Origin of the sequence: Klebsiella terrigena (genome assembly GCF_006539725.1) — a bacterium.
Lineage (GTDB): Bacteria > Pseudomonadota > Gammaproteobacteria > Enterobacterales > Enterobacteriaceae > Klebsiella > Klebsiella terrigena.
The window spans coordinates 1-54,488 of the sequence record NZ_BJNO01000028.1; the positions used below are offsets into that span (position 1 = coordinate 1).

The 54,488-nt window shown below is 57.9% G+C and carries 57 protein-coding genes and 3 pseudogenes (1 of these 60 running past the window's edge); 22 read left to right on the forward strand and 38 right to left on the reverse strand.

The genetic code is table 11. The annotated features are described in order from the left end of the window. From RTE01_RS23040 to RTE01_RS23060, 5 genes are all read right to left on the reverse strand, one after another. Positions 1–131: BMC domain-containing protein (locus RTE01_RS23040; protein WP_141335390.1), on the reverse strand; the 131-nt coding region annotated here is incomplete at its 3' end. A 424-nt stretch (positions 132–555) separates the two neighbouring features. Continuing rightward, entirely contained in the window at positions 556–1,074 is a 519-nt protein-coding gene (locus RTE01_RS23045; RefSeq protein ID WP_041143878.1) for a FidL-like protein, read from the reverse strand. Beyond that, the gene (locus RTE01_RS23050) at positions 1,071–1,886 is read right to left on the reverse strand and encodes a winged helix-turn-helix domain-containing protein (RefSeq protein WP_134525208.1); all 816 of its coding nucleotides are present in this window, start codon (positions 1,884–1,886) and stop codon (positions 1,071–1,073) included. Before RTE01_RS23050 ends, RTE01_RS23045 begins: the two co-directional genes overlap by 4 nt. 44 nt (positions 1,887–1,930) lie before the next feature. Then, positions 1,931–2,509, reverse strand: coding sequence for a TetR/AcrR family transcriptional regulator (locus RTE01_RS23055; protein ID WP_041143880.1), 579 nt, complete (start codon positions 2,507–2,509; stop codon positions 1,931–1,933). A 146-nt stretch (positions 2,510–2,655) separates the two neighbouring features. Beyond that, positions 2,656–3,438, reverse strand: a complete 783-nt coding sequence (locus RTE01_RS23060) for an NAD(P)H-dependent oxidoreductase (protein WP_041143881.1) — start codon at positions 3,436–3,438, stop codon at positions 2,656–2,658. Positions 3,439–3,525: 87 nt separating this feature from the next. On the opposite strand from RTE01_RS23060, the gene RTE01_RS23065 reads away from it, so the two are divergent. The 4 genes from RTE01_RS23065 to RTE01_RS23080 all read left to right on the forward strand — a co-directional run bounded on the left by RTE01_RS23065 (position 3,526) and on the right by RTE01_RS23080 (position 5,545). After that, positions 3,526–4,425 (forward strand): LysR family transcriptional regulator, encoded by a 900-nt coding sequence (locus RTE01_RS23065; RefSeq protein ID WP_115193647.1) that lies wholly within the window; start codon positions 3,526–3,528, stop codon positions 4,423–4,425. A 3-nt stretch (positions 4,426–4,428) separates the two neighbouring features. Further along, on the forward strand, positions 4,429–4,848 hold the full coding sequence (locus RTE01_RS23070) for a FosA family fosfomycin resistance glutathione transferase (protein WP_041143883.1): 420 nt from the start codon (positions 4,429–4,431) through the stop codon (positions 4,846–4,848). Between the two features lie 117 nt (positions 4,849–4,965). Beyond that, entirely contained in the window at positions 4,966–5,253 is a 288-nt protein-coding gene (locus RTE01_RS23075) for a BrnT family toxin (RefSeq protein ID WP_076946524.1), read from the forward strand. Beyond that, on the forward strand, positions 5,240–5,545 hold the full coding sequence (locus tag RTE01_RS23080) for a BrnA antitoxin family protein (RefSeq protein WP_134525209.1): 306 nt from the start codon (positions 5,240–5,242) through the stop codon (positions 5,543–5,545). Before RTE01_RS23075 ends, RTE01_RS23080 begins: the two co-directional genes overlap by 14 nt. 133 nt (positions 5,546–5,678) lie before the next feature. On the opposite strand, the gene symE is transcribed toward RTE01_RS23080, so the two are convergent. Together symE and RTE01_RS23090 are read right to left on the reverse strand one after the other, a co-directional pair. Continuing rightward, a complete protein-coding gene (gene symE, locus RTE01_RS23085) occupies positions 5,679–6,014 on the reverse strand; it encodes an endoribonuclease SymE (protein ID WP_134525210.1) in 336 nt (111 codons plus the stop codon). A gap of 224 nt (positions 6,015–6,238) precedes the next feature. Beyond that, positions 6,239–6,502: pseudogene (locus tag RTE01_RS23090) on the reverse strand (type I restriction enzyme endonuclease domain-containing protein); the annotation flags it as partial. A gap of 521 nt (positions 6,503–7,023) precedes the next feature. Here RTE01_RS23090 and RTE01_RS23095 point away from each other — a divergent pair. Continuing rightward, positions 7,024–7,464 carry a hypothetical protein gene (locus tag RTE01_RS23095; RefSeq protein ID WP_218029267.1) on the forward strand — a complete coding sequence of 147 codons (441 nt, stop codon included), beginning with the start codon at positions 7,024–7,026 and terminating at the stop codon, positions 7,462–7,464. Positions 7,465–7,719: 255 nt separating this feature from the next. On the opposite strand, the gene RTE01_RS23100 is transcribed toward RTE01_RS23095, so the two are convergent. Beyond that, entirely contained in the window at positions 7,720–9,132 is a 1,413-nt protein-coding gene (locus RTE01_RS23100; RefSeq protein WP_115193643.1) for an aminotransferase-like domain-containing protein, read from the reverse strand. Between the two features lie 177 nt (positions 9,133–9,309). Here RTE01_RS23100 and RTE01_RS23105 point away from each other — a divergent pair, with 177 nt between their 5' ends. The 4 genes from RTE01_RS23105 to RTE01_RS23120 all read left to right on the forward strand — a co-directional run bounded on the left by RTE01_RS23105 (position 9,310) and on the right by RTE01_RS23120 (position 12,519). Further along, positions 9,310–9,474 carry a DUF1127 domain-containing protein gene (locus tag RTE01_RS23105; protein ID WP_071844881.1) on the forward strand — a complete coding sequence of 55 codons (165 nt, stop codon included), beginning with the start codon at positions 9,310–9,312 and terminating at the stop codon, positions 9,472–9,474. A gap of 452 nt (positions 9,475–9,926) precedes the next feature. Further along, positions 9,927–10,391: a MarR family winged helix-turn-helix transcriptional regulator gene (locus tag RTE01_RS23110; RefSeq protein ID WP_041143887.1), complete on the forward strand. Its 465-nt coding sequence runs from the start codon at positions 9,927–9,929 to the stop codon at positions 10,389–10,391. A gap of 6 nt (positions 10,392–10,397) precedes the next feature. Continuing rightward, a complete protein-coding gene (locus tag RTE01_RS23115) occupies positions 10,398–11,465 on the forward strand; it encodes an HlyD family secretion protein (RefSeq protein ID WP_041143888.1) in 1,068 nt (355 codons plus the stop codon). Beyond that, positions 11,455–12,519 (forward strand): DUF2955 domain-containing protein, encoded by a 1,065-nt coding sequence (locus RTE01_RS23120; RefSeq protein ID WP_041143889.1) that lies wholly within the window; start codon positions 11,455–11,457, stop codon positions 12,517–12,519. The genes RTE01_RS23115 and RTE01_RS23120 overlap by 11 nt, the downstream gene beginning before the upstream one ends. Positions 12,520–12,521: 2 nt before the next feature. On the opposite strand, the gene RTE01_RS23125 is transcribed toward RTE01_RS23120, so the two are convergent. The 7 genes from RTE01_RS23125 to RTE01_RS23155 all read right to left on the reverse strand — a co-directional run bounded on the left by RTE01_RS23125 (position 12,522) and on the right by RTE01_RS23155 (position 18,069). Further along, positions 12,522–12,770, reverse strand: a complete 249-nt coding sequence (locus RTE01_RS23125) for a DUF3343 domain-containing protein (protein ID WP_115193638.1) — start codon at positions 12,768–12,770, stop codon at positions 12,522–12,524. Next, positions 12,767–13,534 (reverse strand): putative 2-hydroxyacyl-CoA dehydratase activator YjiL, encoded by a 768-nt coding sequence (gene yjiL / locus RTE01_RS23130; RefSeq protein ID WP_134525211.1) that lies wholly within the window; start codon positions 13,532–13,534, stop codon positions 12,767–12,769. The genes RTE01_RS23125 and yjiL overlap by 4 nt, the downstream gene beginning before the upstream one ends. A 9-nt stretch (positions 13,535–13,543) precedes the next feature. Continuing rightward, on the reverse strand, positions 13,544–14,695 hold the full coding sequence (locus RTE01_RS23135; RefSeq protein ID WP_076946486.1) for a double-cubane-cluster-containing anaerobic reductase: 1,152 nt from the start codon (positions 14,693–14,695) through the stop codon (positions 13,544–13,546). Between the two features lie 108 nt (positions 14,696–14,803). Continuing rightward, entirely contained in the window at positions 14,804–15,043 is a 240-nt protein-coding gene (locus tag RTE01_RS23140; RefSeq protein WP_041143893.1) for a DUF2164 domain-containing protein, read from the reverse strand. A 225-nt stretch (positions 15,044–15,268) separates the two neighbouring features. Next, the gene (locus RTE01_RS23145) at positions 15,269–16,552 is read right to left on the reverse strand and encodes a DUF445 domain-containing protein (RefSeq protein WP_080773196.1); all 1,284 of its coding nucleotides are present in this window, start codon (positions 16,550–16,552) and stop codon (positions 15,269–15,271) included. Beyond that, positions 16,545–17,207, reverse strand: a complete 663-nt coding sequence (locus RTE01_RS23150; protein WP_141335392.1) for a LysE family translocator — start codon at positions 17,205–17,207, stop codon at positions 16,545–16,547. Before RTE01_RS23150 ends, RTE01_RS23145 begins: the two co-directional genes overlap by 8 nt. Positions 17,208–17,253: 46 nt before the next feature. Continuing rightward, entirely contained in the window at positions 17,254–18,069 is an 816-nt protein-coding gene (locus tag RTE01_RS23155) for an AraC family transcriptional regulator (RefSeq protein WP_141335394.1), read from the reverse strand. Between the two features lie 217 nt (positions 18,070–18,286). On the opposite strand from RTE01_RS23155, the gene RTE01_RS23160 reads away from it, so the two are divergent. The 4 genes and pseudogenes from RTE01_RS23160 (at position 18,287) to RTE01_RS23175 (ending at position 22,805) form a co-directional block, all read left to right on the forward strand. After that, on the forward strand, positions 18,287–19,192 hold the full coding sequence (locus RTE01_RS23160; RefSeq protein ID WP_134525212.1) for an Rpn family recombination-promoting nuclease/putative transposase: 906 nt from the start codon (positions 18,287–18,289) through the stop codon (positions 19,190–19,192). Positions 19,193–19,402: 210 nt separating this feature from the next. Beyond that, positions 19,403–20,773, forward strand: coding sequence for an NAD-dependent succinate-semialdehyde dehydrogenase (locus tag RTE01_RS23165; RefSeq protein ID WP_123552642.1), 1,371 nt, complete (start codon positions 19,403–19,405; stop codon positions 20,771–20,773). A 664-nt stretch (positions 20,774–21,437) separates the two neighbouring features. After that, positions 21,438–22,103, forward strand: a complete 666-nt coding sequence (locus RTE01_RS23170) for a hypothetical protein (protein WP_134525213.1) — start codon at positions 21,438–21,440, stop codon at positions 22,101–22,103. Positions 22,104–22,338: 235 nt separating this feature from the next. Continuing rightward, positions 22,339–22,805 (forward strand): annotated as a pseudogene (locus RTE01_RS23175) (Hcp family type VI secretion system effector). Between the two features lie 220 nt (positions 22,806–23,025). Here RTE01_RS23175 and RTE01_RS23180 read toward each other — a convergent pair. After that, positions 23,026–23,571 (reverse strand): YfaZ family outer membrane protein, encoded by a 546-nt coding sequence (locus tag RTE01_RS23180; RefSeq protein WP_045860186.1) that lies wholly within the window; start codon positions 23,569–23,571, stop codon positions 23,026–23,028. A gap of 689 nt (positions 23,572–24,260) precedes the next feature. Here RTE01_RS23180 and RTE01_RS23185 point away from each other — a divergent pair. Together RTE01_RS23185 and RTE01_RS23200 are read left to right on the forward strand one after the other, a co-directional pair. Further along, positions 24,261–24,953 carry a hypothetical protein gene (locus RTE01_RS23185; RefSeq protein WP_134525215.1) on the forward strand — a complete coding sequence of 231 codons (693 nt, stop codon included), beginning with the start codon at positions 24,261–24,263 and terminating at the stop codon, positions 24,951–24,953. Between the two features lie 630 nt (positions 24,954–25,583). Continuing rightward, on the forward strand, positions 25,584–26,063 hold the full coding sequence (locus RTE01_RS23200) for an Hcp family type VI secretion system effector (protein WP_134525217.1): 480 nt from the start codon (positions 25,584–25,586) through the stop codon (positions 26,061–26,063). Between the two features lie 50 nt (positions 26,064–26,113). Here the strand turns inward: RTE01_RS23200 and yjiA are convergent, their stop codons facing one another. From yjiA to RTE01_RS23270, 14 genes are all read right to left on the reverse strand, one after another. Continuing rightward, a complete protein-coding gene (gene yjiA / locus RTE01_RS23205; protein WP_141335396.1) occupies positions 26,114–27,070 on the reverse strand; it encodes a GTPase in 957 nt (318 codons plus the stop codon). 11 nt (positions 27,071–27,081) lie between these two features. Continuing rightward, positions 27,082–27,285: a YbdD/YjiX family protein gene (locus RTE01_RS23210; protein ID WP_076946472.1), complete on the reverse strand. Its 204-nt coding sequence runs from the start codon at positions 27,283–27,285 to the stop codon at positions 27,082–27,084. A 172-nt stretch (positions 27,286–27,457) separates the two neighbouring features. Beyond that, positions 27,458–29,608 (reverse strand): carbon starvation CstA family protein, encoded by a 2,151-nt coding sequence (locus RTE01_RS23215; protein ID WP_041143904.1) that lies wholly within the window; start codon positions 29,606–29,608, stop codon positions 27,458–27,460. 263 nt (positions 29,609–29,871) lie between these two features. Continuing rightward, entirely contained in the window at positions 29,872–30,384 is a 513-nt protein-coding gene (locus tag RTE01_RS23220) for a 4-hydroxyphenylacetate 3-monooxygenase reductase subunit (RefSeq protein ID WP_041143905.1), read from the reverse strand. A gap of 19 nt (positions 30,385–30,403) precedes the next feature. Continuing rightward, the gene (hpaB, locus tag RTE01_RS23225) at positions 30,404–31,966 is read right to left on the reverse strand and encodes a 4-hydroxyphenylacetate 3-monooxygenase, oxygenase component (RefSeq protein ID WP_134525218.1); all 1,563 of its coding nucleotides are present in this window, start codon (positions 31,964–31,966) and stop codon (positions 30,404–30,406) included. Between the two features lie 321 nt (positions 31,967–32,287). Next, a complete protein-coding gene (gene hpaA / locus RTE01_RS23230) occupies positions 32,288–33,178 on the reverse strand; it encodes a 4-hydroxyphenylacetate catabolism regulatory protein HpaA (protein WP_076946471.1) in 891 nt (296 codons plus the stop codon). A 9-nt stretch (positions 33,179–33,187) separates the two neighbouring features. Further along, positions 33,188–34,564: a 4-hydroxyphenylacetate permease gene (gene hpaX, locus RTE01_RS23235; protein ID WP_115193626.1), complete on the reverse strand. Its 1,377-nt coding sequence runs from the start codon at positions 34,562–34,564 to the stop codon at positions 33,188–33,190. Between the two features lie 47 nt (positions 34,565–34,611). Further along, entirely contained in the window at positions 34,612–35,400 is a 789-nt protein-coding gene (gene hpaI, locus RTE01_RS23240; protein ID WP_115193625.1) for a 4-hydroxy-2-oxoheptanedioate aldolase, read from the reverse strand. 10 nt (positions 35,401–35,410) lie between these two features. After that, on the reverse strand, positions 35,411–36,214 hold the full coding sequence (hpaH, locus tag RTE01_RS23245; protein ID WP_041143910.1) for a 2-oxo-hept-4-ene-1,7-dioate hydratase: 804 nt from the start codon (positions 36,212–36,214) through the stop codon (positions 35,411–35,413). Positions 36,215–36,328: 114 nt separating this feature from the next. After that, positions 36,329–36,709: a 5-carboxymethyl-2-hydroxymuconate Delta-isomerase gene (locus tag RTE01_RS23250; protein WP_123552655.1), complete on the reverse strand. Its 381-nt coding sequence runs from the start codon at positions 36,707–36,709 to the stop codon at positions 36,329–36,331. A gap of 10 nt (positions 36,710–36,719) precedes the next feature. Beyond that, positions 36,720–37,577: a 3,4-dihydroxyphenylacetate 2,3-dioxygenase gene (gene hpaD / locus RTE01_RS23255; protein WP_041143912.1), complete on the reverse strand. Its 858-nt coding sequence runs from the start codon at positions 37,575–37,577 to the stop codon at positions 36,720–36,722. 10 nt (positions 37,578–37,587) lie between these two features. Further along, positions 37,588–39,054: a 5-carboxymethyl-2-hydroxymuconate semialdehyde dehydrogenase gene (gene hpaE, locus RTE01_RS23260; protein ID WP_134525219.1), complete on the reverse strand. Its 1,467-nt coding sequence runs from the start codon at positions 39,052–39,054 to the stop codon at positions 37,588–37,590. Next, positions 39,051–39,815, reverse strand: coding sequence for a fumarylacetoacetate hydrolase family protein (locus RTE01_RS23265; RefSeq protein ID WP_041143914.1), 765 nt, complete (start codon positions 39,813–39,815; stop codon positions 39,051–39,053). Before RTE01_RS23265 ends, hpaE begins: the two co-directional genes overlap by 4 nt. Beyond that, entirely contained in the window at positions 39,812–40,444 is a 633-nt protein-coding gene (locus RTE01_RS23270) for a fumarylacetoacetate hydrolase family protein (RefSeq protein ID WP_041143915.1), read from the reverse strand. Before RTE01_RS23270 ends, RTE01_RS23265 begins: the two co-directional genes overlap by 4 nt. A 289-nt stretch (positions 40,445–40,733) precedes the next feature. Between RTE01_RS23270 and hpaR the strand changes: the two genes are divergently transcribed. After that, on the forward strand, positions 40,734–41,183 hold the full coding sequence (gene hpaR / locus RTE01_RS23275; protein ID WP_115193621.1) for a homoprotocatechuate degradation operon regulator HpaR: 450 nt from the start codon (positions 40,734–40,736) through the stop codon (positions 41,181–41,183). A 134-nt stretch (positions 41,184–41,317) separates the two neighbouring features. Here hpaR and RTE01_RS23280 read toward each other — a convergent pair whose 3' ends face one another. Both RTE01_RS23280 and RTE01_RS26225 read right to left on the reverse strand, forming a co-directional pair. Then, positions 41,318–42,538 (reverse strand): amino acid deaminase, encoded by a 1,221-nt coding sequence (locus tag RTE01_RS23280; RefSeq protein ID WP_134525220.1) that lies wholly within the window; start codon positions 42,536–42,538, stop codon positions 41,318–41,320. 79 nt (positions 42,539–42,617) lie between these two features. Then, a pseudogene (locus tag RTE01_RS26225) lies at positions 42,618–42,777 on the reverse strand (hypothetical protein). Between RTE01_RS26225 and RTE01_RS23285 the strand changes: the two are divergent. The 5 genes from RTE01_RS23285 to RTE01_RS23305 all read left to right on the forward strand — a co-directional run bounded on the left by RTE01_RS23285 (position 42,740) and on the right by RTE01_RS23305 (position 47,718). Then, positions 42,740–44,179: an N-acyl-D-amino-acid deacylase family protein gene (locus RTE01_RS23285; RefSeq protein ID WP_141335398.1), complete on the forward strand. Its 1,440-nt coding sequence runs from the start codon at positions 42,740–42,742 to the stop codon at positions 44,177–44,179. The pseudogene RTE01_RS26225 and the gene RTE01_RS23285 overlap by 38 nt on opposite strands. 10 nt (positions 44,180–44,189) lie before the next feature. Then, positions 44,190–44,582 carry a RidA family protein gene (locus tag RTE01_RS23290; RefSeq protein ID WP_041143919.1) on the forward strand — a complete coding sequence of 131 codons (393 nt, stop codon included), beginning with the start codon at positions 44,190–44,192 and terminating at the stop codon, positions 44,580–44,582. Positions 44,583–44,755: 173 nt separating this feature from the next. Then, a complete protein-coding gene (locus RTE01_RS23295; RefSeq protein ID WP_041143920.1) occupies positions 44,756–46,243 on the forward strand; it encodes a sodium:solute symporter family protein in 1,488 nt (495 codons plus the stop codon). 10 nt (positions 46,244–46,253) lie between these two features. Further along, positions 46,254–47,123 carry a 2-dehydro-3-deoxygalactonokinase gene (locus tag RTE01_RS23300; RefSeq protein ID WP_041143921.1) on the forward strand — a complete coding sequence of 290 codons (870 nt, stop codon included), beginning with the start codon at positions 46,254–46,256 and terminating at the stop codon, positions 47,121–47,123. Then, positions 47,110–47,718, forward strand: coding sequence for a 2-dehydro-3-deoxy-6-phosphogalactonate aldolase (locus RTE01_RS23305; RefSeq protein ID WP_141335400.1), 609 nt, complete (start codon positions 47,110–47,112; stop codon positions 47,716–47,718). The genes RTE01_RS23300 and RTE01_RS23305 overlap by 14 nt, the downstream gene beginning before the upstream one ends. On the opposite strand, the gene RTE01_RS23310 is transcribed toward RTE01_RS23305, so the two are convergent. Both RTE01_RS23310 and RTE01_RS23315 read right to left on the reverse strand, forming a co-directional pair. After that, on the reverse strand, positions 47,707–48,570 hold the full coding sequence (locus RTE01_RS23310; protein WP_141335402.1) for a MurR/RpiR family transcriptional regulator: 864 nt from the start codon (positions 48,568–48,570) through the stop codon (positions 47,707–47,709). The genes RTE01_RS23305 and RTE01_RS23310 overlap by 12 nt on opposite strands. An 82-nt stretch (positions 48,571–48,652) precedes the next feature. Next, the gene (locus RTE01_RS23315; protein WP_076946460.1) at positions 48,653–49,186 is read right to left on the reverse strand and encodes a GNAT family N-acetyltransferase; all 534 of its coding nucleotides are present in this window, start codon (positions 49,184–49,186) and stop codon (positions 48,653–48,655) included. A gap of 31 nt (positions 49,187–49,217) precedes the next feature. On the opposite strand from RTE01_RS23315, the gene RTE01_RS23320 reads away from it, so the two are divergent. After that, complete coding sequence (locus tag RTE01_RS23320; protein ID WP_134525221.1) at positions 49,218–50,054, forward strand: GNAT family N-acetyltransferase; 837 nt, start codon at positions 49,218–49,220, stop codon at positions 50,052–50,054. A 65-nt stretch (positions 50,055–50,119) separates the two neighbouring features. On the opposite strand, the gene opgB is transcribed toward RTE01_RS23320, so the two are convergent. The 4 genes from opgB to dnaT form a co-directional block, all read right to left on the reverse strand. After that, positions 50,120–52,411: a phosphatidylglycerol--membrane-oligosaccharide glycerophosphotransferase gene (opgB, locus tag RTE01_RS23325; RefSeq protein WP_115193614.1), complete on the reverse strand. Its 2,292-nt coding sequence runs from the start codon at positions 52,409–52,411 to the stop codon at positions 50,120–50,122. A 257-nt stretch (positions 52,412–52,668) separates the two neighbouring features. Then, a complete protein-coding gene (locus tag RTE01_RS23330) occupies positions 52,669–53,163 on the reverse strand; it encodes a DUF2501 domain-containing protein (protein ID WP_041143927.1) in 495 nt (164 codons plus the stop codon). Positions 53,164–53,229: 66 nt separating this feature from the next. Continuing rightward, the gene (gene dnaC / locus RTE01_RS23335; protein ID WP_041143928.1) at positions 53,230–53,967 is read right to left on the reverse strand and encodes a DNA replication protein DnaC; all 738 of its coding nucleotides are present in this window, start codon (positions 53,965–53,967) and stop codon (positions 53,230–53,232) included. Positions 53,968–53,969: 2 nt separating this feature from the next. Continuing rightward, positions 53,970–54,488: the 3' portion of a primosomal protein DnaT gene (gene dnaT, locus RTE01_RS23340; RefSeq protein ID WP_041143929.1), read on the reverse strand. It continues 21 nt past the right edge of the window; the window shows 519 of its 540 coding nt (coding positions 22–540); the start codon falls outside the window, past its right edge — the gene reads right to left on this strand; the stop codon is at positions 53,970–53,972.

Sequence of the window (54,488 nt, forward strand, 5' to 3'; positions counted from 1 at the left end):
ACGGTGACCAGCCCGGAGCCGATGTTTTCATAGCTAATCAGCTCGACGTTGGCGGATTTGCACATCGCATCCGCTGCTTCAATGCAGGCCACCAGGCCTTTGGTTTCAATAAGCCCCAATGCATCACCCATGGTTGTTCCTCCAGACAGGTTTGTGATTCGGGAAAACCGTCCGCGTAACGGCGTCAACACGCGGTAGCGGCGTTCGAGGTTCACTATAGGGAATGGCGGGAGAAGTGAAATTTAAATCCGTGAGAGTTACGTTTTTAGTTTTTTACTCTGTGATTTAGCGTTTTAAGGGCCTGTATTTATCTCTTTGTGCTGAGGTGGGCTGATAGAATTGGCTGCGGATGCGGCGCGTTTTTCGCCATCCTGGCGGGTGGCGGTAAATGTTAACGGGTTGCTAATTTAATGCTGGGGTCGGGTAATATACCCTTCACTTAAGTGTGGTTATGGTCATGTTTTCCGCCGGGAGCTAAACGCAAAAAGTGCGCTTTTACAGCATGAGGCGGCGCGGGAAAAAATGGGATGGGGCTGGCGCGGGCGGGGCAGGCCGTCAGTCGAGCTTGCTGCCGGACTTGAGGGTACAAACGTAGAGCGGCGAATTGATCGAGCTGAGCAGAATCGCCTTCTCGTTGAGCTTCTGGGCGTTGAGAAACAGCCCGTCGTGGCTGTCGGACATCTCGCGCATAAAGTAGGCGAAGATGACGTCAGGGGATTCGTCGATCGATGAGGCGCTGGATTCCCACCGGCTGATGCGGTAGTGGCGCTCGGTTGAGGAGATGCGTTTACTGGTGTAGCTGAATTTAACGTAGCGCTGCAGGTAGAGCCAGCCGGCGGCGGAATCGGTATAGCCTTCAACGACCATTGAGCCTTTGCCGTGGGCGGCAAAATTGAAGTGAATGTTGCCGTTAACGTTCTCTTTATCCATGTTTTCAAAGCGCATGATGGCTTTGGTCGAGCAGCTCATCACCCCGTCGTTTTCCGCCGGCAGCAGCTTCCAGGCGCTGAGCCCGGCAGCGGTGATAAACGCCAGGGCTGAGAGGGCGAAAAAAGGCCGGGGTGCGAGTCTCATTGCGGTTTCCAGGAGTAGTAGAAGTAGTTGTCGCAATAGCTGAAGGGGTTGTCTTCATGCATCGCGCAGTGGGCGAGGAAGACGCGGCCGAGACCGTTGGTCTCCAGCCGATCGCCGTAGAAGAAGACAAAACGTTCGCCGGGTTTGCACTCCAGCTTCAGCCGCTGGCGCACGGCGTCAAAGTTTTTGCCGTAGGCGGTGCCGGCCACGGAGCGCAGCATCTCATCGCTGGCCAGCAGTTCGCACTGGCTGTGGGTCATCTGCGTCAGGGTAATGGGGCGCGATTCGCTGCTGCCGAAGAAGCTGAAAAGCACCAGCAGCAGGGCGATGGTCAGCAGGCAGACGCCGGCGATATACCAGCAGGTGCCGCGCGCGTGCCGGGTTGGTTTCGGGCTCTGCCGCGTCGCCGGGGATTCGGCGTCCAGCTCCTCGGACGGAGACGACGGCGGCGGTTCCACCTGCGGCTCCGGCGGCACGGGGGCATCCAGCGGATGAACGGTGATTTCCGGGTTCAGCTGCAGCAGCCCGCGCGAGACGGTGACGATGATATTGTCTATCTCATAGTGGCGGAAGGTTTTACGCAGCATGCTCAGGTACTGATTGAGGTTGCTGTTCGAGGAGGTTAATCCGTTGTCGTCCCAGACCTTTTTGAGCACCTCATCGCGGCTAACAATCTCCGGATGACGCAGGAAAAACCACAGCAGCGCGCTGGCGGTGATCGACAGCTGGCTGTCCGCCTCATCGCTTCCCGGTAGGATTAGTGTGCCGTCCGTTGCATCATAAATGAGACGGCCATTGATGTTGTAGCGCATCGCGGCCTCAATCTAATCGCCTGACTTATCAGGCTCAACGTGCTTCACGCGGGAAGCGTCATCCTCGTCAGATCGCTGACCAGCGACCGCCGGTGTTCGGCGCTCATGGTGCGCCCCTCGGTTAACTCCGATAGCCAGATGCCGTCCGCCGCGTAGCGTACCAGGGTGCCGGTGTGGCCGTTGTCCAGCGCATCGCCCTGCGCGAGGTGATCCAGCATCCAGTCGCGCCAGCATTTTCGCAGCACCGGCTCATCCGGCATCGCCAGCGACAGCACCATTAGCTGCCGACTTTCATGGGTATCGGTCAGGTCGGATAAATAGTGCAGATAGGCGCGGGTAAAGCGGCCATAAGAGATATTGTCGGCGGCCATCAGCGCCGAAATCGCTTCTTCCATAATCGCCAGCAGGCGGGCGAAGAGGGCAAAAATCAGCGCCTGCTTGTTGGGGAAGTGGTGCAAAAGACCGCCTTTGCTCACCCCTGCTTCGCGCGCCACGGCGTTTAGCGACAGCGAGGCGATACCGTCTCTGCCGGCAATCATCGCCGCGGATTCCAGCAGCTGCTGATGCAGGCGGACGGGGTCTTTTTTTCGGTGTTGGGCTTCCATGTTCATGGCCTGAATCATACCGACCAGACGGTATGATTATTCTTGATCGCTATCAATGTGCGGGGGAGTGGACGGCGGTGGAATGCCGTTATTGCGCGGAGGCTCACAATTCGTCATATAAATGATGGCGATATACTCTTTGCCAGAGATATCACCATCGCAGATTACGCGTCGTGCTGGTGTACCGCAAAGCCACTCTGTCCCGGTGACAGCTCCGGGCGCAGCGTCAGGGATGGGATCAAATAGTCGCCGTAATTTTGCCGGCGGAACGGGATTGGCGCGGTGCTCGCCAGCGTATCCAGCCGCTGCCCCAGTTCGCGGCACTGCTGCATAAAGCGCTGCTCGTCCGTTTTCTCGGTGCGGTAGAACACCAGCGGTGGCAGCACCTCAAAGCCGGGATAAAACAGCATCCCGTGCTGGATCGGAAACAGGATATCGTTAATCGGTCCGTTAATGCCGCGCGGGGCGTAGTGCTCCTCCCAGCCGCCGGTGGTGACAACCAGCATCGCCCGTTTGCCTGCCAGGGTGCCTTCGCCGTAGCGGTCGCCCCAGTGGCGGTCGCTTTGCTCCCCGACGCCGTAGGCAAAACCATTGGCGTAAACCCGGTCAATCCAGCCTTTCATAATGGCGGGCATCGAGAACCACCACAGCGGAAACTGGAAAATCACCGTATCCGCCCACAGCAGCTTCTCCTGTTCTGCAACAATATCCGCGCTTTGGGTTCCCTGTTCAAAGGCCTGCTTTGAATCGAGGGTCGAGCGCCAGAACTCGCCGACCGGCGGGGCGCTGCTGTCGTCAGCATCAAAGCCCGCTTTCCAGCGCATGGCGTAGAGATCGGAAACCTGCACCTCGTGGCCGGCATTGTGCAGATGCTGGACGGCAAAATCTTTTAGCGTGCCATTCAGGGAGCGCGGTTGCGGATGGGCGTAAATCAGCAGTACTTTCATGAGAATCACCTCTGAGTCATGGAGAGCTGCAGAGTAGGCGGCTGGCCGCTATAGTAGAAATTAATTACTTAAATCCCAGGTATAGCCGTGATTAATTTACATCGTCTGGATCTCAACCTGCTGCGCACCCTCGACGTGCTGCTGAGCGAGAATAACGTCACCCGAGCGGCGCAGCGGCTGAACCTGTCGCAGCCGTCGGTCAGCATCCAGCTGGCGCGCCTGCGGGAAATTTTTGCCGACCCGCTGCTGCTGCCCGGTCCGCGCGGGATGCTGCCCACCGCCCGCGCCGATGCGCTACGCGGGCCATTGCGTGATGCCCTGCAGGCGCTGGAGCTGGCTGTCGCTCCCGCCGACAGCTTCGACCCGCTGACGGCGGCGCAGACCTGGCGAATAGCGGCGACGGACTATATGGCCTCGGCGATCCTGCTGCCGGCGCTGAATATCCTGCGTCGCGCGTCTCCGTCGAGCCGGATGGCGGTCTTCGATCTTCAGCCTTCGCGCCTGGTACAGCAGGCGGAGCGCGACGAGGTCGATCTCTTCTTTCATACCCGCGACGGCGCCCCGGCGGAGCTGCATCAGCGGCTGCTGTTCAGCGAGCGCTACGTGCTGGCGGGCAGGGCGGGGCATCCGGCGCTAACGGCGTCGTTGAACCTGGCGCAGTTTTGCCTGCTGGATCAGGTTATGGTCTCTCCGGACGGCGGCGGCTTCAGCGCCGCGACCGATATCGCGCTGGCCAACCTTGGGCTTTCGCGGCGGGTTGTCCTCTCGGTGCCACATTTCCTGTTTATGCTGGAAACGCTGCGCAGCAGCGATCTGGTCGCCATGCTGCCGGAGCGGCTGCTGCGCGGGATAAGCGGGCTGACGGTTATCGAACCGCCGCTGGCAATTGCCGGGTTTGATATGCTGATGCTGTGGCACGAACGCTGGCATCGCGACCCGGCGCACCGCTGGCTGCGCCAGCAAATTGTGAGTTCACTGGAGGATTGAGCCATGTTAAGCGGATTGAATCACCTGACCCTGGCGGTCAGCAGCCTGGCGCCGAGCGTGGCGTTTTATCAGCAGCTGCTGGGAATGAGGCTGCACGCGCGATGGGATAGCGGCGCCTATCTCTCCTGCGGCGACCTGTGGCTGTGCCTGTCCCTCGATCCGCAGCGGCGCATTACTCCACCGGAGGAGAGCGACTACACCCACTACGCGTTTAGCGTCGCCGAAGCCGATTTCGCCGGGTTCAGCGCGCGTCTGGAAACGGCCGGCGTGGCGGTGTGGAAGGTGAACCGCAGCGAAGGGGCGTCGCACTACTTTCTCGACCCCGACGGGCACAAGCTGGAGCTGCACGTCGGCAGCCTCGCCCAGCGCCTGGCGGCGTGTCGCGAACAGCCGTATAAAGGGATGGTGTTTTTCGACGAGTGAATAGGGCATAACCTTTACAAAACAGCCCCTGGAAATGTGAGGCTTTTTCCAACATTGATCGTATACTTGCCTGATAATTGTCTATACGTTTTTGTATATACAATTGGGATAAATGCTATGCCAATGGAGTTTGAATGGGATGCAAACAAGGCAGCAAGCAATCTAAGAAAACATGGAATTCGGTTCGAGGAAGCGGTACTGGTTTTTGACGATCCGCAGCATCTTTCCCACCAGGATCGTTATGAAAACGGTGAGCATCGATGGCAAACCATCGGCCTTGTTCATGGAATTATCGTTATTCTTGTGGTGCATTCGGTCCGTTTTGAAAGCGGGGCTGAAGTGATTCGTATCATCAGCGCCCGGAAAGCGGACGGCAAAGAGAGGAGTCGTTATGAGCACAGTTAAATACAAGCGCGACAATCCGGCCGGGCTTAGCGCTCAGCGTGAAGACGAACTCAGAGCGCTGGCGAAGAAAGCGGATGGCGAAATTGATTACAGCGATATCCCCGCTTCAGGTGATGAACAGTGGCCGGACGCGGTGCGCGGTAAATTCTACCGACCGTTGAAAACCCAGGCCTCTGTCCGCATCGACGCTGATGTGATGGAGTGGCTTAAACGCCCGGGAAAAGGCTATCAAACCCGGCTGAACGCGATTCTGCGGGAAGCCATGCTGCGCGAGCAGAATAAGAAATTGTAACTATTCCCGACGTTCGGTGCGCGATAGAGATTGCCCCACTGGGGGCGCTTGCCGCGTCTTGTGGAGCGACGAGTCAGCAGGCGACCGGGAAAACCCGTAGCCCCGGTAAGCAAAGCGCCACCGGGGATTGAGCTTATGCCAGCTTAGGTTTTTGCCCGGCGATCGCGTCGATTAACACCTGTACCTGTTTCTGCTTGCGCGCCGACAGCTTGCTGACCTGGCGCAGAGAGGCGGTGAGTTCCGGCTCCGACTGCCTGGCGGTAATCACGATGCAGCCGTTCATCACCTTAAGATCCACTTCGGTGCCGGTGGCAAAACCCGCCTCCTCCAGCCACTGACCCTTCATGGTCAACGCCGGAATACGCTGGTAATCAGGATGACGCGTCGCATAGCTCACGGTTAAATGACGGTTATTTGTAGGGGAGACTTCAGGATCGGTGAATTCTGCAATAGAATGCGGGGTAGTCATGATGGCTATTCCTCTAGAAATAGTGATTGTGATAAGCAGGACGCCCGTGTTGCTGCACGGGCGTCCTGCGCTAAATAACACCTGTAAATCTAACCAGTAAATAAAAATAAAGCCAGCTGAAAATAGGCAATAATAAAGATGCTACTGGAAATATTTATTTGGTCATTAAATTGATGGGAAATATAAACCAGACCGGATAAGCGAAGCGCCATCCGGCAATAAAATTAACGCATCGTGTTAATATGATGCTGTTTAAAATTCTCCGCCTGCGCCAGCACGCCCATATACACATCATCGTTCGCCACCGGCGGAAACTTATGCTTATGCAGCAGCAGAATGAGTTCCACCTTCAGTTTCGCTTTAATATCATCGCGCTTGCTCCAATCCGGGTACTTCGACGTGTTATCGACCACCGCCTTCATCTCTTTCGCCAGCGCCAGCATCTTGTCTTCTTCAAAGGTGAACTGATACTTATCGCGCATATGTGCCCATTTCGGTTTTAATATCGATCGGCAAAGGTGTTACTGCATAGTACGCGGCTGAATTTATTCAGTTTGTCTTGTTCTTTAAGTAACTATAAATGTTGATGAGTCTGCTCAAAAACCTCGGGTGTACAATCGGAGGCAATGAGTTTGGTGAGCCCTGGAAGGTCATGTTGGGCTTGAGTAGATTCGTCATGAAACATGCCGTCTTGTCGCAGGCTGGCAACCCGGTTAGCACGTGTATACCAAAAACCATGATGGTTTTATCGCTAAACGCGACCAACAGTCTCACGATATCCTGACCCCTGCTCAGCATTGTTTTCATTATTTTTCTGCGCGAAGTTCCTGAAGAAAGGGGCGAGTGATGGTGGATCTTGTACCATTTGACTGACTCCCTGATGCCCATAGTATTGATCATGGTTATATTTTATATCAAAAATCGAAATATATTCACTTAACCATTTATCAGGTATATGAAATAGCGCCAACTATATTTTTCCATTGATAGAGAAGGATTTTCAGGCAAAATGGTGAAGTGGATTTTATTGAGTCGTTATCATTATGAGGTGAACAACATGCGAGATTTTAATTCGGGCGACATTAAGGGCGATGTCACTATCAATGATCATTCAACTGAGAATAAATTTAAGCTATTAATTCATTGTGATAATGATGAATTACTTTCAGAAGAGCAGCATCGGTTAAAGGTTTTGACGAAGGAGAGGAAAAGAAAATCAACCCTCGCCTTAAAAATTTTGACCGGATGCGGTATTTTAATGCTCTTTGCCGGAGGGTGGTATTATATTCATGGTCAATGGGATCTGGTCTCTGGTTTGACCGGGTTCTCAGGCAGTTTGTTCAGTCTCGTGACTATTTGTCGCTCAGATGTACCAACTGCTTTTGAGAAAAGACAGCTAGATGCTTTACAGGAAATTAATCTCATTCTGAGAGAAAGGGATGTCAGATAGCTCGTATGACCATGGCCCTATGAGATTAGGGCCAAAAATTGAGCTTCACATGTAGGTTGAGACGAAGACCATGAATCAACATATTGGGTGAGAGCAGTGGCATATATGTTTTAGCTAATGAAGGGTGAGACATACGCAGTATTTGAGATAAAACCCGCAGGCGGCGCTTGCTGCGCCTTATCTGGACGAGGGGGTCCACAGCCCCGGTCAGCGCAGAGCCACCGGGGGGCAAGCCAGTTCGCTACGGCGAAAAACTCACTCCATTGCCGCCTTCACCGCGTCCCCCAGCTTCACCATCACCTCCCGGTGCTTATCGATTGGCGGCAGGGCGCAGTTGATCCTTAAGCAGTTGCGGTATTTACCTGAGGCTGAAAACAGCGAGCCCGGCGCGACCTGGATTTTCAGCTGGCACAGCTGCTTCGCGACGCAGACCATATCGACGTGCTCCGGCAGTTCGACCCACAGCATATAGCCGCCCTTCGGCCGGGTAACGCAGATGCCGCACGGGAAGTATTCCCGCAGCCAGCAGGTGTAAATTTCCATATTGCGCTGGTAGATCTGCCGCATCCGCCGCAGGTGGCGGTGGTAGTGGCCTTCGCGGATAAAGTTACAGGCGGCCAGCTGGGTGGAGGGCACGTTGGTGCCGCTGGCGGCGTATTTCATCTGCAGCAGGCGATCGTAGTAGCGGCCCGGCGCGATCCAGCCGATGCGCAGGCCCGGCGCGATAGTTTTGGTAAACGAGCTGCAGAGCATCACCCGGCCGTCGATATCCCACGAATGAATGGTGCGCGGGCGCGGGTAGTCGGTGGCCAGCTCGCCATAAATATCATCTTCGAAAATGACGATATCGTGGCGCTGGGCAAGAGTCAGCACCGCGCGCTTGCGGGCGTCAGGCATGATAAAGCCCTGCGGGTTATTGCAGTTCGGCACCAGGATAACGCCCTTGATCGGCCACTGCTCCAGCGCCAGCTCCAGGGCTTCGACGCTGATCCCGCTGTCCGGATCGGTGGGGATCTCAATGGCCTTCAGCCCCAAACCGCGCAGCAGCTGCATGGTGCCGTAATAGGACGGAGATTCGACGGCGACGATATCGCCGGGCTGGCACACCGAGAGCAGCGCCAGCGATAGCGCGCTGTGGCAGCCGCTGGTGATGATCAGATCGTCGGCGGTGAGCACCGAGCCGCCGTCGAGCATCAGGCGGGCGATTTGTTCGCGCAGCTCGCGGCGTCCGGCCAGCTCGTCGTAGTTCAGCACCTCGCTGAGATTGTGCTGGATAACCCGGCTCAGCTCGCGCCAGATGGGCTTCAGGCTCGGCTGGGTGACGTCAGGCGAGCCGCCGCCGAAAGGGATAATGCTTTTATCATTGCGCGCGTCGAGCATGGTCAGCACCTGATCCCACTGGGTGATTTCCACCGGGCGCTGGACCGGGCGCGACATCGGCGGTACCGGCGGCTGGGCTTTACGCGGGGCGACAAAGTAGCCGGAACGCGGCTGGGGGACGATCATCTGCTGCTGTTCAAGCGTCTGATAGGCCTGCTGCACGGTGCTGATGCTCACCCCGTGCTCCTGACTCAGGCTGCGAACCGAAGGCAGCTTCTCTCCGTGGCGATACAGCCCTTGCTCAATACGCTCCGCCAGCAGGCTGGCCAGATGTTGGTAACGCGTCATGCTGTATCCCTTATTGTCGCCATACAGATTGATAAACCAGTACAGATGGGCGGTGAAAATCCCACGCAGATACTGTTTTAGCCAATCTGTATGTTAAAGAAAAGAGTTTTTTGAATCTGTATTGTTTACCCTCAGATCCGCGAAGATAAAGCCTCTGGCAAGGTGAGGAGGTGGAGTATGGAATTTCATGAGAACCGCGTAAGACAGCCGTTTATTGGGTTTGTCCTGGCGGGCAGAGCGATCAAAAAATGGTGGCTGCGCAGGCAAACGCGCCGGGTTTTGCAGCGAATGAGCGACGAACAGCTGAAAGATGTCGGGCTGCGGCGGGATCAGCTCAATTAAAAAATGCGCTTGTCCCCGGACTGTGGCACAAGCGTGCTGTCCGGGCGACCGGCCTGCTCCCCGCAGGCTGCGAGCTGTCCCCGTCGAGGCCAGCAGTCTGCCTGGTCCGGCGCGGGCGGGAAGCTGGCGTCACTCGGGATGGTTACATTCACCGTATTTATCAATTAATGCTTCTTCTCCCTTCGTTTCTTGATACTTACCCTGATAAGTATTATTTTCCTCACAGCGACAAGCCCGGCCACCAGGGCTATTTTGCTTGTCATTTTGAACCCGGGCTGTGCTCGACAAAATACGAAAGTATTTTGCACGCCCTTCAGGGCGGCCCGGAGGGTGAGCGTAGCGAGTCACTCCTTACGTACTAACTGTACGTTCCGGTTTCTCCGCGCTGTCCGCGTTCAAACTGCCCGCGCCAACAACGCCTGGTGGGATTGGCGCTAAATGAGGAAAGAAAGATGACCGAAGACGAACTGTTTGCCCGCCGTCCGATGGGGATGCGCATGGCAATGGTGGTACGCCAGTGGCGTGCGACTATCGACGCCGCTCTCAACGATACCGGTATGACCCAGTCAAGCTGGACGGTGCTGATGCAGCTACATCAGCTGGGGTGCAACGTCTCGGTTAGCGAACTGGCGGAGGTGCAGGGCATTGAACTGCCGCCGCTGATGCGCACCCTTACTCAGCTGGAAAAGCAGGGCTATCTGCTGCGTTCCACATCGCCTTATGACAAACGCATACGCCTGCTGACGCTGACGGCGGAAGGCCTGACGAAACTGGAGGATCTGAATCGCGTGATTGAAACTTATCAATCCCGTGTCACGCGGACCATCCCGGAAGCAGACCTCGCCACCTTCAGCACCACCTTAAATCAAATCGCCTGCAATTTGCGGACAATCCGCGAAGAAGATAACAAGATCTAAAAAACTATGATGACGCCAGAACAAAAATTTGCCCGCTGGGTAAGGGTGAGCATTGCCGCTTTCCTGGCGATCTTCGCCTGGTTTATCGTTGCCGATATCTGGATCCCGCTCACGCCGGACTCCACGGTGATGCGCGTGGTGACGCCGGTATCGCCGCGGGTTTCCGGCTATGTCGCACAGGTCCACGTGCACAACAACAGCCAGGTGAAGAAAGGGGATCTGCTCTACGAGCTGGACCCAACGCCGTTTAGCAATAAAGTGCAGGCTGCGCAAATCGCCTTTGAGCAGGCGAAGCTGAGCAACCAGCAGCTGGACGCGCAGATCGCCGCCGCGCGCGCCAACCTGCGTACCGCGCAGTTCACCGCCCGTAACGACAAAGTTACGCTCGATCGCTATCAGCGCCTGAGCACAATGCAGAACGTCTCGCAGTCGGATCTGGATAAGGTGCGCACCACCTGGCAGACCAGCGAGCAGTCGGTCAGCGCGCTCAACGCCAGCATCCAGAATCTGCTGATCCAGCGCGGCGAACGCGACGATGCGCACAACGTGACGCTGCAAAAATACCGCAACGCGCTGGAGGAGGCGCAGCTGAACCTCGCGTGGAGCAGGATCTACGCCGAAACCGACGGCATGGTCAGCAACCTTCAGCTTAGCCCCGGCCTGTATGCCACCGCCGCCACGCCGCTGCTGGCGCTGGTGAGCAACCATACGGATATCGTCGCCGATTTTCGCGAGAAGAGCCTGCGCCATACCGGCGTGAATACCGACGCCGCGGTGGTCTTTGATGCGCTGCCGGGCAAAGTTTACCCGGCGCACGTCACCAGCAGCGACGCCGGGATTTTGGCCGGCCAGGAGCAGGTTAACGGCCAGCTGTCGCAGCCGGAGCAGTCCACGCGCTGGGTACGTGACGCCCAGCGGATGCGCATTCACGTCGAGCTTGACGAGCCGCTCGACAAACCGCTGCCGACCGGCGCCCGCGCGACGGTACAGCTGTACAACAGCGACGGTCCGTTTGCCCGCACCTTTGCTGGCGTGCAGATCCATCTGGTGAGCCTGCTGCACTATGTCTATTAATACGCTGGCCCGGGTTTTTACGCCGCACGGCAATATCGTCTATACGGCGAATGATTTTCGCCAGACGCTGCGCATCGCCGTCGCCGGAACCGTCGCCCTGAGCATTTCAACCTTCTATGACGTGCAGTACGGGGTTTTCTTCGTGGTCTATCCGCTGATGCTGCTGTCGCTGGTGCCGGTGTTTAACCGCCACGTCGCGCGGCAGTTTATCTTCAGCGCCGCGGTAAACTGCGTGGAAATGGTGCTGATCGTCGGCTATCTGTCGCAGTGGCCGGTGATTATGACGCTGGTGGTCTTCGGCCTCTACGTGATGCGCTTTCGTTTTATGAGCCAGGGGCCGCTGTTTCTGCTGGGCTCGATGGGCGTGGTCTGTCAAAGCACGATGCTCAACTTTATGAGCTATCCCACCAGCAACTGGCATACGCTGATGTTTTCCAATATCGAAGCCTGCGTGATGGCGGTGGCCCTCAGCGCGCTGCTGAACTATCTGATCCCGGACGTTGAGCCGCGCCAGCCGCCGCCGCGGATTGAGAAGGATGCCGCCCGTATTCGCCATGAATCGCTGCTTTCCGGCAGCGTTGCGACAATGATTTTCGTCGTTTTCCAGATCTGCGATCTCAGCGATTCGCTGTCAGCGCTGATGGCCGGGATCCTGATCCTCTTCCCGATGCACTACCGCGGCGCGGTGATCAGCTCCATCTGGCGCGTGGTGGGCGTGGTGCTGGCCTGTCTCTACATTCTGGTGGTGCAGCTGCTTATTTATGATTTCAGCAACCATATGGTGCTGATGATGCCGCTGATCGCGCTCGGCCTGGCCTTCAGCGCGCGCCTCCACGTGATGGAGAAAGTCGGGGCCGGCGTGGGCTTCGCCAGCATCACCACCATCGGCATCATGTTTGGTCAGAACCTGCACCCGGATCAGGACCTGATCTTCAGCGATCTGTACCGGATAAGCTCGGTCACTATCTCGCTTATCGTCACCCTGACGCTGGTGTTTCTCGTCCACCGCATCCTGAACTGCTTTGCGCCGACGCGGTTCATTATTAGCGAATAGGATCAGGCAGGGAAGGTGGCGATGCAGCGCCACTCTTCGGCGACGTAGCGATAAATCGCCTCCGTGGCGCCGGGAATGACCCACCGCTGCTCCTCTCCCGGCAGGCAGCGAAGAGAGATGCACAGGCCGCAGCCGCCGCGCAGCTGGCGCGGGATATCCTTCACCTGGAAGGCGATCCCCGCCGCCTGCAGGGCCTTGCGGGTGCGTACGACCCCCGGCGTCGAGTGAAATAAAAACAGATACTCCGTCATCTGCGGCGCCTCTGGCGCAGGCCTATCAGCGCCGCGCCAACCGCGCCGGCAAACTGGGCATCGGGATGGGTGTGCACCGCGATCCCGGCGTGGCCTTCGAGCATGCGCGCAAAGGCCGCGCAGCGGCTGACGCCGCCGGTAAACAGCAGCGGTCCCTGGGCTGAAAGCCGGGCGATAAAGTTGGCGCTGCGGCGGGCCATGGCGTTGATCACGCCGGCCAGAATCGCTTCCGGCGCGACGCCCGCCGAGCGCAGGCTAATCACTTCGGATTCGGCAAATACCGTGCACATGCTGGTGATCGCGTGTGGCTCGACGCCTTCGGTGATGCTATCCAGCTGCGCGACGCTGGCGCCAAGGGTGCGCGAGATAACCTCCAGAAAGCGCCCGGTGCCCGCCGCGCATTTATCGTTCATCAGGAAGTCGGTGAGATTGCCGTCTTCATCGAGCTGGATGACCTTGCTATCCTGGCCGCCAATATCGATAACCATGCGGGTGGCGGGTGCCAGAAGACGCGCGCCGAGGCCGTGGCAGGAGATCTCCGTCACCTGCTTATCGGCAAAATCCACCAGCTGGCGGCCGTAGCCGGTTAAGGTTAAAAATGGCCGCTCGCTAAGTCCGGCGCTAAGGGTTTGCCACGCCTCGTTGATGGCGTCGGCCGGGCGAAAGGGCGTCGGGCAGAGAAAGCGTCGCTGGATAACGCCCTCTTTCAGCAGGATGCCCTTCGTGGCGGTGGATCCGGAATCAATACCTACCGTAAAAGTCACGCGTGCTCCTTACAGCATCTCAATGAAGGCCGCGACGCGGGTGCTGAGCTGGCCGATGTCCGCCGTCGAATAGTCGGTCTCAATCGCGATGTAGGGGAGGTTGTGCCGCTGGCGAACGTGGCGCTTAATCGCCATCGATTCAACCGCATAGGTATGACAGGCCTGCAGGATGACGTCCACCACGCCGTCGGCCTGATACTCGTCAACCATCTGGCTAAGCAGGGTTAAGCGCTGGTCGTTTGGCGAGATGCACGAGCAGCCGATGGCGAGATACTTATCGGTCAGCGCATCGTAAACGTCGCCCGTCTCCTCCACGCAGCGCTCGGTGGCCTTGGCGCCGGTGCAGTTTTCAAAGCCCACCACCCAGCCGCCGTTCTCTTCAATGGCGCGCACGACTTTTTCCGCCGCGCCGCCAATCGGGCAGCCGGTGATCAGAATGCGCGGACGAGCCGCCAGCCGCTGACCATCCTGCCACTGCTGGCGCACGCGATCGGCCATATCGTCGAGCTCGTCGCTTAGCGCGGCTTTATCAAAGCGGAAGGTCGCGCCGTACACCACTTTCAGAATATCGCTGCCGCTGAGGGCGGGAGGATTGAGCTGCCCGACGCGATAGAAGTTCGCCAGCGCCCGCCGCTCGCGGTTCTTAAGGCGCACGGCGTCGCGCAGCGCGGCTTCGCTGATTGTGCGGCCAAAGCGCTCCTCGACCGCCCGCTGCAGGCGCAGGATCTCGGCTTTCCACAGCGCGCGGGAGGCATCGTCGTTGGCGCTGTTCGGCAGCTGCATTACGTGAACCGGCTTGAATTCGGCCATGTACTCATACATTTTCTTTTTGCCGTCGCAGGTGGTTTCACCCACTACCAGGTCGGAAAAATAGAAGTAGGGGCATTTATCCGTTTTGCCAAACCCGTAGCTGCTTTTAATCAGCGGGCAGAGATTACGCGGCAGATCTTTTTCCGCCTCTTCGATGGTTTCATCCGAGGTTGAGCACAGCGAGACGACGACGGCGCCTGCCGCCATCGGGATCTCCTGGGGCATAAACGTGCAGTAGGTTCCGACCAGGGGGATATTTTGCTCTTTCAGGTCCATCACCGTGAGAAAGCCCTTCTGGCGGGCCTCGGAGAACTGGTCAAAAATGGCGGGTAGATCGGTAATTAGCGACATGGTTTTCCTTCCCCGTACACGGGAGATAATGAAAGAGTCGCATTATAACCATGTCAATAGTGTGTGTTTATTGATCTCCCGCCGATGTCGGCCTATTGCGGGGCAACATCAGAACACTTTCTTTGCGTCCATCTCTTCCTGGATCCGCTCGCTGTAGGCCACGTGGGTGCGAATGGCTTCCTCAATCCCGGCGTTATAAAACAGGGGGCCCAGCTGTTCGGCGATAAAATCCACGAAGAACTCGGCATCAAACTGCTCAAGCTCAAGGTCAAAATTTCTTTCGCAGTAGGTACATAGCTTTTCGCGAAGCTGCTCGCGCTCGCCGGGGCTCAGATTGATTTCAGCCATTTTTACTCCTTAAAAAGTGCTCTGGATCCGCGGCAAGCTCGGCGGGGGATCCCACGATCCGACGCCGGTAACGGGCCTGGCTCTGCCGCCAGAAAGTCGATAAACGATCCTACCTTAGGATTGCCGTATTTGCCGGGAAAATAGAGCGCATGCGTTTCACTGGCGATTCGTCTCAGGCAGCATTCGCGCTGCTGGCTTTACCCCTATCGGCTAAGCGCGGGCCGCTTAGCGTAAAAACAGCGACGGGACCTGCGAGAGCAGCCACAGCAGCAGGCCGATAGTGCCCCCGACCAGGGTACCGTTAATGCGGATAAACTGCAGATCCTTACCGATATTCAGCTCGATCTGCCGCGACATATCGCGGGAATCCCAGCTCTTCACCGTATCGCTAATATGACGGGTCAGGAAGGTGGCAAACTCCGGCGCCACCCGGTGCGCCGCCTGCTCCAGATGCTCATTCAGCGACTCGCGAAGGGCGTCATCGTGGAGCAGCGTTTCCCCAAACCACTGCCCGGCCTCGGCGATCCGCTGCTTGATCCGCGAATCGTCGCTATTAACGTCATTTTTAATCCATCCGCGCAGGTCGGCCCACACCTCGCCGAGATAGCGGTTAAACGTCTCGTCGTTTTTCAGATAGGCCTTCATGTTGTCCGCTTTTTCCGCCATCAGCGGATCGGTTTTCAGGCTATCGATCAGCTTCTGCGCCGCGCGATCGAAGGCCTGGCGGATCTGATGGGTGCGATCCTGGCTCACCTCGTCAAGAAGCGTATTCACCGCATCGGTGACCATTTCGGCGCTGTGCTCGCCCAGCCATTCGGTGGGGAGAATTTTGGCCTTGAGCGGATGTTCGGTCTCCAGCCAGCGGATGATGCCGCGGGCAATAAAGGCGCGGGAGCTGTCGCGTTGCAGCAGGGCGATAAGCTGGCTGATAAGGGAATCCAGCAGCTTCTGGTGTCGGTTATCGCGGGTTAGCCCTTCAAGCATCATAGCGCTGGTTTGCGTCAGGTCGACCTTATCGATGGCCTTGTGCACCGCACGGCGCAGCAGGCGCTGAATGCGCGCATCGTCGGTGAGCTCGAGGAAGCCGCTCATCACCTGCAGCAGATGCTGGCCCACCCGCCGGGCGTTCTCCGGCTGGCTAAACCAGTTGCCGAGCATCAGCGCCGGCTCGTAGCGGCGGATCAGCGCCACCAGCGAGGGGGTGTCGAGGAATTTTTCCTGCACGAAAAAGCCGAGATTATCGGCAATTCGGTCCTTATTACGCGGGATAATCGCCGTATGTCGGGAGACGAACGGCAGCGGAATGCGGCGAAACAGCGCCACTACCGCAAACCAGTCCGCCAGCGCGCCGACCATCGCCGCTTCGGAGATAGCCTTCAGCGCGCTGACCCACGGCGTCGGCGGCAGCAGCAGGGTAGCGACAAAAATCGCGGCCGCCACGAGCAGCAGCGATAGGGCCAGCAGTTTGGCCCGTTTTAGTTCAGCAAGTTTTTCCATAGTCTTAAGCATATAACCTGACGGCTAACTCATGCAAAAACTGCCAGATAATCCAGCCGCCAAAGCCCATCAGTACCGCGCCCGCCGCCCGTTCAACCCGCCAGATGACGGCGCCAAGGCGGCGCTGAACCTGCGGCAGGGCGATCAGCGAGACCAGCAGTAAATCCCACAGCAGCACGACGCTGGTCATCCAGACACCGCTGGTTATCTGCTGGGCGAGGGTCACCTGCGGGCCAAGCAGGGAGGTCATCAGCGCGAGATAAAACAGGGCATTTTTGGGGTTAAGCAGCGCCGAGGCCAGCCCCAGCAGCAGCTGTCTGGCAAGCGAAGGGCGGAGGGCTGCCGCCGCTTCCAGGGGGAATGCGCCGGGCCGGCTCCGCCACAGCTGGCCGCCGAGCCACAGCAGCCAGGCCGCCCCCAGCAGCGCGATTGCGCTAAACAGCAGCGGGGCGTGACGCACCATGCTCCAGCCGACGATGGCGACGGCAATATACAGCCCGTTACCCAGCGCGATGCCGATGCACAGGCCGGCGCTACCGCGCAGGCGATAGCGGATGGCGTAGCCCATCAGGAGAAAGAAATCTGGCCCGGGGCTCAGCAGGGCAACGAAGTGGGAGAGCGCCAGCGCCGGAAACGCGGGCGGGAAAAGCGAAGTAAGCATGTCCATAGTGACCTCGGAATAAATCTGAGATCACCCTACGCAAGGCTCGGCGCTAATTATTGTCTGATATTGATCGGCCAAGCGCGTACTGGCGCGGCGTGGCGGCGGTGTAGCTGACGAAGGTTTTATGGAAGTGGCTCTGATCGGCAAATCCGGCCTGATAGCCGACGTCGGCTATCTCATCCCCGGCGCGCAGGCGGCGCCTGGCGTACTCGATCCGCGCCATATTGATAAAGCTGGCTGGCGTCAGGCCGGTATCCTGCTTAAAGGTGCGGATCAGAGTCTCTTTGCGCAGCGCAAATTCGTCGGCCAGCGCATCCAGCGAAAGCGGTACCGGCAGGCTTGCGGTCACCCTGTCGAGCAGCCGTTCGCTGCTGCCGTGAAGGCGTTCCGGCGGCATCGGGCATAGCGGCAGCTCCCGCAGCAGCCGCGCGATGGCGGCGGGTAGCTCGGCAGTCCGCTGCTGCTGCGTCAGCTGAACGATATGCTGATACTGAAGAAAAAGATCGGCGCCGCGCAGCATCGGCTGTGGCGCGGCAAGCCGCACGGCGCCGGACAGGGCAGGAAGCTGTGCCAGGCACCAGTCAACGTCGAGATAGAGCATGTGGTAGCTGCGCGGCCGTCCCGCAAGGGGATTACAGCTGTGCGGCGCGCCGGGCGGGATCGCTATCAGGTCACCGGGTTGCAGCAGGTACTCTCGTCCCTCGCAGATACAGCGCGTTTCCCCCTCAATAATGGCCCCCAGCGAAAGCTGCGGGTGGCTGTGACGTTTATACGCCCGGCGGCTGCCCCAGGTGCTGCGCAGCTCCAGCCAGGGAAGCGCGGCGTCGCGCCAGAAGGTTTGCGGGATATCGCGAGTGTGGTTCACAAAAGTTCCTGTAGCGAAAGGATTATGGATTTATAGCACGCCCACCGGCGGCTGTCTCCGGCGGGAGTTTTGCGAGCGGGCAGGCGAAAAAATGTCGTTATTACCTCTGGATAAAAATATCCTCCGTCCCGGCACGCAAAGAGATAAACGGCGGCGTGCGGGCTGGGTGACCGGCGGGTAGAGTCGCTTTAGTACTCCTCCGCGCAGGCTGATTGCAATGGAAAAAAGCCCGACGTCGACGCCGCATGATGCGGTTTTCAAAAAGTTTCTCCGGCACGCGGATACCGCGCGGGATTTCCTGGACATCCACCTGCCGTCCTCGCTACGCCCGCTCTGCGACCTGGAGACGCTGCGGCTGGAATCAGCAAGTTTTATTGAGGAGGACCTGCGTGCCTGCTACTCCGATGTGCTTTGGTCGCTGAAAACCACCGCCGGTGAAGGCTATATTTACGTTGTTATTGAGCACCAAAGTTCGCCGGATGCCCATATGGCCTTCAGGCTGATGCGCTATGCCATTGCGGCGATGCAGCGCCATCTGGATGCTGGCCACAAGCGCCTGCCGCTGGTAGTGCCCATGCTGTTCTATCACGGTATTGCCACGCCTTACCCTTACTCGCTGTGCTGGCTGGATGGCTTTACCCATCCGGCGCATGCCCGCAGGTTATATGCGACCGCTTTTCCGCTGGTGGATATTACGGTGATCCCGGATGACGAAATCGTCCAGCACCGACGCGTAGCGTTGCTGGAGTTCATGCAAAAGCATGTCCGCCAGCGCGATTTGACGAAGCTGGTCGAACAGATTATCGCCATTTTGGTTAAGGAATACACTAATGACAGCCAGCTAAAAACGCTGTTTAATTACCTGGTATATTCCGGCGATGCCCCCCGTTTTGGCAGGTTTATTCGTGAGCTTGCCCGGCGGGCACCGCAACATCATAAGGAGAGGCTGATGACGATTGCGGAAAGAATAAGGGAAGTCTGGCGTAGAAAAGGTCGGCTTGAAGGGCGGCGAGCCGAAGGGCTGCGCATTGCCCGTACCATGCTGGCGAACGGCATCGCTCTGGAGACGGTGCTGCGCATCACCGGTCTATCAGAAGAAGAGGTTACCGCCGCGAAGCATTGATTGTGTCGCGGCACGGCTTTATTAGGTGGCATAGCCGCGATGATTCATTTCTCTTAATCCCGCTCTGCGCCGGATATCACCTGACGATCTCCGGCCGGAATCCTCCGTAAATACCTAACTTTACCTTTACGTCCAGCTATCTCTACTAACCTTAATGTCCTGAGCGGTATTTATGACTGCATTAATGACGATACTAAGGAGACATACGACATGGCCTATCAGACGGTGAATCCTGCAAATAATCGGCTTATTAAAGAGTACGCCCCGCACAGCGATGCTGACGTGGAGGCGGCGCTGCAGAAAGCGGATGCGCTCTACCACTCCGCATGGTCGAAGGGCGATATTGCCCAGCGCTTACCTATCCTGCACAGGCTGGCGGACCTTATCGATAGCCGGGTTGAGGAGCTGGCGAAAATTGCCAGCCAGGAGATGGGCAAGCTCATCGGCCAAAGCCGCGGCGAGGTGAAGCTCTGCGCGCAGATCGCCCGCTATTACGCCGATAACGCCGAGCGCTTTCTCGCCCCGGTGAAGTATCCCTCTGAGCTCGGCGAGGCGTGGGTTGAACACCATCCGATCGGCGTGCTGATGGCGGTGGAGCCGTGGAACTTCCCCTATTACCAGCTGATGCGCGTGCTGGCACCGAACCTGGCGGCGGGGAATCCGGTTCTCGCCAAGCACGCCAGCATCGTTCCACACTGCGCCGAAACCTTCGCTCATCTGGTGCGAGAGGCCGGCGCGCCGGAGGGGGCGTGGACCAATCTGTTTATCTCCCAGGATCAGGTGGCGAAGATTATTGCCGACGATCGCGTGCGTGGAGTGGCGTTAACCGGCTCGGAAAAAGCGGGTGGCGTCGTGGCGGCGCAGGCGGCGAAGCACATTAAGAAATCGACCCTTGAGCTGGGCGGCAACGATGTCTTTGTGGTGCTGGATGATGCCAGCCTCGACAAGGCGGTGAAGACTGGCGTACAGGCGCGGCTCAACAATGCCGGTCAGGTTTGTACCGCGGCGAAGCGTTTTATCCTGCATGAAAAAATCGCCGAGCGCTTCCTGAGCCAGTTTACCGAGGCGTTCCGTCAGGTGAAGATCGGCGATCCGCTGGATGAGAGCACCACGCTGGGGCCGCTTTCTTCCAAAGATGCCCTGGAGACACTGACCAAACAGGTGGATGAGGCGGTGAAGCATGGTGCCAGGCTGCATCTTGGCGGCAAGCCGGCACAGTGCGAGGGCAACTATTTTTCACCGACCATTCTGACCGGCATCACCCGCGATAATCCGGCGTACTTTGAAGAGTTCTTCGGCCCGGTGGCGCAAATTTATGTGGTGAAGGATGACGATGAGGCGATCCGCCTGGCGAACGATTCGCACTACGGGCTCGGCGGCGCGATATTCAGCCAGGATACCGAGCGGGCGAAACGGATGGCATCTCGAATTGAGACTGGGATGGTCTATATCAACTGGCTGACCGATACCGCGCCGGAGCTGCCGTTTGGCGGCGTGAAGCGCTCCGGTTTTGGCCGCGAGCTGGCGGATCTGGGGATTCGAGAGTTTGTGAACCAGAAGCTGGTGGTGATCCGTCGCTAAGTTAGGATGCAAAAAGAAAAACCTGCCGTCCGGCAGGTTTTTTTTGCGCCTATTGGGACGATCGGAAGGTAACTCCATCGCCAACACCGGTGCCATCAATCAGTCTCTTTGTTTAGAGTTTTATTGATATTTGATTAATTGATATACATCAACTTAGATCTTATTTAATGCGGGTTGTATGTTTTTAGAATGATCTATTAAGAGTTATGCGAAACGAAAATTTTTATGCGGAATATAAACGATTAACTGTCAAATTAGTACTGTGAAAATGATATTTGCAAGTGTGAACGTTTATTGTGTAAGTTGGCGTGATGAGGTTTTGTATATTAAAAAATGCTTGTGGCTATGTAAAAATGGTCGACATCATAAGATGTGTTATTCTTAAAAATAATAATTGTGTCTACTTCAATATATTTTATGGTATGTATCATGCTCCAGTTAATATTACAGGTAACTATAGCTGATGAAACTGGAATGGATGATCTTATGTCATTTGGTCAATGCCAAACTGTGTATTCATCGAAGCGAAAAATGTAACCCTTTAAATAGTTCAGTATTAAATGATGAGTCTGGTGTGGAGGATAATATTTCTATTACTGAGCATGTGCGGTAAAAGCAGGGGGGCGGGATGGTCAGAACATATTGAAAATATGAGGGAGACATCATGGAAACAGGAAGTAGTGAAAAAATAGCGGACAGGATTTCGAATATTTTCCTGTCTCCAGATACCATAGCGGGACTGATAAATGGCGCTTTAACTGTACCTCTCGATCTTGCATACCTTGCCCGCGGTTTTTTTGATACCGATAATCGATTTGCCTACCAGACACAACGGATCAGAATGGCACAGGCTATTCATAATGACATTCTTAACTATGACCACATCATCAATGCCGTAGAGCTTATCTTCGAAAAATTTAATAAATACCTGACTATTCACCAACAAGATGCCGTGTATCGAGCCGTTGTTTCATCCATTGCAGGTCGATTCCTGGCAGCGAAAATTACCTCTACTATTGCTGGTGCCGTTCTCGCACGCCTTTCATTTGTCAGCGCTAAAAGTGGGGCAAGAGCCTCCGGTCAAATAGCTATGCTATTGCTCATTGGTGGAATGAGTGAGCGCTCGATTAGGACTTCTGAAAATCTTGCCAATGAAGCCCCAGAAGTGTACGAGATACTGCGTCCACACGATTACGACCTGATATATTTCCTCATTGAACCTGCCGTCAAACCTTTCGTGGATGCGATTCACATTGCCGTTACCCGCGGACAGCCCGAATTTAAAAAAATAATAAATATGGTTGGAGAGAAACTACATGTCCTTCAATAAGGTATCACGCGACTTGTTAGACATGCTGCTGTTTGCCATCGTAAATATCTGGGACGTTGTCCAGTCAGTAATTTTTATCGGTGGCTTTATTGTTTGCATCATGCTGCCAGTGGTGTGGCCGATGAAATTTGTCTATATGACCGTATGGTTCATTACTGCCTGGGCCATATCAAAGCTCGTCGATCGTTTAGACGAGTATCGTAAAAAAGGTAAAAATATAAATTAAGGATATCGCATGTCAAATCCAGCCTATTTGTGGTTTATCGATGAAAATGGATCTCCAATTGTTGGAGGTTCCATGGTACTCGGGCGTGAAGGTTCAATTGAGGTAAAATCGCTCTCTCATCACCTGACTATTCCGACTGACCGTAACACGGGGAAGTTAACCGGTACGCGTATTCACACCCCAATACTGATACAAAAAGAGTTCGACCGCACTACACCTTTGTTGGCTCGGGCTATCTGCAGAGGAGTTACGCTCAAGTCGGCTGAGATAAAGATGTATCGTACTAACGAGGCAGGGTTTGAGGTCGAGTATTTCAACATGCTTTTAGAAAATGTAAAGGTAACAGGCTTCACTCCAGGTCTGCATCCGGAACACATCTGGAAAATATTGAAATGCGTTATGAAACCATCCAGTGGAAGTATACGGATGGGAACATCATCTTTAAAGATGGCTGGAACGAGCGAGCCACTGCCTAACGGGATACTGGCTATCATAGACTCGAACTTCCGGGTCTTGTTGATCTCTTAGAGTTGAACTGGATATCTCAGTAGGACGCACTTTAGATACAGCATCAATAGCGGGCGGATCTGGGGATTCGAGAGTTTGTGAACCAGAAGCTGGTGGTGCTCCGTCGCTAAGTTAGGATGAAAAAAAACCTGCCGTCCGGCAGGTTTTTTTGCGCTTCTATCGGGGTTATTAGAAGGTAACACCGCCGCCAACATAGGCGCCATCGATCAGGGTATGGTTCGGACGGCCGTCTTTGCCGTCGACGCTCACGTGGCGGTAGCCCACTTTAAGCGTCACCGGGGTAATTGGGCTCCAGCTCACGCCGCCGTTGGCTTCAACGTAGTTTTTCACGCTGTTGTTCAGGCCTTCCGGTGCGGCATAGCCTTCACCGAATACGTGGATACTGTCGGTCAGCGCAACGTTAACGCCGCCACCGATTGGGAACGCCACGCCGTTATCGCCTTTTTTCGGCCCAAGATAGATGGCTTTTGCGCCGGCATTGAACATCACCGGGCCAACTTCCAGGTTATAACCCGCGCCAACGCCGCCGGTCTGAGTACCGTCGTCGGTATTTTTGAGCCAGTTGCTTTCGGCATAAACACCGGACGAGGATTTACCCAGTTCCATATTGAGGTTGGTAAAGTTTTTCCCCTGTTCGACGGTAAAGCCCATCGCCATTGCTGAGCCGGAAACGGCGGTCAGAGCAGAAAGGATAAGGATATTGAGCTTTTTCATGGTTTATGCCTCGTCATTAAATTAATCTGAGGACACCCTAACAAGCGACGTTTACGACTGCAAATGTGATGGCTGTCGCGGTTTTATGCTGGGGTTGTTATTAAAACCCTCTATTGATGTTGTTGATTAGTTGATTTATCGCAGCGTCAATGATTAACGTTTTGGTGTTTAGACTAAGTTTAATTTTTTTCCTAAACATCAGTTGAACGAGGCGGGAGATATTGATTGGCGCTGAACTAATTCGCTTTCTAATAATCCCCTAAAATGTTTCCATAGTAACAAGTAAAAACTTAAATTTACATTTTTGTGATTAAAAATGACTCAGCAATACCTTTAAACAGTTTCCGCCATTGAGGTATGGCGCATAGTGATGAGCCTTATTGATGTGAAGAAACGGCATCCGGCTAATGCCTTTACTGTTGTCGTGACAGTTTATCTTATCTCTTTATTATTTAACGTTCTGGTCATTATTAAATTGATGGTATGAATATGTCCTACCTAATGTGCTGGTGCATGAGAAATCTAAAACAAATCATGTAATAATCTTGTAATTGTTGCGTTATTTAAACTGCATTTTTATCTGCTTAATATCCGATCGCGATCGCAAGCCTATCACTAAATAGACGTTTACCCGAAAATATAGAGTGTTTAAACTTTGTTCATGGAGTTAGCGATCGCAAGGAACGGCTATGTACTATCGAAGTGAAGTTATCAGTTATTTACAGGCTAACAGAATCCTCGCATTGAAGCTTGACCATGCATTAACGGGCGTCGGAAGGACGGTATCAGAACAGATTAAATTGACGGGCGCGGGCGCTAAACGCGCGCTGTATTACGCATCCTGCTTTACAGATGAATATCAGGACGTATGTCAGCGGCAGAAAAATGAAGATCTCAGATTCAAGCAAGGTGTTTTTCATCTTATTGAAAGGGGAGGGGTTATTTATGACATGCTAAATATATACTATGATGAAATATTTAAGTACAAAACATTCACTCAAATAGAGTACATCAAAAAAATTCTAATGGCAGCTAATGTTCATATTGCTGCCAGTTCCCTTACCAATGCTGGGTTTGCTTTAGCAGTTGCCGCCTCTGTTGCTATGGGCTTGAATGTAAGTCTTGATATGAGTGCTTTGTCAGGCCGCTGGGCTAACAGGGGAATCATAGCAATGGGCGCGTATGGAATTGTTCAGAAAGCAGCTGACAGCGCTTATCGCCTCCACATTATATATCCCGCATTGTACGATGCACTATACGTGAAAGAACTGGAGATGATGTATTTCCTGATAGAACCATTGTTTGAGAGAACTGGGGCGCTTAAGGCCCAATGGGCATCGGACGGCGACATTGCAGATATAATCATCAGAATGATTAGATAATGATAATCAATATTATCAGAAGGTTTTTCAGATGACTATTTCGTTCCTCAGTTTCTCTACATTGCCCTGCGTTACTGATTTTTGTATTTGCAATTGTCTTTTTTCATTTTTTTCCTGATGGCCCCATTTGGCCCGTAGGTTTGTTCGCTATATTCATAATCTATATATTTGCGCGCTATGTGAAATGGTAAGAATAGTCAGGTGAATATGTAAGCACTTATTCATTAGCATATTATCTACATTGTCTTTGTTATCGTCAGCATTAGTTGATTGTTATGATGAATTATATAAAGAGGTTTTTAAAATGGCAGTGTCGAATTTTATTTTCAATGTATGGGCCTACATGGCTAACTATCATATTTGCATTGATTCAAGAGTATTTCTTTCCTTCCAGTCCAGTGTGGCCAATAGGTTTATTCTTTGTATTTATGATGATTATATTTGGACGCTACGTGAAATGGTAGCACCAAAAATAAAATTTTTATCAAATTAACTTATACCCTAATTATTTCGAGCCGCAGACACGCGGCGGCGCGGCGGCCCGTAAGGACGAAGCATCATGGATGCGCCGAGTCGCAAAGCCAGCGCGGATGCGGCTTGAAGTATGACGAGTATATAAGGAAATGAAATATGTCTACTCCCGCACACCTGTGGCTTGAGGATGAAAACGGTTCTCCAATTGTTGGCGGTTGTTTAATGCCTCTGCGCTTAGGCTCCATCGAATTAAAATCATTCTCGCACGGCGTCACCATTCCCGTTGATACAAACCGGGGCAAGCTTACCGGTATGCGCATTCATCGGCCGATCGTCGTCGTGAAAGAGTTCGACCGGACGACGCCCGTTCTTTATCGCGCCGTGTGCGAGGGGCGGACCCTGAAAAAAGCCATTATCAGAATGTACCGTATTATGGCATCAGGCATTGAGGCTGAATATTTCAATATCATCCTCGAAAACGTCAAAATCACCACGGTTTCGCCGTACCTTTCCCCCAACGGCCTGAGCAGCACCCACCTTGAAACGCTCGAATTACGCTATGAGGCCATAACCTGGAAGTACAGCGAAGGAAACGTTATTTATCGTGATACCTGGAATGAGTTCTGCACTTCCTGATGCCTTCACGCTAGCCCTCTTCCAGGGTAAGAGGGCTAGCATGTAAATCGTTACTTCCGCAATCCGGCAAATGCCGCCCGAATCTCCTCTTCCGGCAGGTTAATGCCGATAAACACCAGCGTGCTGTGCGGCTGGTCGTCGCCCCAGGGGCGGTCCCAGTCGGCGCTGTACAGGCGCTGGACGCCCTGGAACAGCAGGCGGTTAGGCTCGCCGTCAATCCACAGCATCCCCTTGTAGCGCATCAGCTGCTCGGCGAATGAGAGCAGCAGGTTTTCCATGACCCGCGACACCTCGCTGATATCCACCGGGCAGTCCAGCTCCACCACGATCGACGACACGTCGTTTTGCTGGTCGGCAATAAAGTGGAAGCGTGGCTTAGCGCTCACCACCCGCTCTTCCAGCATAAAGCCGCCGGTATTAAACAGCTGGCTCAGATCGATATCGCCGTGGGTGACCGCGTAAATTGGCGCCCGGGCGTTGATGCGCGCCAGCCGTTCGCACAGCGCCTCGCTGCTGCCCGCGACGTCGGTTTTGGTCAGCAGAATACGGTCGGCGTAGCCCACCTGCGACTGGGCGATGGTGAACTGATTCATCTGCTGGTCGGCGTGGACCGCATCAACCAGCGCAATCACCCCATCCAGCAGGTAGCGTTCACAGAGGATCTCATGGGAGAAAAAGGTCTGAATGATCGGGCCGGGATCGGCCATGCCGGTGCACTCAATCACCAGCCGGTCGAAGGCAATCTCACCGCGATCGCGGCTGTCGAGCAGGTCGAGCAGGGCATCTTCCAGCTCGTTGGAACGGGTGCAGCAGATGCAGCCGTTGGTCAGGGTTTTGATCTGGGTGGCGCGATCGCCAATCAGCTGGTCATCAACGGAGACTTCACCAAATTCGTTTTCGATCACCGCGATTTTAAAGCCGTGCTGCGCGTTGAGAATATGCCGCAGCAGGGTGGTTTTGCCTGCGCCAAGAAATCCGGTCAGCAGGGTGACTGCAATCGGTGTCATGCGTGCCTCCATTAACAGCAGCGTACGCCGCCTTCGCCGCTCCCGCCGTAGCGCGCTTCCTGGCGCTCGCGGAAGAATTCGTTGTAGGTCATATACGGCTTATCCGGATGGTTGGCTTTCATATGCTCAACGTAGTTGTCGTAGTCCGGAATGCCAATCAGCATCTTCGCCGCCTGACCGAGGTACTTCTTTGCTTCGCCTAAGTTACCAAACATCAAATTATCCTTACAGGCATAAAGTTCGCTGATGCAGGCGATGTGACCTGCCATTTTGCATCCAGGTTGCGCCCGCCGTTCTCAGGTAGCGCGCGCCCGCTGCGCTGGGATGACAATAATGCCGCGTCGCTCACTGTAAAGCCCCGCCGAAGCGGGGCTGAACGGGGCTGGATTAGTGGTGTGAAGAGGTCTTCACGCCGCCTTCCGGCACCGGCACGTACGGGGTCTCTTTGTCGGTGCGTACCTTATTGTTACGCACGTTGATCCACGTTTTGATGCCGTAGAAGATGATGCTGTAGACCACCACCAGGAACAGGATGCTTAAACCGGCGTTGGTGTAGTTGTTCACCACGATATGGTTCATGTTGGCAATCTGCTGCGGGCTAAGCTCGCCGCCGGCGGCAATCTTCTCTTTGTACTGCTGGGCCATAAAGAAGAAGCCTTCCATCTGCGGGTTGGTGCTGAACAGTTTCAGACCCAGCGCCCAGGTGGTGCACAGCAGCAGCCACAGGGCCGGAACTACGGTGACCCAGATGTATTTGGTGCGCTGCATTTTGACCAGCACCACGGTGCCAAGGACCAGCGCCACGGCGGCCAGCATCTGGTTAGAGATACCGAACAGCGGCCACAGGCTCTTCACGCCGCCCAGCGGGTCGACCACGCCCTGATACAGCAGGTAGCCCCACAGGCCTACGCAGCCCGCGGTCCCTACGATACCGGCAACCAGTGAATCGGTTTTCTTCAGGAACGGCACGAAGTTGCCCAGCAGATCCTGGAGCATAAAGCGGCCAGCGCGGGTACCGGCATCAAGGGCAGTCAGGATAAACAGCGCCTCAAACAGAATACCGAAGTGGTACCAGAAGCCCATGTCCGCCATCGGGATGATTTTGTGGAACACGTGGGCGATACCGACGGCCAGGGTTGGCGCGCCGCCCGCACGGTTCAGCACCGACGGTTCACCGATGTCTTTCGCCGTTTGCAGGATCTGCTCTGGCGAAATCACAAAGCCCCAGGAGCTGACGGTGGCCGCCGCATGGACGGTGACTTCTTTCAGCTGCGCGGCAATCATCGCGGCGTTTTCGCCGCCCATCTCATGCAGGTTCGGCATCACGATACCGAGGCCGGCCGGCGGGGTGTTCATCGCAAAATAGAGGCCCGGTTCGATGATAGACGCTGCCACCAGCGCCATGACCGCCACGAAAGACTCCATCAGCATTGCGCCATAGCCGATAAAGCGCGCGTCGGTTTCGTTTGCCAGCAGCTTCGGCGTGGTACCGGAAGCGATCAGCGCATGGAAGCCGGAGACCGCGCCGCAGGCGATGGTGATAAACAGGAACGGGAACAGGGCACCTTTCCACAGCGGGCCGGTACCGTCGATGTACTGAGTGACCGCCGGCATTTTCAGGTCCGGGTTAAGGATAACGATACCCAGCGCCAGGCCGACGATAACGCCAATTTTCAGGAACGTCGCCAGGTAGTCGCGCGGCGCCAGAATCAGCCATACCGGCAGCAGCGCGGAGATAAACGCGTAGCCGATCAGGGTGAAGGTGATGGTGGTGTCTTTAAAGGTCAGCGCCGGGCCCCAATACGGGTCGTGGGCAATCACGCCGCCGAAGTAAATAGACGCCACCAGCAGCACGATACCGATAACCGAAATTTCGCCCACGCGTCCCGGACGCAGGAAGCGCATGTAGATCCCCATAAACAGCGCGATCGGCACGGTTGAGCAGACGGTAAAGACGCCCCACGGGCTTTCCGCCAGCGCCTTCACGACGATCAGCGCCAGCACCGCAAGGATGATTATCATAATCAGGAAGCAGCCGAACAGGGCAATCGACCCCGGAATCGGGCCCATCTCTTCTTTGATCATTTCACCCAGCGACGAACCGTTACGGCGCGAGGAGATAAACAGCACCATAAAGTCCTGCACCGCCCCCGCCAGCACCACGCCGGCCAGCAGCCACAGCGTGCCGGGCAGGTAGCCCATCTGCGCGGCCAGTACCGGACCAACCAGCGGGCCCGCGCCGGCGATAGCGGCAAAGTGGTGGCCGAACAGCACGTAGCGGTTGGTCGGCACGTAGTTCAGGCCATCGTTGTTAATGACCGCCGGCGTCGCGCGGGTTGGGTCGAGCTTCATCACCTTTTGGGCGATGTACAGGCTGTAGTAGCGGTAGGCCACCAGATAGACCGATACCGATGCGACGACAATCCACAGGGCGCTAACGTGCTCCCCGCGACGCAGGGCGACGACCGAAAGGCAAAATGCCCCGATGATTCCAAGAATCACCCAGGGTATGTGCTTGAATAGTTTTTTAGTATCCATAGTAAAACCTGGCGTTATGAGTTGAATAATTGGCCGAAGCCGTCTGAACGTAATTTTGAGGAGGTATTGAGTCACTATGCTGGGGAGGATCTTGCCAGAACTTTGCGCGCGTAAAGTTGGGTAAATCAACGAGTGGTTGTATGGCGGGTTAAGCGGTCACTTGCGGGAGTAAGCGGTTGGGCAGGAAATGAACAGCAGGATAATATGTGATTGAGATCACAAGAATTTCTCCCCCCTGGCTGCAGGGGGGAGAGCGGGCCTGGCTAGACGGCGGCCGCCATCTCCATCATCACCGGATGGAAACGACGCTTGAAGTAAATCAGCCCGTGGCCTTCCTGGCTTAGGGTGATGTTCTTGATCTCGACCAGATAGACCAGGTGGCTGCCGATAGTCTGCACCTGGCTGATATCGCCTTCGAGACTGGCCAGCGAATCCTTCAGCACCGGCTGCCCGAGCACGCCCTTCTGCCAGCACGAGAGGCTGAAGCGCTCCTCCATCGTCACCCCGGTCATTCCGGCAAAGTGGCGCGCCATCACCTCCTGCTCATGGTTCAGGACGTTAATGCACAGCCTGCCGTTGCCCTGGAACACCGGATTCATTGCGCTGTTGGCGTTGATACACACCATCACCGACGGCGGAGTATCGGTTACCGAGCACACCGCGGTGGCGGTGATGCCGCAGCGGCCGGCATCGCCTTCGGTGGTGATCACGTTCACCGCCGCCGACAGGCTGGACATGGCATCGCGAAAGCGCAGGCGTTGTTCATCTAATTGCATTGTGACCTCCCGCTGTGAATTACTTCAGCAGCTTATCCAGGATATTGATATCAGAGTTATTGTGCAGGTGCGGCACCGTCCAGCCGTGCTGGTCATACTCGGAAAGGCAGCGATCGACCATCGCCATCATTTTGTCCATGTTGCCGGAGGTCTGCGCCTGGCGCAGGCACTGCAGGCGAATCTCATCCTGGCTACCGGAGTAGTTGATTTCATACAGCTCGTGGCGGCCGCCGAACTCGCTGCCGATCGCATCCCACATCAGCTTGAGGATCTTGATGCGTTCGACGTGATCCATGCCGTTGGATCCGCGCACGTATTTCGCCAGATACTGGTCGATCTGCGGATTATTGAGGTCGCGCGCGCTGGACGGGAGATAGATCAGACCGCTGGTGACGTTACGCTCGATGATGTTTTTGATCTTGGCGTAGGCCATCGGCGCCATCACGCGGTAGGTTTGCAGCGCAGCGTGATCCGGGAGGTACGCGCCGTTAACCCACGGCGTCGCCTCGGAGCACATCGAATCGCTCAGCGCCCAGAACATATTGCGCCAGGCCACCACCTCGCCGAGATCCGCCTGCACGCCGCGAAACTCCATGGTGCCGGTGCACTCCAGCGATCGCTTGAGCAGGGCGGTGATAAAGTCGAGCTTAACCGCCAGACGTACGCAGGCCTGCAGCGGGTACATGCGGGCGAAGCCGCCCTCCATGGTCCAGCGGCGACAGCGATCGAAATCGCGATAGATCAGCACGTTCTCCCACGGGATCAGCACCTTATCCATCACCAGGATCGCATCGTTCTCGTCGAAGCGGCTGGAGAGCGGGTAGTCATACGGCGATCCGGTGACGCCGGCGACCATTTCGTAGGAGGCGCGGGAGATAAGCTTCACCCCTTCGGCGTCCATCGGGGCGACGAACATCAGCGCGAAGTCCGGGTTTTCCCCCATCACCTGCGCGGAGCCGAAGCCAATCATGTTGTAGTGGGTCAGCGCCGAGTTGGTGGCGACGACTTTCGCCCCGCTGACCACGATCCCGGCATCGGTCTCTTTTTCCAGCTTGATGTAGACATCTTCCACCTCATCGGCCGGCTTATGGCGGTCGATCGGCGGGTTGACGATGGCGTGGTTAAAGTACAGGCCGGTTTCCTGAATGCGGGTGTACCAGTTGCGGGCGTTCTGTTCGAACTGGCCGTAAAACGCCGGGTTGGCGCCCAGCGCGCAGCCGAAGGCGGCTTTGTAGTCCGGGGTGCGGCCCATCCAGCCGTAGCTCAGGCGCGACCACTCGGCGATGGCGTCGCGCTGCTGGCGCAGATCGTCGGCGCTCTTCGCCACGCGGAAGAACTTATGCGTATAGCCGCCGCTGCCGGTATCGGTGTTCCAGCACAGGGAGTCCTGCAGCGCCGGTTTGTGCAGCGCATCGTACAGCTGGCCGACGGAGGCGGCGGCGTTGCGGAACGCCGGGTGCGTGGTGACGTCTTTGACGCGCTCGCCGTAGATATAAATTTCGCGGCCGTCCTGCAGGCTCTTCAGGTACTCTTCCCCGGTTAACGGGCGTTTAGCGTCTGCGCGGAAATCTTCAGGTTTCATCGGGACCTCTTCAGTATTAAGCGGTATATCCCGTCATGTTCGGGCGGCGCCTTTTCGGCTGCGGCTCGAAGCATTCAGGGTACAAAGGTTAAATTTATGTTTTCTTTTTGTTGTTTAATTGAAGCGGTTTACGTGGGTTCCGTGAAGAGACTTTTAGGTCAACGGCAGGTACTTTTCAGGCGGGATGGCGTTCTGTGATCCGGGTTGGTTTTTCGCTTTTTTGCCGTCGCGCGCCGGGGATTGCGGCAGCGGAGTTCTCCGGCCGCGCTTCGCCTGTCGGGGCCTGGCGCTTATCGCCCGGCTGCCGCCGGCAGGGAAAGCTCAGGAGACCGGTACTTTTTGCGTTCTGAAGGCGCTGGGCGAGCAGCCGACCAGACGATGAAAAAAGCGGGCAAAATAGGCCGGGTCCTTAAACCCCAGCTGCCAGGCGATTTCGTTGACCGCGCTATCGGAAAACAGCAGCAGCCGCTTGGCCTCGCGCAGCTGCCGGTCGAAGATAAGGCGCTTCGGCGGCCGGTTGGCAAAGCGCCGGCAGATGTCGGTCAGCCTTGATTCGGTAATGTGCAGCTCATTGGCGTAATCCGGCACCGTCCAGTGCTGGTGGTAGTGGCTGTCGATGGTCTGGTTAAAGCGCTGGAACAGCTTGAGCTCGCCGCGGATGCCGCTGGCGGCGTGGTCGTCGAGCCTGGCGTTACGCAACAGCAGGGTGAACACCGCCTGCGCCAGCAGCACCAGCGTATGCTCGCGCCCCGCCAGCTGCGCGGTCGATTCGCGCTCAATCAGCCGCCAGTAGTGGGCCAGCGCCGCGAGCTCGTCCGGCTTATCGGCCAGCGACAGGCACATTCCCGGCAGGCCAAAGGCCTCCCGGGTGCCGGGATAGAGTACCTCCAGCAGCGGCCAGATCAGGTCCTCCCGCACGGTTAGCACGTGGCCATCGCTCTCGGAGCCGGTGATAAACGCGTGCGGCACCGACGGCGGCGTCAGGACGAACAGCGGCGCCTGCACCGAGTAGCGGTGGTCGTCGAGCTGCAGCTCAATCTGCCCGGTATCGAGAAAGTGCATCTGAAAGTACTGGTCGTGGCGATGGGCCTGCATGTCGCGGCCAAAAAAGGCCGCCATGCGGGCGAACGACTGGTAGTGCACGTCTTCCGTGCCCAGGCTTTCATCGTACTCTTTATTGATATCGATATTGGCGATCGAACGCTGGGGCATAGCCGCTCCTTAAGGCGTGGCGCGCGGGCGCGAGGCTTTCATCGGAATGGCCCAGATAATCACGGCGCCAATCACCAACAGGCTGGCGACGAACCACAGGCCGCTGTTAAAGCTGCCGGTCAGATCCTTCAGCCAGCCGATCATAAACGGACTGAGCGCCGAGCCGATATTGCCGGTCGCGTTGATCACGGCGATCCCGATAGCACGCGCGCGCAGGCTGATCGACTGGTCCGGCGTGGTCCAGAAAATGGCCATTGCGCTGAACGATCCGGTTGAGGCCATGACGATCCCCAGCATCTGGATCAGGTTGTGATCGGTCGCTGAGGCCAGCAGCCAGCCGGCGGCGGCAAACAGGAACGGCAGGGCGGTATGGTGCTTGCGCTCCTGGCATTTATCCGAGTGTCGGCTCCAGTAAATCATCCCCAGAATGGTACAGATCTGCGGGATCGCCGCCAGCAGGCCGATGGTGATATTGCTGCTTCCCTCGTTAAAGCTTTTGAGGATCTGCGGCGTCCAGATGCTGATCGCGCTGAGCGTATTGGTCAGGCAAAAATAGGCCAGGGTGTACATCAGCACGATCGGCGTTAGGACTTCACGCCACAGGCTGCGTTGCTGCATCGCGTGGTGGCTGATGGCGCCTTCCGGCTGTACCAGCGTCAGCCGGTCGTTATCCATCATCTCCTGCAGGCACTTTTTGTCCTCTGCAGTCAGCCATTTGGCTTTTGCCGGAGAGTCATCCAGCCAGTACCAGACCATGATGCCCAGCAGCACCGACGGGAACCCTTCGAGCAAAAACAGCCACTGCCAGCCGTGGAGATTGAACAGGCCGTCCATCGACAGAATATAGCCGGAAACAATCGAACCGATGGCGGTGGTCACCGGCATGGCAATCATAAACAGGGCGTTGGCGCGGGCGCGGAAAAATGCAGGAAACCAGTAGGTTAAATAGAGCAGGATGCCGGGCAGAAAGCCGGCCTCGGTGATCCCCACCAGCATGCGCAGCACGTACAGGCTATGAGGGCCGGTGGCGAACATCGTGGCGGTGGAGGCGATCCCCCACAGCACCATGATGGTGGCTATCCAGCGGCGGGCGCCGACGATGCTGAGCATGATATTGCTCGGAATACCGAAGATGACGTAGGTGGCGTAGAACAGCGTAGTGGCCAGGCCGAACATGGTGGCGTTGAGCCCCAGATCCTGGCCCATCGTCAGCCCGGCAAAGCCGATATTGATGCGGTCGAGAAATGAAAAGATAAACAGCACGAACAGAAATACGATCAGGCGGCGAAACAGCTTATTGATAACCGACTGCTGCTGCGCCGTCAGCTGCTTGTGCTGATTGGCGGGATCGCGCGTCTCCGGAATAGCTGATGATGTGTCGCTCATGGTCTTTCCTCTGATGGGAATTTTTGTAGGGTCGCGATGTGGCGTTATTAATAGACGCCGGACTGGGCTGCCGTTCCGCTGGCGCCAAAGCGCTCGGCTAAGGCTTCGGCGGCGCGGGCGAGCAGGGTGGTATCGACGCCGACGGCGACAAACAGCGCGCCGAGCGCCAGATAGCGTTTTGCCAGCTGCTCGTTGGCCATCAGGATCCCCGGCGCTTTGCCCGCCTGCCGAATTTGAACGATGGCGCTTTCGATAGCCGCCTGCACTTGCGGGTGCTGCGGATTGCCGCCGAAGCCCATATCGGCGCTGAGATCCGCCGGGCCGATAAACACGCCGTCCACCCCCTCAACGTCGAGGATCTGCGGCAGGTTTTTCAGCGCCTCGCGGGTTTCAATCTGCACCAGCACGCACATGGCGTCGTTGGCCTGGTGGAGATAATCCGGGATGCGGTTCCAGCGCGAAGCGCGGGCCAGGGCGCTGCCGACGCCGCGAATGCCGGCCGGCGGATAGCGCGTGGCTTTCACCGCCAGCCGCGCTTCGTCGGCATTTTGTACCATCGGCACCAGCAGGGTTTGCGCCCCGACGTCCAGCAGCTGCTTAATCTGCACCGGGTCATTCCACGAAGGGCGAACCACCGGCTGGCTGGCGTAGGGTGCCACCGCCTGCAGCTGGGTCAGCACCGTCTGCACGTTGTTTGGCGCGTGTTCGCCGTCAATCAGCAGCCAGTCGAATCCAGCGCCGGCCAGCAGCTCGGCGCTGTAGCTGCTGCAGAGTCCCAGCCACAGGCCGATTTGCGGGCGCCCGGCCTGCAGCGCATCTTTAAACGCATTATTCATCTTCTTTCCCCTACACAAAGCGGCAGCTAATCGCGCCCATGTTGCCGTAATCGACGTGGAAGGTATCGCCTTTGCGCGCCGCCACCGGACGAGTAAACGAGCCGCCGAGGATAATTTGCCCGGCCTCCAGCTGCACATCGTGCGCCGCCAGCTTGTTCGCCAGCCAGGCAACGCCGTTGGCCGGGTGATTCAGCACGCCGGCGGCGACGCCGGTCTCTTCGATGACTCCGTTGCGGTACAGCAGGGCGGAGATCCAGCGCAGATCCAGCTCGTCAGGCTTAACCGGCCGGCCGCCGAGGATCACCCCGGCGTTGGCGGCGTTATCGGAGATGGTGTCGAACACCTTACGCGGGCGCTGGGTTTCAGGGTCGACGTTGTGGCAGCGGGCGTCGATCAGCTCCAGCGCCGGGATCACGTAGTCGGTGGCGTTATAGACGTCGAACAGCGTACAGTTCGGGCCGCGCAGCGGTTTCGCCAGCACGAAGGCCAGCTCGACCTCGATGCGCGGAACGATAAAGCGGTCGGTGGGAATATCGCCGCCGTCGTGGAAAAACATATCGTCGAGCAGCGCGCCGTAGTCCGGCTCGCTAATCTGCGAGCTGGCCTGCATTGCCTTCGAGGTCAGGCCAATTTTATGGCCCTTCAGCACCCGGCCTTCGGCAATTTTCAGCTCGACCCACTCGCGCTGGACGGCGTAGGCATCCTCAATGGTGATTGAGGGATAATCGAGCGAGATGGCACGGATCTGTTCACGCTGCTTTTCGGCCTGGTTCAGCCGCTGGGCGATCAGGGTGCGGGTCTGTTTATCGAGCATAGGGCTTCCTGTGACATTGCCTGCAAATGGGTACCATCGGGTCTCCCGGTCGTCGGACGAGAGCGCCGACGTCGGGGAGCCCGCGTCAGCGCTACGCCTGCCGGATGACGTTAATTATTTAAACAGCGCGTGGACGTTGTTCTGCTTGTAGTTCAGGGTCGGGTGCAGCTCCTCAATCTCGAACGACAGCGCGAGGTAGCGGCTCTCCATCAGCGGGGCGAAATGCGCCTGGATCAGGGCAAAGAGCATCTCTCCCGTTTGCTGGCGGCTTTCCAGGCTGCGCCCGCTGCCGATTTTCAGCGTCATATGCACGAAGGCATAATCGTGCCTGCCGTCGGCCATCTGCCAGGTATCCAGCCAGATGGCGCGGCTGCGGATGCCGCCGATCGGGAAAATCCCGGTGGCGGCCAGCGCCTGATTAACCTCGGCGAACAGGCCCGGCAGGTCGGCCTGCTCGCGGATGTTGCTGGTACACTCGGCGATAAAATGTGGCATCGCGGACTCCTTACGCCTGAGCCGGCAGCGGGAAGACGGCGTTGACCTGGCCGGTGCCGGAGCTGGCGAACAGGTCGGTGATAAACTCGACCTTGCCGTCGTATTTATCCCAGCCGAGCACCCCGAGCAGCATCACCGTGTCGTGCATATTGCCTTCGCCGTAGCAGTAGTCGGCGTACTCCGGCAGCATGGTGCAGAACTCTTTGAATTTGCCTTCGCGCCACAGCTTCACCACCCGCTCATCCATCTGATGGTCAAACTCGCGGGTGTAGCTGTTCATCCCCTCTTCGGCGCGCTGGTCGTCGATAAAGCGGTGCGACAGGGAACCGCTGGCGAAGACCGCCACGGTGCCGTCATATTTCTCAATGGCCTTGACGATGGCTTCCCCCAGCCTGCGGCTGTCGGCGAAGTCGTGAACGGTGCAAAAAGCGGAGATCGACACCACTTTGAAATGCTTATCGCTGTTCATATAGCGCATCGGCACCAGGGTGCCGTACTCCAGCTTGAGGCTCGGGATGTTGTGCGCCTTGGCGCGCACGCCGAGCTTGACCGCTTCGTCGGCGATCAGGTGGCCCAGCTCCGGGTTGCCGTCGTAGTCGTAGGTCATGTCGCGAATAAAGTGCGGCAGCTCGTTGCTGGTATAGACCCCTTTAAAATGGTCGGCGCAGTTAATGTGGTAGGCGCTGTTCACCAGCCAGTGGGTATCAAAGACGATAATCGTATCGACGCCCATCTCCCGGCACCGTTTACCGATCTCCTTATGACCGTCGATCGCCGACTGGCGGCAGCCGTGGTTTTTCCCCGGCAGCTCGGAGAGATACATGGACGGTACGTGAGTAATCTTGGCGGCTAACGCTAATTTGCCCATTTTGTGCTCCTTATAAGCCCCATTTCGGGATCGGATGGTCACCCATGGAAATACAGACGTTTTTCATTTCGGCGAACACCTCGAAGCTGTACTCACCGCCTTCGCGGCCGGTACCGGAGGCCTTCACGCCGCCGAACGGCTGGCGCAGGTCGCGGACGTTCTGGGTATTGACGAAGACCATGCCGGCTTCAATCCCGCGCGCGAGGCGCAGGACCTTGCTGATGTCCTGGGTCCAGATATAGGAGGCCAGGCCGTATTCGATATCGTTGGCGAGGCGCAGGCCTTCGGCTTCGTCTTTAAACGGCAGCAGGCAGGCCACCGGGCCAAAAATCTCTTCCTGGGCAACCCGCATGCGGTTATCAACGTCCGCCAGCACCGTCGGGCGCAGGAAGTTGCCGCCGCGAAGATGCGCGGGCAGGTCGGCGGGCTTATCCGGGCCGCCGGCCAGCAGCGTGGCGCCTTCCTTGATGCCGAGGCGGATATAGCCGGAGACTTTTTCCCAGTGCTGCTGGCTTATCAGCGCCCCGACCTGGGTGTTGGGGTCGGTCGGGTCGCCGACGCGCAGGCGGTTGGCGCGTTCAGCGAAGCGCTTGACGAACTCCGGGTAAATGCTCTGCTGAATGAAGATGCGCGAGCCGGCGGTGCAGCGTTCGCCGTTGATTGAGAAGATGGTGAACAGGGCGGCATCCAGCGCGCGCTCGATATCGGCATCTTCAAAAATCAGCACCGGCGATTTGCCGCCCAGCTCCATCGAATACTTCTTCAGCCCGGCGTTTTTCATGATGTTGCGCCCGGTGGCGGTGCCGCCGGTAAACGAGACCGCGCGCACGTCGTGATGACGCACCAGCGCGTCACCGGCGTTCGCGCCGTAGCCCTGCACCACGTTCAGCACGCCTGGCGGAATACCGGCTTCCAGCGCCAGCTCGCCGAGGCGGTCGGCGGTGAGCGGCGACAGCTCGGACATTTTCAGCACCGCGGTGTTGCCCAGCGCCAGGCACGGCGCCACCTTCCAGGTGGCGGTCATAAACGGCACGTTCCACGGCGACACCAGCGCGCAGACGCCGACCGGCTGCACGAGGGTGTAGTTGAGCATCTTGTCGTCAACCGGATAGGTCTTGCCGTTCATCTGCTGGCACACTTCGGCGAAGAACTCGAAGTTGTGCGAGGCGCGTGGGATCAGCACGTTTTTGGTCTGGTGGATCGGCAGGCCGGTATCGGCGGTCTCCATCGCTGCGATCTCGGGAACGTTCTGGTCGATCAGTTCCCCCAGCCGGCGCATCAGGCGCGCGCGCTCCTTCATCGGCAGGTTGGCCCATTTCGGGAACGCCGCTTTGGCCGCCGCGACCGCCTGATTCACCTCGGCTTCACCGCCGGAAGCGACCTCTGCCAGCACTTCGCCGGTGGCCGGGTTGGTGGTGTGGAAGTACTCCGCGCTTGCCACGCTTTCGCCGTTGATCCAGTGGTTAATTTTTTTCATGACAGCTTCTCCTCATACGCCTGCTGGCTGATGATGCGGTTGACCAGGCGGCCCACGCCCTCGACTTCGACGATCACTTCGTCACCCGGCACCACGTCAGACAGCCCCTTAGGCGTGCCGGTGGCGATCATGTCGCCGGGCTGCAGGGTCATAAACTCGCTCAAATACGCGATCAGGAACGGGATGCTGAAGATCAGATCGGCGGTGGTGCCCTGCTGGCGCAGTTCGCCGTTGACCCAGGTGCTCAGGGTCAGGTTGTGCGGGTCCGGAACCGTCTCTTTGCTGACGATCCACGGGCCGATGGGGGTCAGGGTGTCGCGGCTTTTGACCCGCAGATTCGGCCGGTAGTAGTTCTCGAGATAGTCGCGAATGGCGTAGTCGTTGCAAACGGTATAGCCGGCGACGTAGTCCAGGGCGTCGGCCTCGCTGACCCTGCGCGCGGTTTTGCCAATCACCACCACCAGCTCGGCTTCGTAATGCATATATTCGACGTTATCCGGACGTACCGACTCCTGGCGGTGGCCGAGGAAGGTGTTCGGCGCTTTGATAAACACCAGCGGCTCTTCCGGCGGCTTGAATTCCAGCTCGCTGGCGTGGTCGGCGTAGTTCAGACCCAGCGCGAACAGGGTGCCGTCGGCGGGCGGCAGCCAGCGGAATTCGCCCTCCTGCAGCCGGGTGCCGTCATCGAGAATGACCTGCTCGCGATCGTCGACCTGCGCGCTGCGTACCTGGCCCTGCCACTCAATACGTGCCTGTTTCATGCCGGCTCTCCTTCTGCGACGACCGGGTTTTCCAGTGCCGGGAAACCCTCGGCGAGAATGCGTACGCGATCGCCGGGGCGCAGCGTGACGCGGGCGTGCGGAGTGCCGATCAGAATGGCGTCGCCGGGGCTGAGGGTGGCGAACTCGCTCAGGGCGCTCAGCAGCTCGGCGGCGCCGCGCTGCAGGTCGGCGGTGTTCCAGCTATCCGCTTCGCGACCGTTGATCTCGGTGATGATGGTCAGGTTATCGACGCTCCGTAGCGGGACGAGGTCACCCAGCGGGCAGAAACCGTCGCGGCATTTTGCCTTGATCGCCGGGCGGTAAAAGCTCTCTTCCGGCAGGCTGACGTCGTTGGCCAGCGCGTAGCCGGCGATGCAGGAGGCAGCCTCTTCGACGGAGACGCCGCGGGCGGTTTTACCGACGATCAGCGCTACGGTGGCGCCGCTCTGCACGGTTTCGCCCTGCGGATGAGGGATTGCGTCGCCGCTGCCGATCGCGGTGTTGCGCGGTTTGATAAACCATACCGCAGTTTTCGGCGGCGTTTTGTACGGGGCCTGTTGGAACGCTTCGCGCCAGGCGTCGAGCTGGCTGCCGTGGTTAAGCGCAACGGCGAAGATGGTACCTTTCATTCACCACTCCTCTGGTACTGATTTCTGAAGCTTAAGGGATTTCATTAATATGTTAATGATTACCTTTTATTCCTTGCGAACGGGTTTGGCAAACAGAAGTGAATGTTTTGTGATCGGATTAACAATAAATTTACACTTTTAATATTTAATTGTTTATAATCAATGTATTAGTTTTAAATCATAAAAGGACTGGTACTTTTCAGCAGCAGAAACCGGTTGCGCCATCGGCAAATAAGCGCTAATTATTAACTTGTTAATAGATTCTGAAATATGATGTAGAGGGTATGTGATGCATGATTCGTTAACCATTGCGCTGTTGCAGGCGCGAGAAGCGGCGATGGCCCATTTCCGGCCGATCGTCAAACGCCATAATCTCACCGAGCAGCAGTGGCGTATTGTGCGCATCCTTGCCGAAAGTCCGTCGATGGATTTCCACGACCTCGCCTTCCGCGCCTGCATTCTGCGCCCGAGCCTGACCGGTATTTTGACCCGCATGGAGCGCGACGGCCTGGTGCTGCGCTTAAAGCCGGTCAGCGACCAGCGCAAGCTGTACGTTTCGCTGACGGCGGAAGGGACCCGGCTGTATCAAAGCGCCCAGGCCCAGGTTGAAGAGGCCTATCGGCTGATCGAAGAAGAGTTTACCAGCGAAAAAATGCAGCAGCTGACCGCGCTGCTGGAGGAGTTTATCGCGCTCGGCAACCGTAACGGCGCCGCGCGCGACGATCGGCAAGAGGAGTAAATCAGCGCTCGCCGCAGCGCTTTCTCGGGCCGCTGGCGGACGAGCACCTGGCGCGGGCGGAGAGGCTGTTTAGCGCCATGCGCTCGCAGGGGGCCGGTTTCCCGGAGACGGCGCGGGCCGTCATTCGGGCTGAATCAGAACAGCGTATCCAGCTCTTCCAGCAGGTTATAGTCATCGTCGACCAGCAGCAGCGTCTTCCATTTGTCGAAGGTCAGACACGGATGCGAGGTGCCGAAGACCAGGATATCGCCAACCTGCACGTCGCTGCCCGGCGCCAGGCGCAGCATGCAGTGCTGATCCATGATCCCGACGCTGACGATCTCCTCCGCGCGCAGCGCCAGCGGCTCGCCGTCGCGATAGTGGGCGATGGGCTGCGGCAGCCCGGCATCGAAAGCGCAGTCGCGCTTGCCGAAGTTAACCACCGCGCGATCCGCTTCCGGAACCGACTGCACCATCGCCATCAGCTCGAGGGCTGAGGTCAGATCGCCGGCCAGATCGCAGGCGATCGGATCCCGGGCGATCAGCGCCTGCTGGGCATCATCGTAGATCCCCCTGTCGTGCGTGATGTAGCAGCCGGGGCGGATCGCAATCCGGCAGCGCGCCGGCTTTTTGGCCGCCAGCCAGATGTTGCACACCACGTCATACCACACGGTGCCCGCGCCGGTGAGGATAAACTCGCCGTCAACCAGCGGCTCCATCCGGCAGGCGAGGTCCGCGGCCTGGCGCAGCAGCGCTTCAACCTGCGGCTGCGGATCGTCTCCGTGCAGCACCCCTTCATACAGCTCCAGCCCGCGCAGCTTCAGGCCCGGCAGATTGGCCGCGGCCTGTGCCAGCGCCAGCGCGTCCTCTACGCTGCGACAGCCGCAGCGCCCGCCGGGCACCCCAAGCTCAATCAGCACATCCAGGGTTTGCCGGCGTTCGGCAAAAAAGGCCGACAGCGCGCGGGCGTTAGCGAGGCTATCGATGCAGCAGATGAAATCGACGCTGCGGTAGTGGGTTTTCAGCTGCGAAACGGTCTGCATGTTGGCCTTGCCGACCAGCTGATTAACCATCAACACGCGCTGGATGCCGCTGGCCATCGCCGCGGCGGCCTGCCAGGCGCTGCCGACCCCGATACCCCAGGCGCCGGCCCGCTGCTGGGCCTGAAAAATCCACGGCGTCATCGTCGTTTTGCCGTGCGGCGCCAGCGAGACGCCGCGGGCGTCGGCGTAGCGCTGCATCCAGGCAATATTGTTTTCCAGCGCGCTTTTTTTCAGCAGCGCGGCGGGAAGGCAGACCTCTTCCGCCAGCAGGTTTGCCGGCGATGTCATCGGCGCTGATTTATGCGGGACAAGCGTTGTGTGGTGGTATTTCATAACACTATCCTTTCAGGTTTTACGTTCGGATTTGGAATGGGTATCAGTTATAAATTATTGATAAATATTATTTTAATACTTAATCATTATTCGTTGTGAATAAAAGTATCACAAAACGATCTGGGTTTTGCGTAGTTTTCCACTGTTTTTACGCCGTGTAAATGGTTAACTTGTCGGCATAGTCGAAAGGGAGTAATTGCTATGAAGGTTGACTGGCTTTTTAAGAACGTCACGGTCATTGACGGCAGCGGCGGGCCGCAGTATCGCGGCGACGTGGCGGTGAAGGGCGATCGTATTGTGGCTATCGCTCCGGCGCTGCAGGTGGCGGCAGAGCGCGAAATCGAAGGCCAGGGGCGCGTGCTGGCGCCCGGCTTTATCGATGTGCATACCCATGACGATATCAACGTCATCCGGATGCCTGAATATCTGCCCAAGCTCAGCCAGGGCGTGACGACGGTGATCGTCGGCAACTGCGGGATCAGCGCGGCAATGGCGACCATGCGCGGCGCGGTGCCTGACCCGATGAACCTGCTGGGCGAGCAGGCGCAGTTTATCTATCCCACCGTGCAGGCCTATGCCCACGCGGTGGAGGTGGCCAGGCCTTCGCTCAACGTCGGCACGCTGATTGGTCATACCGCGCTGCGTAATAACCATATGGACGATCTGTTCCGCCCGGCGACGCAGACGGAGATTGCCGGCATGCGCGTCCAGCTGCGCGACGCGCTACGTGAAGGGGCGCTGGGCCTGAGCACCGGCCTGGCCTACGCCAGCGCGTTCCACTCCACCACCGAAGAGGTGATGGCGCTGGCGGAAGAGCTGGCGGCGGAGAAGGGGATCTACACCACCCATCTGCGCTCTGAGTTTGAGCCTATCCTCGAGGCTCTCGACGAAGCGTTTCGCATCGGCCGTCACGGCAACGTTCCGGTAGTGGTGTCTCATCACAAGTGCGCCGGAGCGAAGAACTGGGGGCGCACGCGCGAGACGCTGGCCTTCTTCGATGAGATGCGCCAGCGCCAGGAGATCGCCTGCGACTGCTATCCCTATTCCGCCAGCTCCTCGACGCTGGATATGAAGCAGGTGACCGATGAATTCGACATCGTGATCACCTGGTCCGAGTCCCGGCCGGAGCAGGCGGGAAAAACGCTCCGGCAGATTGCCGACGAGTGGCAGGTGAGCCTGCACGACGCCGCGGCGCAGCTGATGCCGGCGGGCGCTATCTACTACAACATGGACGAACAGGACGTGCGGCGGGTGATGCGCTATCCGGTTACCATGATCGGCTCCGACGGCTTGCCGAACGATCCGATGCCGCATCCGCGGCTGTGGGGCGCTTTCCCGCGGGTGCTGGGACACTACAGCCGCGACGAGCAGCTGTTCCCGCTGACCACCGCCATTCACAAAATGACCGGGCTGTCGGCGGCGCGCTTCCAGCTGCCGGAACGTGGGCTGGTTAAAATCGGTTACTTTGCCGATCTGGTATTGTTTGACCCACAGACGGTGCGCGATGTAGCCAGCTTTGCCGACCCCAAGCAGCCGGCGGACGGCATTGAAGCGGTGATGGTCAACGGCGTCATGAGCTACGGCAGCGATAAAAAAATTACCGGGCGCGCGGGGCGTTTCCTGCGCCGCCGGATGGACTAAGGAGTTGAATATGAGCATTAAACGTTACGGCGTGGAAGGTGGAACCGGCACCGGCGGGCAGCATCTGCCGTTTGCCCGCGCGGTGGAAGCGGGCGGCTGGCTGTATGTTTCCGGCCAGACGCCGATGAAAAACGGCGAAGTGGTGGAGGGCGGCATTGTCGATCAGTCCCGGCTGGCGATTCAGAACTGCGTCGATATCATGAGCGAAGCGGGCTATACCCTTGCCGACGTGGTGCACGTGAAGGTGATCCTCACCGACTCGCGCTATTTCCAGTCTTTCAACAAAGTGTTCCGCGAGTTCTTTGGCGATAACCCGCCGGCGCGGATCTGCTGCGTGGCCGATCTGGTGGTGGACTGCAAAGTTGAAGTGGATGTGACCTGCTATAACGCTGCCCGCGTTTAAATAATAGCTCCCCGCCGCTGGCCGGGGAGCAGCCCATAACAATGTGAGAGTAGCGCCAGGTCGAATAAATCGCCCGGCGCGACCAGGATTGCTTTGCCTTTTTTCGGCATCGTTACTATTAACTCATAATATTCAGCGGTACGAATATTATTTATTACGCCTGGATGTGAGCAATGAATAATATGTCATTCCTGATTTGGTTTTCCGTTTATGCCTGCGCGATGATCGCCTTAGGCTGGTACGTTTCGCGCAAGCAAAAGAACGGCGACGACTTTCTGCTGGGCGGGCGCTCCCTGCCGATGTTCCTGACGCTGGGGTCGACGGTCGGCACCATGGTCGGTACCGGCTCCAGCGTAGGCGCCGTGGGCTTTGGCTACAGCAACGGCTGGGCGGGGATGCTGTACGGCCTCGGCGGTGCGGTCGGTATTTTGCTGGTGGCGTGGCTCTTCGCCCCGGTGCGTAAATTTCGCTTTATGACCATGAGCGAAGAGATGTCGTATTACACCGGCGGCAGTAAAATTATTAAAAACCTGGTGGCGATCCTTATTTTTATTGCCTCGATCGGCTGGCTCGGCGCCCATATATTGGGCGGCGGTCTGTACCTCGCGTGGGCCAGCGGAATTGATATCAACGTCGCCAAAATTATTATTGCGCTGGCCTTTGTGGTTTACGTCGGTATCGGCGGCTACTCGGCGGTGGTGTGGATCGACACCATTCAATCGATTGTCCTGTTCGTCGGCTTTATTTTAATGGCGATCCTCGCGGTCCATCACGTTGGCGGCTGGAGCCATATTCAGCAGGCGGTTGACCCGGCGGCCCAGAGCCTGTTTGCCGTCGATAAGCTCGGCGTGCTTCCCGCGCTCTCTCTGGCGGTGGTGATTGGCGTGGGGGTTCTGGCAACGCCGTCCTACCGCCAGCGTATCTACTCAGCAAAAACCGTCTCCTCCGTGCGCCAGTCGTTCACCATCACCGGTCTGCTCTATCTCGGCTTTTCGTTCCTGCCGGCGATTATCGGCATGGCGGTGTGGACGATGAACGCCAATCTCGAAAACAGCGGCTTTGCCTTCCTGTTCGCCACCCAGGTCCTGCCGCCGGTGCTGGCGATGGCGATTCTGATCGCCGGGATGTCGGCCAACATGTCCTCTGGCAGCTCTGACGCCATCGCCGCCGTCTCGATTATGCTGCGCGACCTTTACACCCTGGTGACCGGCCATATGCCCGCACCGGAGAGGGCGATTCGCCTGTCGCGGATGTTCCTCGTACTGGTTATCGCTCTGGCGCTGGTATTCGCCCTGACCTCCAACGACATCATTAGCTACATCACCAAAATGATCTCGATGATTATGTCCGGGATGTTTATCTGCACCATGCTCGGCCGCTTCTGGACGCGCTTTAACTGGCAGGGAGCGGTTGCCGCGCTGGCCGGCGGCGCCGGCGCATCGGTCGCCGTGCTGATGGACAGCGACTGGCTGGCGTTCTGGGGCAACCCGTGTATTCCGTCGGTGCTCACCAGCCTGGTGGCTTCGGTGGTCGTTACGCTGCTGACGCCGGCGAGCAGCATGAGCCGTGAAGAGGCGCTGGAGATGATCACCTGCGAGCGGGAAAGCACCCCGGCGGCACCGCCGCTGGCGATCGGCAAACGCAATACGTCGCAGGGCTAAGGGGACGCAGATGCAGGACTATATTGCCGTCGACTGGGGCTCAACGCAGCTGCGCGGCTGGCTGATACGCGACGGGAAATGCGTGGCAACGAAGCAGCTGCCGTTGGGGATCTCCCGGCTTAACGGCGAGGCGCCGGCGGAGATATTCCGCCAGCATCTGGCGCCCTGGCGCGGCGAACGGGCGCTGCCGGTATTAATGGCCGGGATGGTCGGCAGCGATGCCGGCTGGTGCCCGGTCCCGTACCTGGCCTGTCCGGCAGCCATCGACGCGCCGGGACGCCGGCTGTTCAGCGTCGCCGAAAAGGTGTGGATTGTGCCCGGTCTCAAGGTCGAGCTGGCCGGGGACTACGGCGTGATGCGCGGTGAAGAGACCCAGCTGCTGGGCGCCGGGCAAATCGCCCCCGCCGATTGCTACATTATGCCGGGCACCCACAGCAAGTGGGTGCAGGTAGAGCGCGGAGTCGTGCAGCATTTCTCCACCGCCATGACCGGGGAGCTGCATCATCTGCTGCTGAGCCAGTCGCTGATTGGCAGGCAGCTTCCCGAGCAGCGGCCGGACGACGCCGCTTTTGAGCAGGGGCTGGAAAAAGGCATGACCTCGGCGCTGGCGGGCGAGCTGTTCACCGCTCGCGCCGCCCGGCTGCTGGGGGCGCTGGCGCCGGCTTCGGTCAGCGACTATCTCTCCGGGCTGCTGATTGGCGCCGAGGTGGCGGCCTTTGGCGAGCGCTACCGCAGCGCCGCCGTCACCCTGGTGGGCGATCCGGCGCTGACTGCCCGCTACCAGCGGGCAATGTCGGCGCAAGGTCGGGTGGTACAGAGCTGTAGCGGCGATGAGGCATTCTTGAACGGTATGGCGAGGATAATGGATGAACGCAGTTAAGCTGGTCGCGATTTTGCGCGGTATTGGCCCCGCAGAAGCGGCGGAACACGTTGAGACGCTGGTGGATGCCGGTTTTCGCTATATTGAAATCCCGCTGAATTCACCGGACTGGCAGCAGAGTATTCCGCAGATGGTCGGCCGCTTTGCCGAGCAGGCGGTGATTGGCGCGGGGACGGTACTTAACGTCGAGCAGGTGGACTTTCTTGCCGCAGCGGGGGCGAAGCTGGTGGTGACGCCGAATACGCAGTCAGCGGTGATCCGCCGGGCGGTGGCGCAGGGGATGCTGGTCTGCGCCGGGTGCGCTACCGCGACGGAGGCGTTTAACGCCCTGGACGCCGGCGCGCAGTGGCTGAAAATCTTTCCCTCCTCCGCGTTTGGCCCCGACTATATTCGGGCGCTGAAGGCGGTGCTGCCCCCGGAGGTGCCGGTGCTGGCGGTGGGGGGCGTGACGCCGGATAACCTCGCGACCTGGGTGCAGGCCGGGTGCGCCGGCGCGGGGCTGGGGAGCGATCTCTACCGCGCCGGTCAGCCGGCGGCGCGCACCCGCGAGCAGGCGCAGCGCTTTATTGCCGCCGGCCGGGAGCTAGTCGCCTAGCGGCTGACGGTCGACGCCGCCGCGGTGGCTGTCGAGCGCCAGCTTGATGCGCCGCAGGCGGTCTTTTGCCTGCGGCTTGTTGGCCATCGCCAGCTCGGTAGCCAGTACGTCGACCATCGCCAGCATGGCGTAGCGCGAGGTGCTGGGTTTGAAAATATAGTCGTTTTCGCGCACCAGCAGCGGCAGCAGCAGATCGGCCTGCTCCGCCAGCGGCGTATCCGCCGGAGTGATGGCAATCACCTTCGCCCCGTACTGCCTGGCGATAGCCGCGCTTTCAATAATCTCTGTGGTATAGCCCCCCAGCGACAGCACGATAACCACGTCCTTCGGCGTTACCGCCGAGCTCATCATGCGCACCAGCAGGCCGTCGTTCTGGCTGACGACCGGCAGGCCGAGGCGGAACAGGCGATACTGGATCTCCTGCGCGCAGATGGTCGAGCCGCCGCCCATCCCGAGCGCCAGTATTTGCCGGGCGTCGCTAAGCCAGGTGACGGCGCGCTTCAGCGCGTTAATATCCAGCGCCCGGCGATTGGTCTCGAGGACGCCAATAATTGACTCGTAGATCCCCTGTACGCCCTCCAGGTCCGGGACATCCAGAATAAAGCGCTGCCCGACCGCTAGCGACTGCGCGAGCTTCATTTTTAGCTCGCGGACGTCCTTGCACCCCAGCGCCCGCGCAAAGCGGGTGACGGAGGCCTGGCTGGTGCTGGTCAGGCGGGCAATTTCGGCAATCGGCAGCTCGGCCGCGGCGGCGACGTCGTCGAGAATAAACTGGGCAATCCGCTTTTCGGTAACGGTCAGCTCGAGAAAGCGATCGGTGATGCAGGAGATGATATCGATCGAGTAGGCCATACGGGTATCAGTCGCTAAATGTGTAATGATACTTTGTACCATATTCAGGGTGGAAAAAGCAGCGCCGGAGCGGCAATGTGGGCTACAGCGCCAGGCGCATGGTGCAGCGGGTCTCCGGCAGCAGGCCGTGGTCCGTTTCCCGCTCCCTTTTGGCCGCCAGCCCGGACGGCAGGTGCTGCTCATCGAGCATGCAGAATCCCAGGCGGGTGTAGAACGGGGCGTTCCACGGGACCTCGCGGAAGGTGGTCAGCGTCAGAGCCGGATAGCCCATAGCGCGGGCGGTGTCGGCGACCCGCGTCAGCATCATCCGGCCAATGCCGCGCCCCTGCCACTGCTGATGGACAGCGATCTCCACGATAAACAGCGCATCATCGAGCGGCTCGCTCAGCAGAAAGCCAACGGGCTCGCCGCCGCCGATGGCCAGCAGGCTGTGGTCCGTTTCGAGATACTGATAATGCTCCCGGGCGCTGATGACCGCGCTGTCTGCCAGCCAGGCGAGAGCGGGGATCTGACGAAAAGCCTGCGCTGCCGAGCGCTCAATAGCGGGCAGCCGGGGAATATCGCTCTCCCCGGTCAGGCGCAATGTCACTTCGGCAGTTATAGTGTTAGTTTTCATTGCCTCAGCATAGCACCTTTGGGAGAAACGTATGGAGTTGACTGCCGTTCCCGCCACCTGCTTTAGCAGCGAACAGCTGACGACGATCCTTAGCGACTGTTTTGAAGATTATCTGGTGCCCGTTTCGCTGTCGGTCGAGGTGTTTGTGCAGCGCTTCAGCGCTGAAGGGCTGAGCCTGCTGGATTCCTGCGTCTGGCTGGCGGGAGATACGCCGGCGGCAATCGCCATTATCACCCGCCGTGGCGATGCGGCCAGGCTGGCGGCCTTCGCCGTGCGGCCGGCATGGCGGGGAAAAGGAACCGGCCGTGCGCTGATGGTGTCGCTGATGGCCTCGTTACAGGCCCGGGGCGTGCGGCGGATGTGGCTGGAGGTGATCCGTAATAATCACGCCGCGGTTGCGCTGTATCAATCGCTGGGCTTTCGCGTTCGTCACGGGCTTTGCGGCTATCTGAGCGCGCAGCCGGAGGGCGAGGGCGCGCCGCTGCTGCAGTCGTACGATGTGCTGGCGCTGACGCGCAGGGCGGGGGCGGAAATCAACGGCCGGCTGCCGTGGCTGATGGACCCGATGACCTTCAATACGCTGCCGTGCCGCGCGTTGACGCTTAATCAGCAGGCGTTCGCGGTGCTGGCGACGCTCACCGCTAAGCCGCAGCTCCAGCTGCTGTGGGTCGAACCTGCCGCCCGCGGCCGCGGCCTGGCGCGCGAGCTGCTTATTGCCCTTGCCCGGCAGTTCCCCGGTCTTGGCACCTCGGTCAGCGTTCCGCAGTCGTTTACGCCGCTGTTCAGCGCCGCGGGATATGCCACCATGGCGCTGCAGCAGTATGAGATGAGCGTGGAGTTCCCCGGCGAGGCTTCTGCCGGGCGGTAATAAGATGGGGTCGGCGGCGGTTTTACACCGCGCCGTCCGGCCCTCAGAGAGCCGGACGGCCGGGCTTAGCCTTCGCGCTTGACGATTTTTATATCCACCATGCCGATGCCCAACTGGCGCGGCGCGTGGCCGAGAATATTGCCTTCGTTGGTGGACTGCGGGTCCGGCGGGACGATGATCAGCGTATCGCTGCGCGACGGGTTGTCGAAATGCAGCGTGGTGGTGGAGACGTCATTGGCCAGCGTCAGCGTTTGTTCGCTATCCCCGACGCGAACCGGGATCGGCTTATTGGCGTTGGGTCCGTAGGCTTTGGCGGTGATCACCAGATCGAATTTCTCCGGCAGCGGGTTCTTAAACTCGATTTTGACTTCGCCGCCGAGCTGCGCGTTGGACCAGCGGCCCCAGGATTCCGGCCGGGAGATGCCGCTAAACTGCCTCACCTCTTCCGGCGCGCCGGCGACGTTAAACACGAAGCTATCGGCCTTATAGCGAATATCGTTATCGACAATTTTCAGCGTATCGACGTTGCCTTTGTAGCGCTCCATATCGATAAGGGTATCTTTAAACGCCGTTTTCCCCTGCCACTGGGCTTTATCGACGCGCTGTACGGTCTGCTCGCCGCCGAGCTGGCCCTGCGATACGCACCAGTCGGTCGAGAGCGCCAGCTCGCTGGACCACAGCTGGCCCATCTTGTAGCAGCGGTCGATCCAGACAAAGTTATCGCGCGGGGCAAAATCAGCCAGCTGATAGCGCAGCGGCGCGGAGTATTCGCTCTCCGGCAGCGGCTCGACGCGTTTATCGGAGACCCGCAGCAGCAGCGGCAGACGGAAGTGGCTGCCGGAGAAGGAGACCATGCTTTTCTGCGGGTCCACGGTGAAGTTTTTCATCTCTTTCGGGAAGTTCCACAGGCGGATGACGTCCGGCTTCCAGGCCAGCACCTTATCTTTCATATTGAGGAAGATGCCGGAAAGCGACTGCCCGGAGAGGCTGCTGCGCCCAAGGCCGATGTAGTTATCGCCGCCGAGGATATCCAGCACCGTGGCGCCGTTGTCCATGGTATTACGCTTCACCGCCAGCGTATCCTGCTGCGGCTGGTCGCCGCGCAGTACGAAGAACAGGTTGCTGCGATCCTGCTTGTTCAGGTATTCCCAGGCGCTGTTTTTCATCGCCAGGTGATCGGAAGAGACCACAATCACCGTATTTTTGAAATAGGGCGAGGCTTTGATCTTCTCGATAAGCGCCGCGATGTGTTCCTGGCTGCAGCTTACCGCGCTGAAAGAGAGGTTCTTTTTACCGCCCATTTCATAGCTTTTTCGCTGACAGGTGCGGGAAATAAAACCGTCAGGATGGTGGGTGTCCACCGTTAGCGCAAAGAGCGAGAAGCGTTTACCGGACTGCGAAAGCTGCTCGAATTTTTTCCAGGTTTCATCCAGCACGGTGTCGTCGTAGAAGCCCCAGTCGTTGCGGTAGGCGGGGTCGGCAACCGTGGTTTTCAGCTCTTCAGCGCCGTACAGATGATCGAAGCCGTGAGACTTGAGGAACACGTCTTTTCCGGCGAAACGCAGGTTGGCGCCCTGCACAAAATAGTTTTCGTAGCCGGAGTTTTTCAGAATGTCGCCGAGGCAGATATTCTGCGGGAAGAAGCTGGAGACCGAGGCCGAGGCGTTGCCTTCAAACGGCGCAAACAGCGGGATGCCGCACTGCGAGGCGACCATCCCGGCGATAGTGTAGTCGGTGCCAGGCAGCTGGGCGGTGTTGCTGAAATCGAGGCCTTCGCTTTTCAGTTTGCCAAGCTCGGGCGTCAGGTCGGGAAACGCCTCGTTATCAAAATAGGTGCGCTCAAGGCTTTCGCCGTAGATATAGACCAGGTTGAGCTGGGGGTTGGCGATGCTTTTCGACGGCTCTTTATAGTAGGTAACAAAATCCGGATCGCCGTCGCGGGACTGGGATTTCACCAGCTCGCTAATCTGGCGGAACGCCGGACTGGCGTCAACGGAGGCCAGCGCGAGAACCAGCGCCAGCAGGCTATAGCCAAAGTGGTGAGGATGATGACGGCGTCGGCGGAGTATCCAGCCCAGGGCGCTGAAAACGCTCACCAGCGCCACGACAATCCCGGCGCCGGGAAGGATATATTTGCCGACGCCCGCGCCGGTCAGGCTGTTGGTCAGGGTATAAAGCACCGCGTCATTAATGCCGTCGCCGGTGAAATAATCGCTGGCGTAGAGAGTGATGTTGAGGACCACAAACAGGCCCAGCACCGTTAGCGTAGCGGCAAACCACCAGGTATTGCGACCGGCCTTCAAGGCATAAATCACCACCGAGGTGAGAAACAGGGCGATGGATAACAACTCTGACACAGCTTACCCTCATTAGCGCCAGCTGACCGCTAGCCGAATAGATCACTTTCCACGATATACTGTAATGGCAGCGCCATACTGCTGCAATTGTAGAGTCATGAAACTGTGCTGTGGTTCAGAATTGGTTTATAAATTGGTATTTTTGAGCGACGTCTCATCCTTCCCTACGGGGGAAAATGAGACCATTAATGTTAAAAAATGGGGCTGCGGCCGCGTTGGCCAGGCAAAGGCGCCAAACGCGGCATCTGGGGAGAGGATCAGGAGAGGAATTTCGCGCCCTGTTTGAGAACCAGATCGCAGGCCTGCGTTTTGACTTTTTCCGCCAGCGGGCTGCTGCCGAGGGTGCTCAGGTTCAGCTGCTGGCCGTTATTGCTGTTCAGCAGACCCTGCAAACCTTCAAGATAGCCGGTGTCCTCTTTCTGTTTTTCCGGGGTGCCGAGGCCGAGCTTATCCAGCACCTGGTTTTTGACGTTTTCGGTATTGGTCACCGAGGAGAGCTTCTGCTTCGCACAGTACGACATAATGCCGGCGGCATTATTCATGCTGCTGGCGGTCAGCGACTGGCTCCCGCCGTTCAGCAGGCTGGTCAGCGAGGACATCGACAGCGCGCCGCTTTGCTGCGAGCCGCTTTGGCTGCTGAGCTCGCTGGCGGCGCTGGAGAGAGAGTCCTGCCACGAGGCCGCCTGCGCGCCGGTGACAAGAAATGCCGCGGCAGCGACGCTGCAGCGGAGCAAGGATTTAGCAGATTTCATAAACGGTACTCTTCGTCGTTATATAAGAATTTCTTGAGTATAACGCCGCCTGAGATCGGAAATGTCTTAATACTCTTTGCCGGTGACCCGGTGACGATAGCTATCCCAGTTGAAAATCACCCACAGGCTGTTGCCGAGGCGCATGCGGTCCATCACGCGCTCGCCGAGCAGCTTGTTCATCTCGTCCATGTTGCTGTTGGTTAGCATCCCGGTCGGGCGCTTTGATGAGGAGCGGCGATCGACGATCTGATTGATGATCACCTTTTCATAGCGCGATTCGGTTTGCATGCCGATCTCATCGATCACCAGCAGATCGACCCGGCTGAGATCGTTCAGCAGCTGCTCCTCGCTGATCTCCCGGTTGCCGAAGGTGTCCTTCATTGCCGACATGATGTCGGCGACGGTAATGATCAGCACCGATTTGCCGCGCAGCAGCAGCTCGTTACAAATGGCGGCCGCAAGGTGGTTTTTACCGGTGCCAGGCTTGCCGGAAAAGATAAAGCTGGCGATGTTGCCGTCGAACTCTTCAACGTACTGGCGCGCTCTGGAGAGCGCGTTCATCTGGCCTTCGCATTCGACCCGGTAGTTCTCAAACGAACAGTTTTGATGCAGCGGGCGGATGCCGGAGCGGTTAAACGTCCGCTGCATTTTCATCGCCCGGTTCTCCCGCTCGAGGGCTTCGGAACGCAGCTTGCCCTGCTCTTTCTGCCACGCCAGCAGCTCTTCGCCGGTTTTAAACGCCGGTTCGACATGAGCAGGCATCATTTTTTGCAGGCGCTTCATCAGTTCGCCAACGTTTTTCATGCTCATCCTCGGAACCCTCGTGGAATATGGTTATCCGGCTCGCTGACCGTATTCACATCACGACGCGGCTGGCCGCCGTTGCCGGCACGACCGATTTGCACGCTACGCGCCAGCTTCTGCTGCCACTGCACGTGATGAAAAACTTTGCCTTCCGCCTGCCAGTAGGCAACGAATGCCGCCAGCTCTTCCGGCGTCACCGGCTGGCTGAGGGCGATACCCCACAGCGCCGCGAGGCGCTGAAAATCGGCGTCCGGCTGCCAGTCGGCGTACATGGCGAATTTCCCCATAGGGATTGCGGCCGGCGCGGCGGTCGGCTCGTCAAAGAACTGCGTATCAAGCGCGATATCGCTGCCGGGGCGTGCCAGCTTACTCTCCAGTTCAAGCAGCTGGGCCAGGCGTTCCGGCGTCAGCGCGTAGAAGGCGGGAGTATTGTTGGCAAAAACGGCAACGGCACCGCCGGCCGATTTTGCGAGAATGGCCGCAGGATCCTGAATGAAATCATCCAGGCCGCTAAAATCGGT

Bases quoted from the DNA above. Each gene is read 5' to 3' on its own strand.
- RTE01_RS23045 (WP_041143878.1), bottom strand. From the start codon at position 1,074: ATGAGACTCGCACCCCGGCCTTTTTTCGCCCTCTCAGCCCTGGCGTTT.
- RTE01_RS23050 (WP_134525208.1), bottom strand. From the start codon at position 1,886: ATGCGCTACAACATCAATGGCCGTCTCATTTATGATGCAACGGACGGC.
- RTE01_RS23055 (WP_041143880.1), bottom strand. From the start codon at position 2,509: ATGATTCAGGCCATGAACATGGAAGCCCAACACCGAAAAAAAGACCCC.
- RTE01_RS23060 (WP_041143881.1), bottom strand. From the start codon at position 3,438: ATGAAAGTACTGCTGATTTACGCCCATCCGCAACCGCGCTCCCTGAAT.
- RTE01_RS23070 (WP_041143883.1), top strand. From the start codon at position 4,429: ATGTTAAGCGGATTGAATCACCTGACCCTGGCGGTCAGCAGCCTGGCG.
- RTE01_RS23075 (WP_076946524.1), top strand. From the start codon at position 4,966: ATGCCAATGGAGTTTGAATGGGATGCAAACAAGGCAGCAAGCAATCTA.
- RTE01_RS23080 (WP_134525209.1), top strand. From the start codon at position 5,240: ATGAGCACAGTTAAATACAAGCGCGACAATCCGGCCGGGCTTAGCGCT.
- symE (WP_134525210.1), bottom strand. From the start codon at position 6,014: ATGACTACCCCGCATTCTATTGCAGAATTCACCGATCCTGAAGTCTCC.
- RTE01_RS23095 (WP_218029267.1), top strand. From the start codon at position 7,024: ATGGTGAAGTGGATTTTATTGAGTCGTTATCATTATGAGGTGAACAAC.
- RTE01_RS23100 (WP_115193643.1), bottom strand. From the start codon at position 9,132: ATGACGCGTTACCAACATCTGGCCAGCCTGCTGGCGGAGCGTATTGAG.
- RTE01_RS23105 (WP_071844881.1), top strand. From the start codon at position 9,310: ATGGAATTTCATGAGAACCGCGTAAGACAGCCGTTTATTGGGTTTGTC.
- RTE01_RS23110 (WP_041143887.1), top strand. From the start codon at position 9,927: ATGACCGAAGACGAACTGTTTGCCCGCCGTCCGATGGGGATGCGCATG.
- RTE01_RS23115 (WP_041143888.1), top strand. From the start codon at position 10,398: ATGATGACGCCAGAACAAAAATTTGCCCGCTGGGTAAGGGTGAGCATT.
- RTE01_RS23120 (WP_041143889.1), top strand. From the start codon at position 11,455: ATGTCTATTAATACGCTGGCCCGGGTTTTTACGCCGCACGGCAATATC.
- RTE01_RS23125 (WP_115193638.1), bottom strand. From the start codon at position 12,770: ATGACGGAGTATCTGTTTTTATTTCACTCGACGCCGGGGGTCGTACGC.
- RTE01_RS23135 (WP_076946486.1), bottom strand. From the start codon at position 14,695: ATGTCGCTAATTACCGATCTACCCGCCATTTTTGACCAGTTCTCCGAG.
- RTE01_RS23140 (WP_041143893.1), bottom strand. From the start codon at position 15,043: ATGGCTGAAATCAATCTGAGCCCCGGCGAGCGCGAGCAGCTTCGCGAA.
- RTE01_RS23145 (WP_080773196.1), bottom strand. From the start codon at position 16,552: ATGCTTAAGACTATGGAAAAACTTGCTGAACTAAAACGGGCCAAACTG.
- RTE01_RS23150 (WP_141335392.1), bottom strand. From the start codon at position 17,207: ATGGACATGCTTACTTCGCTTTTCCCGCCCGCGTTTCCGGCGCTGGCG.
- RTE01_RS23160 (WP_134525212.1), top strand. From the start codon at position 18,287: ATGGAAAAAAGCCCGACGTCGACGCCGCATGATGCGGTTTTCAAAAAG.
- RTE01_RS23165 (WP_123552642.1), top strand. From the start codon at position 19,403: ATGGCCTATCAGACGGTGAATCCTGCAAATAATCGGCTTATTAAAGAG.
- RTE01_RS23170 (WP_134525213.1), top strand. From the start codon at position 21,438: ATGGAAACAGGAAGTAGTGAAAAAATAGCGGACAGGATTTCGAATATT.
- RTE01_RS23180 (WP_045860186.1), bottom strand. From the start codon at position 23,571: ATGAAAAAGCTCAATATCCTTATCCTTTCTGCTCTGACCGCCGTTTCC.
- RTE01_RS23185 (WP_134525215.1), top strand. From the start codon at position 24,261: ATGTACTATCGAAGTGAAGTTATCAGTTATTTACAGGCTAACAGAATC.
- RTE01_RS23200 (WP_134525217.1), top strand. From the start codon at position 25,584: ATGTCTACTCCCGCACACCTGTGGCTTGAGGATGAAAACGGTTCTCCA.
- yjiA (WP_141335396.1), bottom strand. From the start codon at position 27,070: ATGACACCGATTGCAGTCACCCTGCTGACCGGATTTCTTGGCGCAGGC.
- RTE01_RS23210 (WP_076946472.1), bottom strand. From the start codon at position 27,285: ATGTTTGGTAACTTAGGCGAAGCAAAGAAGTACCTCGGTCAGGCGGCG.
- RTE01_RS23215 (WP_041143904.1), bottom strand. From the start codon at position 29,608: ATGGATACTAAAAAACTATTCAAGCACATACCCTGGGTGATTCTTGGA.
- RTE01_RS23220 (WP_041143905.1), bottom strand. From the start codon at position 30,384: ATGCAATTAGATGAACAACGCCTGCGCTTTCGCGATGCCATGTCCAGC.
- hpaB (WP_134525218.1), bottom strand. From the start codon at position 31,966: ATGAAACCTGAAGATTTCCGCGCAGACGCTAAACGCCCGTTAACCGGG.
- hpaA (WP_076946471.1), bottom strand. From the start codon at position 33,178: ATGCCCCAGCGTTCGATCGCCAATATCGATATCAATAAAGAGTACGAT.
- hpaX (WP_115193626.1), bottom strand. From the start codon at position 34,564: ATGAGCGACACATCATCAGCTATTCCGGAGACGCGCGATCCCGCCAAT.
- hpaI (WP_115193625.1), bottom strand. From the start codon at position 35,400: ATGAATAATGCGTTTAAAGATGCGCTGCAGGCCGGGCGCCCGCAAATC.
- hpaH (WP_041143910.1), bottom strand. From the start codon at position 36,214: ATGCTCGATAAACAGACCCGCACCCTGATCGCCCAGCGGCTGAACCAG.
- RTE01_RS23250 (WP_123552655.1), bottom strand. From the start codon at position 36,709: ATGCCACATTTTATCGCCGAGTGTACCAGCAACATCCGCGAGCAGGCC.
- hpaD (WP_041143912.1), bottom strand. From the start codon at position 37,577: ATGGGCAAATTAGCGTTAGCCGCCAAGATTACTCACGTACCGTCCATG.
- hpaE (WP_134525219.1), bottom strand. From the start codon at position 39,054: ATGAAAAAAATTAACCACTGGATCAACGGCGAAAGCGTGGCAAGCGCG.
- RTE01_RS23265 (WP_041143914.1), bottom strand. From the start codon at position 39,815: ATGAAACAGGCACGTATTGAGTGGCAGGGCCAGGTACGCAGCGCGCAG.
- RTE01_RS23270 (WP_041143915.1), bottom strand. From the start codon at position 40,444: ATGAAAGGTACCATCTTCGCCGTTGCGCTTAACCACGGCAGCCAGCTC.
- hpaR (WP_115193621.1), top strand. From the start codon at position 40,734: ATGCATGATTCGTTAACCATTGCGCTGTTGCAGGCGCGAGAAGCGGCG.
- RTE01_RS23280 (WP_134525220.1), bottom strand. From the start codon at position 42,538: ATGAAATACCACCACACAACGCTTGTCCCGCATAAATCAGCGCCGATG.
- RTE01_RS23285 (WP_141335398.1), top strand. From the start codon at position 42,740: ATGAAGGTTGACTGGCTTTTTAAGAACGTCACGGTCATTGACGGCAGC.
- RTE01_RS23290 (WP_041143919.1), top strand. From the start codon at position 44,190: ATGAGCATTAAACGTTACGGCGTGGAAGGTGGAACCGGCACCGGCGGG.
- RTE01_RS23295 (WP_041143920.1), top strand. From the start codon at position 44,756: ATGAATAATATGTCATTCCTGATTTGGTTTTCCGTTTATGCCTGCGCG.
- RTE01_RS23300 (WP_041143921.1), top strand. From the start codon at position 46,254: ATGCAGGACTATATTGCCGTCGACTGGGGCTCAACGCAGCTGCGCGGC.
- RTE01_RS23305 (WP_141335400.1), top strand. From the start codon at position 47,110: ATGAACGCAGTTAAGCTGGTCGCGATTTTGCGCGGTATTGGCCCCGCA.
- RTE01_RS23310 (WP_141335402.1), bottom strand. From the start codon at position 48,570: ATGGCCTACTCGATCGATATCATCTCCTGCATCACCGATCGCTTTCTC.
- RTE01_RS23315 (WP_076946460.1), bottom strand. From the start codon at position 49,186: ATGAAAACTAACACTATAACTGCCGAAGTGACATTGCGCCTGACCGGG.
- RTE01_RS23320 (WP_134525221.1), top strand. From the start codon at position 49,218: ATGGAGTTGACTGCCGTTCCCGCCACCTGCTTTAGCAGCGAACAGCTG.
- RTE01_RS23330 (WP_041143927.1), bottom strand. From the start codon at position 53,163: ATGAAATCTGCTAAATCCTTGCTCCGCTGCAGCGTCGCTGCCGCGGCA.
- dnaC (WP_041143928.1), bottom strand. From the start codon at position 53,967: ATGAAAAACGTTGGCGAACTGATGAAGCGCCTGCAAAAAATGATGCCT.